The sequence below is a fragment of the Saccharothrix sp. genome (genome assembly GCF_031180885.1).
In the GTDB taxonomy this organism is placed as follows: Bacteria; Actinomycetota; Actinomycetes; order Mycobacteriales; family Pseudonocardiaceae; genus Actinosynnema.
In genome coordinates, this window is sequence record NZ_JAPSLK010000016.1 from 57,555 (window position 1) to 115,225 (window position 57,671).

General features: G+C 71.1%; 48 protein-coding genes and 1 pseudogene (2 of these 49 cut by a window edge). 25 read left to right on the forward strand and 24 right to left on the reverse strand.

The genetic code is table 11. The features are described 5' to 3' along the window. Nucleotides 1-498, forward strand: partial view of a BTAD domain-containing putative transcriptional regulator gene (locus RIN75_RS20260; protein WP_309113543.1) — the 3' portion only. 2,247 nt of this gene lie to the left of the window's left edge; 498 of the gene's 2,745 nt are visible here — the last part of the coding sequence; the start codon falls outside the window, past its left edge; the stop codon is at nucleotides 496-498. Here the strand turns inward: RIN75_RS20260 and RIN75_RS20265 are convergent. After that, nucleotides 474-947 (reverse strand): carboxymuconolactone decarboxylase family protein, encoded by a 474-nt coding sequence (locus tag RIN75_RS20265; RefSeq protein ID WP_309113544.1) that lies wholly within the window; start codon nucleotides 945-947, stop codon nucleotides 474-476. The two genes, RIN75_RS20260 and RIN75_RS20265, sit on opposite strands and share 25 nt — an antisense overlap. 113 nt (nucleotides 948-1,060) lie before the next feature. Between RIN75_RS20265 and RIN75_RS20270 the strand changes: the two genes are divergently transcribed. Then, on the forward strand, nucleotides 1,061-1,546 hold the full coding sequence (locus RIN75_RS20270) for a cupin domain-containing protein (RefSeq protein WP_309113545.1): 486 nt from the start codon (nucleotides 1,061-1,063) through the stop codon (nucleotides 1,544-1,546). A 909-nt stretch (nucleotides 1,547-2,455) separates the two neighbouring features. Here the strand turns inward: RIN75_RS20270 and RIN75_RS20275 are convergent. Continuing rightward, the gene (locus tag RIN75_RS20275; protein WP_309113546.1) at nucleotides 2,456-3,319 is read right to left on the reverse strand and encodes a hypothetical protein; all 864 of its coding nucleotides are present in this window, start codon (nucleotides 3,317-3,319) and stop codon (nucleotides 2,456-2,458) included. A gap of 256 nt (nucleotides 3,320-3,575) precedes the next feature. On the opposite strand from RIN75_RS20275, the gene RIN75_RS20280 reads away from it, so the two are divergent. Continuing rightward, complete coding sequence (locus RIN75_RS20280) at nucleotides 3,576-6,833, forward strand: S8 family serine peptidase (protein ID WP_309113547.1); 3,258 nt, start codon at nucleotides 3,576-3,578, stop codon at nucleotides 6,831-6,833. Between the two features lie 73 nt (nucleotides 6,834-6,906). Next, the gene (locus RIN75_RS20285; RefSeq protein WP_309113548.1) at nucleotides 6,907-7,665 is read left to right on the forward strand and encodes a PIG-L family deacetylase; all 759 of its coding nucleotides are present in this window, start codon (nucleotides 6,907-6,909) and stop codon (nucleotides 7,663-7,665) included. Here the strand turns inward: RIN75_RS20285 and RIN75_RS20290 are convergent. The 3 genes from RIN75_RS20290 to RIN75_RS20300 form a co-directional block, all read right to left on the reverse strand. Further along, complete coding sequence (locus RIN75_RS20290; protein ID WP_309113549.1) at nucleotides 7,640-8,071, reverse strand: hypothetical protein; 432 nt, start codon at nucleotides 8,069-8,071, stop codon at nucleotides 7,640-7,642. The genes RIN75_RS20285 and RIN75_RS20290 overlap by 26 nt on opposite strands. A gap of 122 nt (nucleotides 8,072-8,193) precedes the next feature. After that, nucleotides 8,194-9,336: a mechanosensitive ion channel domain-containing protein gene (locus RIN75_RS20295; RefSeq protein WP_309113550.1), complete on the reverse strand. Its 1,143-nt coding sequence runs from the start codon at nucleotides 9,334-9,336 to the stop codon at nucleotides 8,194-8,196. A 135-nt stretch (nucleotides 9,337-9,471) separates the two neighbouring features. Next, entirely contained in the window at nucleotides 9,472-10,089 is a 618-nt protein-coding gene (locus RIN75_RS20300) for a TetR/AcrR family transcriptional regulator (protein WP_309113551.1), read from the reverse strand. 53 nt (nucleotides 10,090-10,142) lie between these two features. On the opposite strand from RIN75_RS20300, the gene RIN75_RS20305 reads away from it, so the two are divergent. Together RIN75_RS20305 and RIN75_RS20310 are read left to right on the forward strand one after the other, a co-directional pair. After that, a complete protein-coding gene (locus RIN75_RS20305; protein ID WP_309113552.1) occupies nucleotides 10,143-10,691 on the forward strand; it encodes an iron-sulfur cluster-binding domain-containing protein in 549 nt (182 codons plus the stop codon). A gap of 33 nt (nucleotides 10,692-10,724) precedes the next feature. Then, nucleotides 10,725-11,633 (forward strand): alpha/beta fold hydrolase, encoded by a 909-nt coding sequence (locus RIN75_RS20310; protein ID WP_309113553.1) that lies wholly within the window; start codon nucleotides 10,725-10,727, stop codon nucleotides 11,631-11,633. Here the strand turns inward: RIN75_RS20310 and RIN75_RS20315 are convergent. From RIN75_RS20315 to RIN75_RS20325, 3 genes are all read right to left on the reverse strand, one after another. Next, nucleotides 11,542-12,858 (reverse strand): DUF4173 domain-containing protein, encoded by a 1,317-nt coding sequence (locus RIN75_RS20315; protein ID WP_309113554.1) that lies wholly within the window; start codon nucleotides 12,856-12,858, stop codon nucleotides 11,542-11,544. The genes RIN75_RS20310 and RIN75_RS20315 overlap by 92 nt on opposite strands. 84 nt (nucleotides 12,859-12,942) lie before the next feature. After that, nucleotides 12,943-13,977, reverse strand: coding sequence for a HAMP domain-containing sensor histidine kinase (locus RIN75_RS20320; protein ID WP_309113555.1), 1,035 nt, complete (start codon nucleotides 13,975-13,977; stop codon nucleotides 12,943-12,945). Then, complete coding sequence (locus tag RIN75_RS20325) at nucleotides 13,974-14,642, reverse strand: response regulator transcription factor (protein ID WP_309113556.1); 669 nt, start codon at nucleotides 14,640-14,642, stop codon at nucleotides 13,974-13,976. Before RIN75_RS20325 ends, RIN75_RS20320 begins: the two co-directional genes overlap by 4 nt. A gap of 117 nt (nucleotides 14,643-14,759) precedes the next feature. On the opposite strand from RIN75_RS20325, the gene RIN75_RS20330 reads away from it, so the two are divergent. From RIN75_RS20330 to RIN75_RS20340, 3 genes are all read left to right on the forward strand, one after another. Further along, nucleotides 14,760-16,934, forward strand: a complete 2,175-nt coding sequence (locus tag RIN75_RS20330) for an ATP-dependent RecD-like DNA helicase (protein ID WP_309113557.1) — start codon at nucleotides 14,760-14,762, stop codon at nucleotides 16,932-16,934. A gap of 84 nt (nucleotides 16,935-17,018) precedes the next feature. Further along, a complete protein-coding gene (locus RIN75_RS20335) occupies nucleotides 17,019-18,119 on the forward strand; it encodes an RNA polymerase subunit sigma-70 (RefSeq protein ID WP_309113558.1) in 1,101 nt (366 codons plus the stop codon). Then, nucleotides 18,116-19,534: an MFS transporter gene (locus RIN75_RS20340; RefSeq protein WP_309113559.1), complete on the forward strand. Its 1,419-nt coding sequence runs from the start codon at nucleotides 18,116-18,118 to the stop codon at nucleotides 19,532-19,534. Before RIN75_RS20335 ends, RIN75_RS20340 begins: the two co-directional genes overlap by 4 nt. 393 nt (nucleotides 19,535-19,927) lie before the next feature. Here RIN75_RS20340 and RIN75_RS20345 read toward each other — a convergent pair whose 3' ends face one another. Further along, nucleotides 19,928-20,728, reverse strand: coding sequence for a MerR family transcriptional regulator (locus tag RIN75_RS20345; RefSeq protein ID WP_309113560.1), 801 nt, complete (start codon nucleotides 20,726-20,728; stop codon nucleotides 19,928-19,930). A 226-nt stretch (nucleotides 20,729-20,954) separates the two neighbouring features. On the opposite strand from RIN75_RS20345, the gene RIN75_RS20350 reads away from it, so the two are divergent. Beyond that, a complete protein-coding gene (locus tag RIN75_RS20350) occupies nucleotides 20,955-22,694 on the forward strand; it encodes a M14 family zinc carboxypeptidase (RefSeq protein ID WP_309113561.1) in 1,740 nt (579 codons plus the stop codon). Between the two features lie 179 nt (nucleotides 22,695-22,873). Here RIN75_RS20350 and RIN75_RS20355 read toward each other — a convergent pair whose 3' ends face one another. Beyond that, nucleotides 22,874-24,505: a glycosyl hydrolase family 18 protein gene (locus RIN75_RS20355; protein WP_309113562.1), complete on the reverse strand. Its 1,632-nt coding sequence runs from the start codon at nucleotides 24,503-24,505 to the stop codon at nucleotides 22,874-22,876. Between the two features lie 265 nt (nucleotides 24,506-24,770). On the opposite strand from RIN75_RS20355, the gene RIN75_RS20360 reads away from it, so the two are divergent. Continuing rightward, nucleotides 24,771-25,871 carry a serine hydrolase domain-containing protein gene (locus tag RIN75_RS20360; protein ID WP_309113563.1) on the forward strand — a complete coding sequence of 367 codons (1,101 nt, stop codon included), beginning with the start codon at nucleotides 24,771-24,773 and terminating at the stop codon, nucleotides 25,869-25,871. Between the two features lie 56 nt (nucleotides 25,872-25,927). On the opposite strand, the gene RIN75_RS20365 is transcribed toward RIN75_RS20360, so the two are convergent. Then, entirely contained in the window at nucleotides 25,928-26,389 is a 462-nt protein-coding gene (locus RIN75_RS20365) for a heme-degrading domain-containing protein (RefSeq protein WP_309113564.1), read from the reverse strand. Further along, complete coding sequence (locus RIN75_RS20370) at nucleotides 26,386-27,399, reverse strand: Gfo/Idh/MocA family oxidoreductase (RefSeq protein WP_309113565.1); 1,014 nt, start codon at nucleotides 27,397-27,399, stop codon at nucleotides 26,386-26,388. Before RIN75_RS20370 ends, RIN75_RS20365 begins: the two co-directional genes overlap by 4 nt. A 55-nt stretch (nucleotides 27,400-27,454) precedes the next feature. On the opposite strand from RIN75_RS20370, the gene RIN75_RS20375 reads away from it, so the two are divergent. Together RIN75_RS20375 and RIN75_RS20380 are read left to right on the forward strand one after the other, a co-directional pair. Further along, entirely contained in the window at nucleotides 27,455-28,495 is a 1,041-nt protein-coding gene (locus RIN75_RS20375; RefSeq protein WP_309113566.1) for an ROK family transcriptional regulator, read from the forward strand. Between the two features lie 76 nt (nucleotides 28,496-28,571). Continuing rightward, nucleotides 28,572-29,330 carry a protein phosphatase 2C domain-containing protein gene (locus RIN75_RS20380; RefSeq protein WP_309113567.1) on the forward strand — a complete coding sequence of 253 codons (759 nt, stop codon included), beginning with the start codon at nucleotides 28,572-28,574 and terminating at the stop codon, nucleotides 29,328-29,330. On the opposite strand, the gene RIN75_RS20385 is transcribed toward RIN75_RS20380, so the two are convergent. Beyond that, entirely contained in the window at nucleotides 29,310-29,984 is a 675-nt protein-coding gene (locus RIN75_RS20385; RefSeq protein WP_309113568.1) for a helix-turn-helix domain-containing protein, read from the reverse strand. The two genes, RIN75_RS20380 and RIN75_RS20385, sit on opposite strands and share 21 nt — an antisense overlap. A 65-nt stretch (nucleotides 29,985-30,049) precedes the next feature. Here RIN75_RS20385 and RIN75_RS20390 point away from each other — a divergent pair, with 65 nt between their 5' ends. Beyond that, nucleotides 30,050-31,333, forward strand: a complete 1,284-nt coding sequence (locus tag RIN75_RS20390; RefSeq protein ID WP_309113569.1) for an isocitrate lyase/phosphoenolpyruvate mutase family protein — start codon at nucleotides 30,050-30,052, stop codon at nucleotides 31,331-31,333. A gap of 308 nt (nucleotides 31,334-31,641) precedes the next feature. Here RIN75_RS20390 and RIN75_RS20395 read toward each other — a convergent pair whose 3' ends face one another. The 4 genes from RIN75_RS20395 to RIN75_RS20410 form a co-directional block, all read right to left on the reverse strand. Continuing rightward, nucleotides 31,642-32,814 (reverse strand): alginate lyase family protein, encoded by a 1,173-nt coding sequence (locus RIN75_RS20395; protein WP_309113570.1) that lies wholly within the window; start codon nucleotides 32,812-32,814, stop codon nucleotides 31,642-31,644. A gap of 43 nt (nucleotides 32,815-32,857) precedes the next feature. Continuing rightward, complete coding sequence (locus tag RIN75_RS20400; RefSeq protein ID WP_309113571.1) at nucleotides 32,858-34,021, reverse strand: MFS transporter; 1,164 nt, start codon at nucleotides 34,019-34,021, stop codon at nucleotides 32,858-32,860. Nucleotides 34,022-34,145: 124 nt separating this feature from the next. Then, on the reverse strand, nucleotides 34,146-35,444 hold the full coding sequence (locus tag RIN75_RS20405; RefSeq protein WP_309113572.1) for a PepSY domain-containing protein: 1,299 nt from the start codon (nucleotides 35,442-35,444) through the stop codon (nucleotides 34,146-34,148). Between the two features lie 69 nt (nucleotides 35,445-35,513). After that, the gene (locus RIN75_RS20410; protein ID WP_309113573.1) at nucleotides 35,514-36,038 is read right to left on the reverse strand and encodes a hypothetical protein; all 525 of its coding nucleotides are present in this window, start codon (nucleotides 36,036-36,038) and stop codon (nucleotides 35,514-35,516) included. Nucleotides 36,039-36,892: 854 nt separating this feature from the next. Between RIN75_RS20410 and RIN75_RS20415 the strand changes: the two genes are divergently transcribed. Both RIN75_RS20415 and RIN75_RS20420 read left to right on the forward strand, forming a co-directional pair. Then, on the forward strand, nucleotides 36,893-37,156 hold the full coding sequence (locus RIN75_RS20415) for an FAD-dependent monooxygenase (RefSeq protein ID WP_309113628.1): 264 nt from the start codon (nucleotides 36,893-36,895) through the stop codon (nucleotides 37,154-37,156). A 268-nt stretch (nucleotides 37,157-37,424) separates the two neighbouring features. Then, nucleotides 37,425-40,247, forward strand: coding sequence for a BREX system ATP-binding domain-containing protein (locus RIN75_RS20420; RefSeq protein ID WP_309113574.1), 2,823 nt, complete (start codon nucleotides 37,425-37,427; stop codon nucleotides 40,245-40,247). Here RIN75_RS20420 and RIN75_RS20425 read toward each other — a convergent pair. Further along, a complete protein-coding gene (locus RIN75_RS20425; protein ID WP_309113575.1) occupies nucleotides 40,164-40,706 on the reverse strand; it encodes a DUF6328 family protein in 543 nt (180 codons plus the stop codon). The two genes, RIN75_RS20420 and RIN75_RS20425, sit on opposite strands and share 84 nt — an antisense overlap. Before the next feature lie 72 nt (nucleotides 40,707-40,778). Between RIN75_RS20425 and RIN75_RS20430 the strand changes: the two genes are divergently transcribed. Continuing rightward, nucleotides 40,779-41,435 (forward strand): helix-turn-helix domain-containing protein, encoded by a 657-nt coding sequence (locus RIN75_RS20430; protein ID WP_309113576.1) that lies wholly within the window; start codon nucleotides 40,779-40,781, stop codon nucleotides 41,433-41,435. 129 nt (nucleotides 41,436-41,564) lie between these two features. Here RIN75_RS20430 and RIN75_RS20435 read toward each other — a convergent pair whose 3' ends face one another. The 4 genes from RIN75_RS20435 to RIN75_RS20450 form a co-directional block, all read right to left on the reverse strand. Further along, a complete protein-coding gene (locus RIN75_RS20435; protein WP_375295985.1) occupies nucleotides 41,565-42,143 on the reverse strand; it encodes a DinB family protein in 579 nt (192 codons plus the stop codon). A 474-nt stretch (nucleotides 42,144-42,617) separates the two neighbouring features. After that, nucleotides 42,618-43,850 carry an RNA polymerase sigma factor gene (locus RIN75_RS20440; RefSeq protein WP_309113577.1) on the reverse strand — a complete coding sequence of 411 codons (1,233 nt, stop codon included), beginning with the start codon at nucleotides 43,848-43,850 and terminating at the stop codon, nucleotides 42,618-42,620. A gap of 50 nt (nucleotides 43,851-43,900) precedes the next feature. Further along, nucleotides 43,901-44,329 carry a YciI family protein gene (locus tag RIN75_RS20445; protein ID WP_309113578.1) on the reverse strand — a complete coding sequence of 143 codons (429 nt, stop codon included), beginning with the start codon at nucleotides 44,327-44,329 and terminating at the stop codon, nucleotides 43,901-43,903. An 87-nt stretch (nucleotides 44,330-44,416) separates the two neighbouring features. Beyond that, nucleotides 44,417-44,761, reverse strand: coding sequence for a DoxX family protein (locus RIN75_RS20450; RefSeq protein WP_375295986.1), 345 nt, complete (start codon nucleotides 44,759-44,761; stop codon nucleotides 44,417-44,419). A gap of 517 nt (nucleotides 44,762-45,278) precedes the next feature. On the opposite strand from RIN75_RS20450, the pseudogene RIN75_RS20455 reads away from it, so the two are divergent. From RIN75_RS20455 to RIN75_RS20465, 3 genes and pseudogenes are all read left to right on the forward strand, one after another. Next, nucleotides 45,279-46,111 (forward strand): annotated as a pseudogene (locus RIN75_RS20455) (LLM class flavin-dependent oxidoreductase). Nucleotides 46,112-46,119: 8 nt separating this feature from the next. Then, the gene (locus RIN75_RS20460) at nucleotides 46,120-47,136 is read left to right on the forward strand and encodes an LLM class flavin-dependent oxidoreductase (RefSeq protein ID WP_309113580.1); all 1,017 of its coding nucleotides are present in this window, start codon (nucleotides 46,120-46,122) and stop codon (nucleotides 47,134-47,136) included. Beyond that, a complete protein-coding gene (locus RIN75_RS20465) occupies nucleotides 47,106-47,450 on the forward strand; it encodes a hypothetical protein (RefSeq protein ID WP_309113581.1) in 345 nt (114 codons plus the stop codon). The genes RIN75_RS20460 and RIN75_RS20465 overlap by 31 nt, the downstream gene beginning before the upstream one ends. Here RIN75_RS20465 and RIN75_RS20470 read toward each other — a convergent pair. Next, complete coding sequence (locus RIN75_RS20470; RefSeq protein WP_309113582.1) at nucleotides 47,407-48,678, reverse strand: ROK family transcriptional regulator; 1,272 nt, start codon at nucleotides 48,676-48,678, stop codon at nucleotides 47,407-47,409. The genes RIN75_RS20465 and RIN75_RS20470 overlap by 44 nt on opposite strands. A 154-nt stretch (nucleotides 48,679-48,832) precedes the next feature. Here RIN75_RS20470 and RIN75_RS20475 point away from each other — a divergent pair, with 154 nt between their 5' ends. The 4 genes from RIN75_RS20475 to RIN75_RS20490 are packed head-to-tail and all read left to right on the forward strand — an operon-like array spanning nucleotide 48,833 to nucleotide 54,130. After that, complete coding sequence (locus RIN75_RS20475) at nucleotides 48,833-50,506, forward strand: ABC transporter substrate-binding protein (protein WP_309113583.1); 1,674 nt, start codon at nucleotides 48,833-48,835, stop codon at nucleotides 50,504-50,506. Nucleotides 50,507-50,508: 2 nt separating this feature from the next. Next, nucleotides 50,509-51,498, forward strand: coding sequence for an ABC transporter permease (locus tag RIN75_RS20480; protein WP_309113584.1), 990 nt, complete (start codon nucleotides 50,509-50,511; stop codon nucleotides 51,496-51,498). Between the two features lie 14 nt (nucleotides 51,499-51,512). Further along, nucleotides 51,513-53,285, forward strand: coding sequence for a dipeptide/oligopeptide/nickel ABC transporter permease/ATP-binding protein (locus RIN75_RS20485; RefSeq protein WP_309113585.1), 1,773 nt, complete (start codon nucleotides 51,513-51,515; stop codon nucleotides 53,283-53,285). Next, nucleotides 53,282-54,130 (forward strand): ATP-binding cassette domain-containing protein, encoded by an 849-nt coding sequence (locus RIN75_RS20490; RefSeq protein WP_309113586.1) that lies wholly within the window; start codon nucleotides 53,282-53,284, stop codon nucleotides 54,128-54,130. The genes RIN75_RS20485 and RIN75_RS20490 overlap by 4 nt, the downstream gene beginning before the upstream one ends. Here the strand turns inward: RIN75_RS20490 and RIN75_RS20495 are convergent. Then, on the reverse strand, nucleotides 54,120-56,255 hold the full coding sequence (locus tag RIN75_RS20495) for an alpha-galactosidase (protein WP_309113587.1): 2,136 nt from the start codon (nucleotides 56,253-56,255) through the stop codon (nucleotides 54,120-54,122). The two genes, RIN75_RS20490 and RIN75_RS20495, sit on opposite strands and share 11 nt — an antisense overlap. Nucleotides 56,256-56,339: 84 nt before the next feature. Between RIN75_RS20495 and RIN75_RS20500 the strand changes: the two genes are divergently transcribed. Beyond that, nucleotides 56,340-57,671, forward strand: partial view of a glycoside hydrolase family 2 protein gene (locus RIN75_RS20500; protein WP_309113588.1) — the 5' portion only. 1,110 nt of this gene lie beyond the right edge of the window; only the first 1,332 of its 2,442 coding nucleotides appear in the window; the start codon lies at nucleotides 56,340-56,342; the stop codon falls past the right edge of the window.

The window sequence follows — 57,671 nt, forward strand, 5'->3', positions numbered from 1 at the left end:
GACGACCAACTCGACCGGGCGCAGGAGACCATCCTGGAGGCCCTGGAGGTCGCACGCGAGGTCGGCGACACCCGTTCGCAGGCCAGCGTGCAGAACAACCTGGCGAACGTGTTGCTGCGCAAGCGTCTTCCGGAAGAAGCGTTGCGCCACGCCACCGAGGCCCTGAGCCTGTTCACCTCGGCCGCACCTTCCAAGGCCCACACCGCGACTTTGCACACCGTGGGAGCCGCGTCCCAACAGCTGGGCCGCCTCGACGAAGCCCTGGAGCACTACCGGGAAGGGCTCGCACTGGCCGAACGGCTGGGCGACCGTTACCAGGAAGCGTTGTGCCACAGGGCGATCGGCGATGTGCTGGAGCAGTCAGTCGGCCAGGACGCGGCGACCCCCCACTGGCTGACCGCGCTGCGGCTCTACCGCGATCTGCGCGTGGAGGACGCCGACGACCTGGCAGCGAAACTGGACCCCCGGGCCGATCAGCCGAACATGCCGGGCCGGTAGTCGCCCGCGGGCTGGCGCACCAGGACGTTGACCCGGTTGAAGGCGTTGATCACCGCGATCGACGCCACCAGCGCGGCCAACTGGTCCTCGTCGTAGTGCTTGGCCGCGTTCTCCCACACCTCGTCCGACACCCCGCCCGCGGCGTCCGCGATGCGCGTGCCCTCCTCGGTGAGTTCCAGGGCAGCGCGCTCGGCCTCGGTGAACACGGTGGCCTCGCGCCACGCGGCGACCATGTTGAGCTTCTCGGGCTCCTCACCGGCCGCGACGGCGTCCTTGTAGTGCATGTCGGTGCAGAAGCCGCAGCCGTTGATCTGGCTGGCGCGCAACAGCACCAGGAACCCGGTCGACTCCGGCACACCCGTCGCCTCGACCGACTTGCCGGCGGCCACGAGGTGCTTGAGGAACTTCGAGGTGGTCTTGTTGGTGAAGAGGTTCAGGCGGGCTTCCATCGCGTTGCGCTCCTTGTCCGTCCGTGGGTTTGCGATGAGGTGACGGATGCGGCGGGCGCGATGTGACAACCTGTCGGTGTGGCGTGGGCCACCCTTGTCGGAGAAGGGGATCGATGAGCTACTACACCGGGTCGACCGGCGAGATCAGCGCGCTGTGGCGGCCGGTCGCGGACGTGGAGACGATCGACCGGCCGAAGTCGCAGGCGAGGCTGGTCGCGCCGGGGAGCACGACGCAGGGCCAGTTCGGGCTGTTCGAGTGGAACATGAAGCCGCGGTCGGGCGGGCCGGGGGCGCACTTCCACAAGACGTTCTCGGAGTCGTTCTACGTGATCTCGGGGACCGTGCGGCTGTTCAACGGCGAGAAGTGGGTCGAGGCGGGTGCGGGCGACTTCCTGTACGTGCCGGAGGGCGGGATCCACGCGTTCCGCAACGACGGTGACGAGGCGGCGTCGATGCTGATCCTGTTCGCGCCGGGGGCACCGCGCGAGGAGTACTTCCGGGAACTGGCGGAGATCGGGGACTCCGGCCGGCAGCTGTCGGCGGAGGAGTGGACCGAGCTGTACGCCCGGCACGACCAGTACATGGTCGACCAAACCTGACGGCCTCTTGCTGAACGGCTTGGCCTCCGCCCCCGATTCCATTGTCTCATGGGGCACCGACAAGACCGGGGTGGCGGCGGGGACAGTGATCTCGCTGAGGCCGGCCTGCTTTCGCGCCGCAGGCGCCCCCCTGGGGGCCTGCCGCGCGGCGAGCGCCGCTTTTGATCTTGCAAGCGCGCCAGCGCGTCGATCTTGAGACCGTGAAGCGCGTTCGGCTTGAGAGCGAAGCGATTCGTCCAAAGCGCCCGAAGGGCATCGCGGTCATCGCCAGTAGCACCGGCCCCCGGGATCGGTGACTTCGCCGGTCCCAGGTGGCTGAAATGGCACCTGAAAGGCGACCAGGTGAGCCGTGCTCAGTTCGTGGGCGTGAACTGCGGCCTGTGCGCCACCGAATGGGACGTGCAGCGCAAGAACCTGTGAACCGGCACACCCCGCCAACCAGCCAACCGGCACACTCCGCCAACCAGCACAACCAGCACAACCGGCACAACCGGCACAACCGGCACAACCGGCACAACCGGCACAACCGGCACAACCAGCCAACCGGCACACCCCGCGAGCCGTACCCATGGCGCAGCGCACGTGGGGGGAAGCGTGCGTCGCTTTTCCGGGAACCCGTCCGGGTCGCACGTCGGGGGAGCGTGCGACCGCGGTCACGGGTGACTCGCGGGGTGTTTCCGGGGGCCGCCGGCCGTTCGGTTGGGGGGAGTTCCGTCCGGCCGACGGCGGCCGGGCTGCGCGGGCGCTCCTGTGACGCCTCGGGGAGAGGGCCTGCCCGCGCCCGAGGGGGTGTTGGCGCTGGTGGTGTCCTGACGTCCGGGCGGCATCCGCGAGCCGACCAAAACTAGAACGAGTCAGGTCCGGAAGGTGTTCCCCGGGTGTCCAGGGTCACCCGCACACCCGCCGACCTCACCCCTCCCCTCGCAGGGCGGACATCTTCGATTCGGCGGCGGTCAGCTTCTCGTGGGCCGCAGACGCCTTCCGACGTGCGCGTTCGACCTTCGCCGCAGCCTCGTGGGCGGCCTGCTGAGCCCGCCGGAGCTCGACCTTCAGCTCCTCGACCCGCTCCTCCCGCGCCGTCAGCTCAGCCTCCGCCTCAGCCAGCGCCCTGTCCGCATCCCGAGCACCCGAACGAGCCGCCGTGATGTCCTCCCGGGCCTTGGCCAGCTCCCGCTCACGCTTCTTCTCCCGCCTGGGCGCAAGGTCGTCCCGAGCAGTAGACGCGCGATCGCCGCCCTTGGCAGGCGCGGGCACGGCCGTCTCCGACAGCGGCCCGAACCCGGACTGCTCGACCGGCTTGACCAGCCGACCAGCCCGAATCCGCGCAGCCAGCACCGCGTCCGCCAACGCCGAGGTCAACGTCGTCCGCACCTGCTGCACCGCATCCGGCCCCAACGGCGACCCGGCGGCCCGCGCCAGATCCTCCGTCAGCCGCACCAACGCCCCCACCACCACCCGCCGCTTGCCGCTCAACTCCCGCAGCACCCCGCCCTTCAACCCCTCCTGGGCGGCCCTCAACTGCTCGCCCAAGGCCACGGCCTGCGCGTATTCAGCAGCGTGCTGCCGAGCCAGCTGGTTGAGCGCCCAAGCGGACAACGTGGGCTTGCGCAGCGCGGCGACCTGCTTCGCCAGGGCCTTGTCCCCGCGGTCCAGGGCGCGCCGGGCGGCGGCGTCCCGGGCCGCGACGAAGCCGGCCGGCGGCAGGGCGTACAGCTCGTCGGCTATCCGGTCGATGGGCGTCGCGTCCACGATGTCGACCAGTGTGCTCGCCATCGCGTTGATGTGCGATTTGTTACCGATTCAAGACGCTGCCCGCTGATTCACCGTTGACACTGGTTGACATTCGGTCCGGTCGGCTCTTGACTGGACGCACCACACCGGTTTCGAACTGGTGTGGCACTTCTCGCGTGTGCGCGCAATCCACCGTTCAGTCCAATGTGGACCTGTTCTTTGCGCTGTTCGCATGATTGCCCGGCGGGACCCGGAAGGATGTGCTTGCGCCAATCTTTCCCCACGAAGGGTTTGCGCCGTGATCAACTCAGGAAGTCGGTGGAGACACCGCACCAGTGCGGCCTTGCTGGCCGCCGTGCTGGGCACGACTGGGTTCGGCTTCGCCGCCGCTCCGGCCGTGGCGCAGGAAGCGCAGAACGCGCCGAACGCGCCCGCGCCCGCCGACAAGCAGCTCGACAAGCAGGACCGCGAACGCCTCGCCCAGGCCGAAGCCAACGGCCAGGAGAACGTCACCCTGCTGGTCGCCGCCGAAGAGGGCAAGTTGGACTCCGCGGCCAACGACCTCAAGGCACTCGGTGGCGTGGTCGAGTCCACCGAGCGCGACGTCGAGTACCTGAAGGTCTCCGTCCCGCGCGAGAACGCCGAGAAGGCCGCCAAGCTGGCCTCGGTCAACGCGGTGGACGTCGACGGCCTGGTGGCGCTGGACAACCCGCGCCCGGAGGGCACGACGAACCCGTTGCCGCAGAAGGCACCGGACGCGAACACGCCCAAGAAGAACCCGTACATGCCGATCCAGGACACCAAGGCGGCGCAGTTCACCGACGAGAAGCCCGAATGGGACGGTCGGGGCGCCACCATCGCCATCCTGGACACCGGCATCGACCTGGACCACCCGGCGCTGTCCACCACGTCCACCGGCGAGCGCAAGATCGTCGACTGGTACAACGCCAACGCGATCAACTCCGGTGACGGCACCTGGGTGAAGGTCGCGGGCCGTTACAACGGCTCGTTCACCCCCGTGGCCGGCGGCGCGACCTACAAGGCGCCCGCCACCGGTGGCCCGTTCAGCTTCGGCCTGTTCAACGAGACCGCGGGCGACCTCGGTCTGGCCAACAGCGAGTTCGGCGGCGACATCAACCGCGACGGCGACCGCACCGACTCCTTCGGCGTCCTCCAGGACGTCACCACCAAGGAAGTCCGCGTCGACGTGGACGGTGACGGCGACTTCACCGAGCACGGCGCGATGATCGACTACAAGTACAAGAAGGACGTCGGCCACTTCGGCGCGGACAACCCGGCCACGCCGGTGCTGGACACCGTCGCCTTCGTGGTCCAGACGGACCGGTCGATCTACGACAACGCCGGCCAGGCGTACGTCAACCTCGGCATCTCCGCCGCCCACGGCACGCACGTCGCGGGCATCACCTCCGCGCACGAGATGTTCGGCGGCCGGATGGACGGCGCGGCGCCCGGCGCCAAGCTGATGGCGGTCAAGGTCTGCCTGACCACCCCGTCCTGCACCTCGTCCGGCCTGATCGACGGTGTCCTCTACGCGGCGCGCAACGGCGCGGACGTCGTCAACATCTCGATCGGCGGCCTGCCGGCGCTCAACGACGGCAACAACGCCCGTGCGGAGCTCTACAACCGCACGATCGCCGAGTACAACATGCAGATCTTCATCTCGGCCGGCAACAGCGGCGCGGGCGCGAACACGGTCGGCGACCCGTCGGTGGCCACCGACGCGATCTCCGTCGGCTCCTACATCACCAGCGCGACCTGGCTGTCCAACTACGGTTCGGTCACCGCGCAGAAGGAGGGCCTGCACGGCTTCTCCTCCCGCGGCCCGCGCGAGGACGGTGGCTTCAAGCCGAACATCGTCGCGCCCGGCTCGGCGATCTCGACCATCCCGCAGTGGCAGAACCCGGGCCCGGTCGCGGGCACGTACGCCCTCCCGGCCGGCTACGCCATGTTCAACGGCACCTCCATGGCCGCCCCGCAGGCGACCGGCGCCGCCGCGCTGCTCGTCGGCGCGTACAAGGACGAGCACGACGGCCGGCGTCCCCCGGTGAAGGAGCTGCGCGACGCCATCCACTCCGGCGCGCGCTGGGTGACCACGCTCAAGGCCTACGAGCAGGGCGCGGGTCTGTTCGACACCAAGCGCGCCTGGGCGCAGCTCGCCGCGCACCCGAACACCCAGAGCGTCACCACCTCGGTGACCGTCAGCACCGCGCTGTCGGCGCTGCTGAACCCGGCCCACACCGGTGTCGGCATCCACGACCGCGAGGGCGTGCAGATCGGCAAGGAGTACACCCGCACCTACACCCTGACCCGCACCACGGGCCCGAACACCAACCAGGTGTTCTCCGTGCGCTGGCAGGGCAACGACGGCACGTTCTCCTCGAAGTCGTCGGTCAGCCTCCCGCTGAACACGCCGGTCAAGCTCGACGTCAAGGTCAAGCCGACCACCGCGGGCGTGCACTCGGCCGTGCTGAAGCTGGACAACCCGGCCACCCGCGGCACCGACGTGCTCACCCTGAACACCGTGTTCGCGGCCGACCAGTTCACCGCGGACAACAAGTACTCGGTGACCAAGACCGGTTCGGTCGCGCGCAACCAGACCCACAGCTACTGGGTGAACGTCCCGGCGGGCACCAGCGCGCTGAAGGTCGACATGGTCGGCGGCGGCGCCGAGGCCGGCAAGGGCCAGGTCCGGTTCCTGCGCTACGACCCGTACGGCGTGCCGAACGACACCACGTCGTCCACCAACTGCTACAACCCCGACGCGGGCGCGGGCTGCGCCGGCGGCTCCCCGACGAGCCGCACGGTCAGCAACCCGATCCCGGGCGTCTGGGAGCTGGTGGTCGAGGCGCGCCGCACCTCCGACGCCGACACCGCGCCGTACACGCTGACCGCGTCCGTGCTGGGCACCTCGGTCTCGCCGAACCCCGACACGATCGCCTCGGCCACCCCGGGCGTCGGCATCGACCGCTCCTGGTCGGTGACCAACGCCCTGGCCGCGTTCAACGGCCGGCTCGTCGGCGGCGCGTTCGGCAGCGCCAAGATCGACCGCCCGACGATCGCCCACACCGCCCGCCAGACCTACGACGTGATCGTGCCCGCGGGCACCACGTCCCTGCGGGCGACCATCGGCAAGCCCGCCGACATCGCCGCCGACCTCGACCTGTTCGTCTACAACTGCACCTCCGGCACCTGCGTCATCGCCGGCCAGCAGGCGGACGGCGACTCGGAGGAGTCGGTGACGATCAACAACCCGGCCGCGGGTCGTTGGCAGATCGCGGTGGACGGCTACGACGTGCCGGCCGGCACGACGGAGTACGACTACATCGACGTCTTCGCCGCTCCGGGCCTGGGCACCATCACCACGACGGACACCAACGCCGACCGCACCGCCGGCGCGACGTGGAACGTCTCCGGTGTCGTGACCGCACAGGCCGCGGCCGGTGAGGGTCGCGTCCTGCGCGGCGAACTGACCGTGCAGACCGCCGAGGGCGCCGTGGTGGGCCGCGGCGCGGTAATCGTGCAGAAGGTCGCCTGATCACTCGGCAAGGCATGGGCCGCTCCCGGCGCACTCAGCCGGGGGCGGCCCTCGCCGTTCTAAGGTCGACCGGGTGGATCGACGCTCATCGACTGTGGTCGCGCTGCACGCCCACCCCGACGACGAAGTCCTGCTCACCGGCGGCACCCTGGCCCGCGCCGCCGCGTCCGGTTGCCGGGTGGTGGTCGTCGTCGCGACCGACCGGATGTGGGACGAACCGCCGACCCGCCTGGACGAGTTGCGGGCCGCTGCGGCGATCCTGGGGGTGCATCGGGTGGTGCACCTCGGGTACGCCGACAGCGGGCACGGCGCGATCCTGTTCGACGACCCGCCGGGCCGGCAGCGGTTCGTCCGGGCCGATCTCGACGAAGCCGCCAGCCGCTTGGCCGCCCTGCTGGCGGAAGAGAACGCGGATGTCCTGCTGAGCTACGACTCGAACGGCGGCTACGGGCACCGCGACCACGTCAAGGTCCACGAAGTCGGGCGGCGGGCCGCTGAGCTGACCGGAGTCCGGCTCCTCGAAGCGACCATGCCCCGGGACGCCGTCCTGCACATCGCGCGAGTCCTGAAAGCGCTGCGGACCCCGTTCCGCTACGAAGGGCTGGAACGCGCGTTCAGCCCCAGCAAAGCCATCACCCACCGCTTCAACGTCCGCCGGTTCGCCCGGCAGAAGCAAGCCGCCCTCGCCGCCCACCGCTCGCAGGTCGAGGGCAAAGGGCGGCTGTCGGCGGTCATGCGGTTGCTGGTGCGGCTGCCCACCCCGGTGTTCGGGTGGTTGACCGGGCGCGAGTGGTACGTCGAGCCGGTTAAGGGGTCGGGTCGGCGTTGCTGAGGGGCTCGTCCACGTCCACCCGGCGCACGCCCTCCGTCGCCACCACCCGCTCGACGTCCGCGACCGGCACGGACACCCGGATGTAGCCGATGGACGTGTCGGTGGCCTCGACCGTGGCGCCCAGTCCGCGCAGCGCCGCCGCCGTGCGCTCGGTGGCGTTCGCCTCCGTGGAGATCACCAGCACCACGTTCGGCACCCCGGACCGCTGCGCCCGCTCCAGCACCTCCTTGCCGTGCGGGCTGAGCTTCGCGGGCATCTGGACCTCCGAAGTAGTCGTGACGGTCGTGGTGGGCACGCTGCCCGGGGAGTTGGCGCCCGTGAAGTCAACCCCCGTGCCGCTGTCCCGCACCGGGGCGCCGCACGCCACCAGCGCGAAGCACGCCGCCACCACCACGATCCGTCTCATGAACCCTCCAGAAGCCATCCTGGCACCAGGACGGACCAACCGGACCGAACGGTTGCGTCACACCCCGCAGCCCGCGGTCGACACCCCGCAGCTCACAGCCTGTCGGGCGCCGACCGCCCGTCCTACGCCGACCGCCCGTCCGGGCCGCTGAACGCCTGCACCCGCTCCTGACCATCCTCGCTCTCCCCGAACACCCGGTTGTCCGACCCGGACGCCTCCGTCCCTGACGCATCCTTCTGGGCAACCGCCTGCGCCCGCGGCAGGTCCCGCACCCGCATCTGGGGCAACGCGCCCGGCTGGCGCGATCGCAGCCACGCCACCAGGTGCTCCCGCACCTCGCACCGCAGGTCCCACAGCCGTCCGGCGTCGGTCGCGCTGACCAGCGCGCGCACCCGCACGAACGCCCCCACCGCGCCGGTCACCTGGAGCACGCACACCCGCCCGTCCCACAGGTCGTCCGACTCCAGGAACTTCCGCAGCTCCTGCCGCATGTCCTCCACCGGCACGGTCCAGTCCACGTCCAGCTCGACGGTGCCCAGCAGCGCGGACTGCGTGCGCGTCCAGTTCTCGAACGGGGTCTTCAGGAAGTACGCCGTGGGCAGGATCAACCGCCGGTCGTCCCAAAGGTGCACGACCACGTAGGTCAGCGTGATGTCCTCGATCCGCCCCCACTGGTCCTCCACGACCACCACGTCGTCCAGCCGCAGCGCGTCGCTGAACGCGATCTGCACCCCGGCGAACACGTTTCCCAGCAACGACTGCGCCGCCAGCGCCGCGATCGCGCCGATGACACCGGCCGACGCCAGCAGGCTGGTCCCGGCCGCCCGCGCCTCGGGGAAGGTCATCAGCACCGACGCGAACGCCAGCACGCCCACCACGACGACGGTCACCCGCCGCACCAACGTGATCTGGGTGTGCACCCGGCGCGCGTGCCGGTTGTCCGACACGTCCACCCGGATGCGGGCGAGCGTGGCGTCCTCGGCCACCACCAGCAGCGCGGCCAGCAGCCACGCGCCGGCGAGGATGAGCGCTATCCCCACGACGTGCAGGGCGACCGGCCGCCACTCGCCCCACCCGACCACGCCGATGGAGAACTGGACCGCGACCAGCACGGCGACGGCGAGCGCGGGCCGGTGGGCGTGCGCGGCGAGGCCGGCGAAGAGCGCGGACCGCCGACCGATCCGCCGGACCACCCGGTGCACCGCGGCCACGACCGCGAGCGCGACCAGGACCGAACCGGTGAACGTGAGCACGGCGATGAGCACAGAACAACCTCCTGGTGTTCGGGGCATCCTCCGACCCGTACCCAGCCCGCCCGTCACCCATTCACCGCAGCGACCTTCTTCACGATCGGCTCAGGCGTTGGGCAGTGCGATCGGCTCAGGCGTCGGGCAGTGCTCTCAGCCGTTGGGCAGGAAGTGCGCCATGCGCCCCACGAACGCCACCAACCGCTCCGGCGGGAAGCGCTCCGGGTCGGTGATCGCGAGCCGCCCGGCCATCTCGGCCAGCGCCAGCATCGCGTGGCCCAGCAGCTCGGCGTCCAGCTCCGGCCCGCCCATCGCCTTCAACCCCAGGTCCGCCAACGCGTTGACCTGCTCGGTGACCTGCGCCCGCACCCGTTCCACCTGCTGCCGGAACTCGACGGGCGTGCCCTCCGGCGGCAGCAGCACCAGCCGCCAGCGGTCGGGGCTCTCCACCACCGCGTGCACGAACGCGCGCACGGTGTCCGTGTACAGGTCCTCCGGCGGGCGCTCGTCCAACCCCTCCGGGATGGCCTCCAGCACCTGGGCGGTGGCCCGTTCGGCTTCCCGTTCCAGCAGAGCGGAGATGACCTCGGCCCGGTTCGCGAATATCTCATATACGACTGGCTTCGTGACACCGCACTGCCGCGCCACGGCTTCCATGGTCAGCACGTCGAACCCGCCCGCGGCGATCAGCGCCAGCGCACCGTCCAGCACCTGGTCCCGCCGCTGCGCCGCGGGGAGGCGGGGGGCGTACTTCCGGCGCGTTGTGCTCACCCGCCCATATTGCTACGGTGGCGTAGCTTTCACAAAGCTACGTTGGCGTAGCAATGGCGCGGGAGGTCGAGATGGAGCCCGACAACCTCGTGTTGCAGCCCCTCGGTTCCGCGCGCCCCGAGTCGGGTGTGAACCGGGCACTGCGGCTGACCGTCGCGCAACGACGCCAAGAAGTCGACGATGTGGTGAGCCCGTTCCTGGACGAACTGCCGGAGCACGCCCACATCCGCCCGGACGACGAGTTCGGCCCGACCGACCTGCACGAGATCGTCAGCACCTTCCCGGCCGACGGCTCGGTGTACTGCTGCGGTCCGACACCGATGCTCGACGCCGTCCGACACGCCTTCGCGTCCCGCCGCCTGCACTTCGAGCGCTTCCCACCACCGCCCATTGTGGACGGACGACTGTTCGCGATGGTGTTGCGCCGCAGCGGGGTCACGCTGCAAGTCCCGGCCGACCGCTCGGCCCTGGACGTCCTCGAAGACCTGCGCCCGACCGTGCCCCACTCGTGCCGCCAGGGCTTCTGCGGCACGTGCGAGGTGGACGGCGTCCGGATCTGCGTCGCCCGTCCCGCGAACGACCGGCTCGTGCTCGACCTCTGACCCCGCCGACCCCTGAAGCCCTTGGAGGGAACCGTGTTCGTCGAATCCGATGGCGTGCGGCTGTCCGTGTACGAGCGCGGCGACCGCTCCGCCCCCACGGTCGTCCTCGTGCACGGCTACCCCGACACCCACCGCGTGTGGGACGCCGTCGCCGCGATCCTCGCCGAGGAGTACCACGTCGTCACCTACGACGTGCGCGGCGCGGGCGCGTCCGGCAAGCCCCGCGACCTGGCCGGGTACCGGCTGCCGGTGCTGGCCCGCGACCTGTTCGCGGTCGTCGACGCGGTCAGCCCCGACCAGCCGGTGCACGTCGTGGCGCACGACTGGGGTTCCATCCAGGCGTGGGAGGCGGTGACCACGCCCGGCGCGCGGATCGCCTCCTACACCTCGATCTCCGGCCCGTGCCTGGACCACGTCGGCCACTGGATCCGCCGCCGCCCGACCGTCAAGCACCTCAAGCAGTGGCTGCACTCCTGGTACATCCTCGCCTTCCACCTGCCGTTCCTCGCCCCGTTCGTGTGGCGGCGGGTGATCGGGCCGCGCTGGGCGAAGGTGTTGCGCCGCCTCGAAGGTGTGCAGGCGCACGTCCCGGACACCATCGTCGAGGACGGCGTCAACGGGATCTCCTTGTACCGCGCCAATTTCATCCCCCGGCTGAGCGCACCCCGGGTCCGGCGCACGGACGTCCCGGTGCAGATCATCCAGCCGCTCAAGGACAACTACGTCACCGATGGCGTCCTGGACGCGGCCACCCCTTGGGTGCCGAACCTGCGCCGCCGAGTGCTCGACGCCGGCCACTGGGCACCCGTCACGCACGCCAAGGTCGTCGCGCTCCTGGTCACCAACCACATCACTGCACACACCCCGTCGGGTGGAACTCCCGCAACGCCTCCCGCGCCCGGCTCCGCGCCAGGTTCCACGACCGCCAGTCGTCCTCGCTGACGTACCGGTACTGGAGGACGCACTGCCGCATCGGCTCGGGGAGCGTGGCCAGCACCGGGACGGCGTCGACGGACAACCGCCGCAGGTACTGGAGGTCGATCTTGCCGGTCTCCTGCCACCGGGCGATGTTGCGCTCCGCGGTGAACCGGTCCGGGTTGAGCACCGCCAACCCGACCAGCCCGACGAACCCGCTGGCCAGCACGGCCCGCGGCAGCCACCCGCCGCGCATCCGCACGCCCGCGACCAGCACCATCAGGTACACCAGCGCCAGCCACAGCTCGCACGCCGACACCAGCACCCGCAGCGTGGTGAACCCGTAGGCCTGCTGGTAGATCCACATCCGGGCCAGCGCGGACGCCACGATCACCAGCGTGAGCACGGTCAACGCCCCCAGCAGGCCGCGCAGCCACGTCCGGTCGGCGTCGTCCGCGACCCGGGCGGCCACCGCGATCACGAGGAGCGTCAGCACCGCGACCGCCAGCAGCTGCCAGAACCCGCGCCGGGCGTACTCGGCGTATGTGACACCGGCGGTCCGGATGACGTAGTCGTCCCCGCCGAACAAGGTCGTGACCTGCACCCCGACGAACGCCGTGAACAACGCCACCAGCGCCCCGACCGGCATCGCCCAGTCCCGCAACGCCACCGTCCGGCGCTCCCCGGGCACCTCCTCCGGTTTCGGCGACCCCGCCAGCCGGCACGCCCCCACCACCCCCAGCCCGACCGCGAGGAACACCACGATCCACTGCCCGTCGACCTCGGGCACGGACTCGCCGAGCAGGTCCGCGAACGCCGCGTCCGCCCCGGCCAGCAGCGGCACGAACACCGCGAGCACCGCGGCGGTCAGCAGGACCGGCCGGGCCATCCGGCTGGACCCCGACGTCCTGACCCCGCGCGCCAGCCACGGCACCGCCGGCGGGATCGCCATCAGCACCGCGGCGGAGCCGAGCAGCAGCCCCTTCGCCGTCCGCCCGCCGACGACGGCCAGCGACCCGGCGGCGCACCCGGCCACCACGCACAGGGTGAACAGGTCCCCGTCGGCGACCAGCGTGCCGGTGGCGAACAGGAGCAGGCTGAGCGCGGCCCAGCCCGGTCTGACCTTCCTGATCAGGGCGAACACGACCAGGGCGGCGAGCAGCCAGCCGAGCCCGGGTTCGTCGAGCGGGATCAGGACGGCGGCGCAGGCCCCGCCGAGGAGACCGGTGAGCAGGACGCGGTTGGGTGACATGAGACCTTCCGAAAACGTTTGCGGCCCGAAAACGGGCGCGTTCGACCAAGGCGTGTGCTCGACACGCCTCTCAAAAGGGAAGCCCTAGGCCGTCGTGGCGGTCCGAATGCTGGGCAGGGTGGCCCGGATGCGACAGCCGGGGCCGTCGACCACCGCGATGCTGCCGCCGTGCAGGTCGATGATCCAGCGGGCGATGTTCAGCCCCAGGCCCGTGCCGCCCCCGCCGGCCCGCTCACCCCGGGTGAACCGCTCGAAGACCCGTTCCCGGTCCTCCGGTGCGATGCCGGGGCCGTCGTCGGAGACCTCCAGGACCAGGTCACGGGCCACCCAGGTCGCGGTCACCCGGACCTCGCCGCCGGACGGGCCGTGCCGGGCGGCGTTGTCCAGGAGGTTGACCAGGACCTGGTGGACGCGGGCCCGGTCGGCGACCACGGTCGCGGTCGGCGGGCGGACGTCCACCACGAATCTCGTCGCCGGGGACGCCACCGAGGCCTCCGCCACCACGTCGGCCAGCAGGGGCGCCACCGGGAACTCGGCCAGGGTCAGGCGGTGCGCGCCGGCGTCTATGCGGGACAGGTCCAGCAGCTCGGTCACCAGGCGGCCCAGGCGCTCGGTCTGGGCGAGGGCGGTGCGCATGGTCCGGGCGTCCGGGGCGGCCACGCCGTCGACCACGTTCTCCAGGACGTTCTGGAGGGCGGTGATGGGGGTGCGCAGCTCGTGGGAGACGTTGGCGATCAGCTCCCGGCGCTGCCGGTCGGCCGCCGCCAGGTCCGCCGCCATCTGGTTGAACGCGCTGGCCAGCTCGCCCACCTCGTCGCGCGCGGTGGCCCGGACCCGCTTGCTGTAGTCGCCGCGCCGCATCGCGCGGGCCGCCGCGGTCATCTCGCGCAGCGGGCGGGTCATGCCGTGCGCCAGGACCTGCGAGGTCACCAGGGCGATGACCAGGGCACCCGTGGTCGTGCTGTAGGGCAGCCAGCCGATGCGGTACCAGAAGAACGAAAACCCGGCCGCGCCCGACGAGACCAGCAGGATGCCCAGCTTAAGCTTGATCGAGCGGACCGGGTCCAGGGGTCTGGGCAGGAAGTCGACGAACGCGCTGAACGCTGTCCGGAGCTTCACCGCGGTGCCTCCAGGGCGTAGCCGACACCGTGGACGGTGCGGATCAGGTCCGTGCCGAGCTTGCGCCGCAGCGCCTTGATGTGGCTGTCCACGGTCCGGGTGCCGGTGCCCTCGTTCCAGCCCCAGACCTCGTTGAGCAGGCGTTCCCGGGACTGGACGGCGCGCGGCCGTTCGGCCAGGTGCACCAGCAGCTCGAACTCGGTCGGCGTGAGGTGCGCCTCGGCGCCGGCCCGCAGGACACGCCGTTCGGCGAGGTCGATCTCCAGGTCCGCGACGGTGATCCGGGTGGCGGAGGCGGCCGAGGACCGCTCCACCCGGCGCAGCAGGGCGTGCACGCGGGCGGCCAGCTCGCGGATGGAGAACGGCTTGGTCAGGTAGTCGTCCGCGCCGACCGCGAGCCCCACCAGCAGGTCCGTCTCGTCACCCCGGGCGGTGAGCATGAGCACGGGTACCGGCCGGTCGGCCTGGATCCGGCGGCAGACCTCCAACCCGTCGAACCCCGGCAGCATGACGTCCAGCACGACGAGGTCCACGTCCCCCGCCTTGCGCACCGCCGACGGCCCGTCATGCGCCAACTCGACTTCGAACCCCTCGGCACGCAACCGCGCGGCCACCGACGAGGCGATCGTCAGGTCGTCCTCGACCACCAGAACCCGGCGTGTCATGGCACCGACTGTAGGTGTCGCCGGTGGAGAGCCTCGGTGAGAGTTGTGAACGTCGTGTGGAGGCCGCGCAGGAGGGCACGTGCCGCGCGTGGAGGTCCGGGCTTATAAGTTGGCGGGATGGCGGATGCGGTCCTCGAAGCAACCCTGGAGCGGATCACGTTCGCCAGCGAGGAGACCGGCTACACCGTGGCCCGCGTGGACACCGGGCGCGGCGGCGGCGATCTGGTCACCGTCGTCGGCTCGCTCTTGGGCGTGCAGCCCGGCGAGACGATCCGGATGCGCGGCCGGTGGGGCTCCCACCCGCAGTACGGCCGCCAGTTCGTCGTCGACGACTACACGTCCGTGCTCCCCGCCACCATCCAGGGCATCCGCCGCTACCTGGGCTCCGGCCTGATCAAGGGCATCGGCCCGGTCCTGGCCGACCGGATCGTCACCCACTTCGGCCTCGACGCGCTGGACGTCATCGAGCACTCGCCGGAGCGCCTGATCGAGGTCCCCAAGCTCGGTCCGAAACGGACGAAGCTCATCGCTGCGGCGTGGGAAGAACAGAAGGCCATCAAAGAGGTGATGGTCTTCCTCCAGGGCGTCGGCGTGTCGACGTCTCTCGCCGTGCGGATCTACAAGCAGTACCAGGACCGGTCCATCGACGTCGTCCGGCAGGAGCCGTACCGGCTGGCCGGTGACGTGTGGGGCATCGGGTTCCGGACCGCGGACGTGATCGCGAAGGCGGTCGGCATCCCGCACGACAGCCCCCAGCGCGTGAAGGCCGGCCTGCAGTTCACGCTGTCCGAGGCGACCGGCGACGGCGACTGCTTCCTGCCGGAGAACCAGCTGATCGCGGACGCCGTGCGCATCCTCCAGGTCGACGCGGGGCTGGTGATCGACTGCCTGGCCGAGCTGGTCGACGAGGAGGGGGTGGTGCGCGAGGTCATGCCGGACGGGGAGGCGGCCGTGTACCTGGTCCCCTTCCACCGGGCCGAGGTGTCGCTGGCCGGGTCGCTGCTGCGGTTGCTGCGGACCGACGCCGAGCGGATGCCGGCGTTCCGCGAGGTGGACTGGGACCGGGCGTTCGGGTGGCTGGGCGCGTCGCTGGAGGAGAAGCAGCAGGAGGCCGTCCGGTTGGCCCTCACCCGGAAGGTGGCCGTGCTGACCGGCGGTCCGGGGTGCGGCAAGAGCTTCACCGTGCGGTCGATCGTGCGGCTGGCGGTGGCCAAGCGGGCGCGGGTGGTGCTGGCCGCGCCCACCGGGCGGGCGGCGAAGCGGCTGGCCGAGCTGACCGGGCACGAGGCGCGCACCGTGCACCGGCTGCTGGAGCTGAAGCCCGGCGGTGACGCCGCCTACGACCGCGACCGGCCGCTGGAGGCCGACCTGGTCGTGGTCGACGAGGCGTCGATGCTGGACCTGTTGCTGGCCAACAAGTTGGTGAAGGCGATCGCACCCGGGACGCACCTGCTGCTGGTCGGCGACGTGGATCAGTTGCCCTCGGTGGGGGCTGGGGAGGTGCTGCGGGACGTGCTGGCGCCCGACAGCCCCGTCCCGCACGTGCGGCTGACGCACATCTTCCGGCAGGCGCAGGAGTCCGGCGTGGTGACCAACGCGCACCGCATCAACTCCGGCGAGTACCCGCTGGTCCAGGGCCTGCCGGACTTCTTCCTGTTCCCCTGCGAGGACGCGGAGGAGGCGGCGGCGCTGACCGTGGACGTGGTGGCGTCCCGCATCCCGCGCAAGTTCGGCCTCGACCCGCGCACCGACGTGCAGGTGCTCACGCCCATGCACCGCGGCGCGGCGGGCGCGGGGGCGTTGAACGTGGTGCTCCAGGAGTCCCTGACGCCGGCCGGGCCGAACGTGCCGGAGCGGCGGTTCGGCGGGCGCGTGTTCCGGGTGGGGGACAAGGTCACGCAGATCCGGAACAACTACGACAAGGGCGCCAACGGGGTGTTCAACGGGACGCTCGGGGTCGTCACCGGGATCGACGTCGTGGACCAGAAGGTGACGGTTCGGACGGACGAGGACGAGGACGTGGACTACGAGTTCGCCGAACTGGACGAGCTGACGCACGCGTACGCCATGACGATTCACCGGTCGCAGGGCAGTGAGTACCCGTGCGTGGTCATCCCAATCACCACCAGCGCATGGCTGATGTTGCAGCGCAACCTGCTCTACACGGCGGTGACGCGGGCGAAGAAGCTCGTGGTGCTGGTGGGTTCGCGGAAGGCGATCGGGCAGGCGGTGCGGACGGTCGGCGCGGGCCGCCGGCACACCGCTCTCGACGTCCGGTTGAGTCAAACCTGACGCAATTTCGCGGAAACTGCGACCACTTCCCGGTGTGCCCGGTGTCCATACCTGTGCGAGGACCACGGGTTGGGAGGGACCACCATGCGACCGACACCCCAGGCGGGTGCCGACGAACCGCTCGCGCGCGGCGGTGAACTGCTCGCGCTGGCGCGTGAGGGGGACGGTGACGCGTTCCGGGCGCTCGTCGAGCCGCACCGCGGTGAGCTGCAACTGCACTGCTACCGCATCCTCGGGTCCGTCCAGGACGCGGAGGACCTGCTCCAGGAGACTTTGCCGGCGGCGTGGCGGGGCATCGGCGCCTTCGAGGGGTGGGCGTCGGTGCGGACGTGGCTGTACCGGATCGCGACCAACCGCTGCCTGAACGCGTTGCGCGCGGGCGACCGCAGGCCGTCGGCGGACTACCGGCCGGAGGTCCCGCTGCCCGAACCGTCCCACCTGCACGCGGAACCGGTCTGGCTGGAGCCCTACCCGGACGTCCTGCTGGACGGGATCGCCGACCACGCGCCCGGTCCCGAGGTCCGGTACGAGGTGCGGGAGTCGGTGTCGCCAGCGTTCCTGGCGACGCTCCAGCAGTTGCCGCCAAGGCAGCGGGTCGTGCTGGTGCTGCGGGACGTGCTGGGGTTCAGGGCCGCCGAGGTCGCGGCGATGCTCGACACGACCCCGGACTCGGTGAACGGGGCCCTGAAACGCGCCCGCGCCACCATGCCCGGCACTTTCCCGTCCGCGCACTCCGCGCCGCTCGCGCACGCTGCCCCGCTTCCGCACTCGGCCCCGTCCGCGCACTCCGCTCCGCTCCCGCACTCCGCTCGGGAACGCCGGGTGGTGGACGCTTTCGTTCGCGCGTTCGAGGCCGGGGACGTGGCCGCGGTGGTGGCCCTGCTCAGCGACGACGTCCGGCTGACCATGCCTCCGCTGCCCTTGGCGTACCAGGGATTGGCGGATGTCCGGAACTGTCTTGTGTCGGTCGCCATGCGCGACGGCAGGCGGCACCGGCTGGTGCCGACCCGGGCGAACGGGCAGCCGGCGTTCGGCGCGTACGTGCTCACCCCGATCCCGCGGGCGCACGGCGTGATCGTGCTGACGCCGGCCGGGGACCGGGTGCCGGCGGTGACCCGGTTCGTCGACAACGCGCTGCCGGCGGCGTTCGGGCTGCCCCGGTCGTTGCGGGGAGACCACCGGTGACCGTGCGGCAGAGGTGGGTGTTGGCGCTGGCGTCCCTGGCGTCGTTCATGGTCGCCCTGGACAGCATGGTGGTGACGACCGCGTTGGCCACGATCCGGGAGGACCTGGGGGCGTCGGTCGAGTCGCTGGAGTGGACCGTCAACGCGTACAACCTGACGTTCGCGGTGCTGCTGCTGACCGGGTCGGCGCTGGGGGACCGGTTCGGGCGGCGGCGGGTGTTCGTGGTCGGGCTGGCGGTGTTCACGGCGGCGTCGGCGGCTTGCGCGTTGTCGCCGGACATCGGGGTGCTGATCCTCTCCCGGGCGGCGCAGGGGGTTGGCGCGGCGATGGTGCTGCCGTTGTCGTTGACGCTGGTCAGCGCTGCGTTCCCGGCGGCGCAGCGGGGGCGGGCGATGGGGTTGTACCTGGGGTTGACCGGCTTGGCGACGGCGAGCGGGCCGTTCGTCGGCGGGGTCGTGGTCGACGGGTTGGCGTGGCAGTGGATCTTCTGGCTGAACCTGCCGATCGGGGTGGTCGCGATCGCGCTGGCGACCCGCCGGGTCGACGAGGGTTTCGGCGCTCCGGCCCGGCTGGACCTGGTCGGGGTGCTGCTGGTGACCGCGGGTGCGTTCGGTGTGGTGTGGGGGTTGGTGCGGGCGAACGCGGCGGGGTGGCTGAGCGTCGAGGTGGTCGGGGCGTTGGCGCTGGGGGTCGCGCTGGTGGTGGTTTTCGTCCTGTGGGAACGGCGGACGCCGGCGCCCATGCTGCCGATGCGGTTCTTCCGGCTGCGGGCGTTCGCGACGGCGAACCCGGCGAACTTCTGCATGTTCGCGTCGTTGTACGGGACGTTGTTCTTCCTGGCGCAGTACTTCCAGGTGGCGCAGGGGGACACGCCGTTGGAGGCCGGGCTGCGGCTGGTGCCGTGGACGGGGACGTTGATGGTGTGCGCGCCGATCGCGGGGCGGTTGGTGGATCGTTACGGCGAGCGCACTTTCGTGGTCGGCGGGTTGTTGTTGCAGACCGTCGGCGCGGGTTGGATCGCGGCGACGAGGGGCGGGGATTCCGGGTTGGCCGCGGCTCTGGGCGTGGGCTCGGGCTACGCGACTGTGTTGCCCGCGCTGGTGCTGGGCGGTGTGGGGATGACCATGGCGATGCCCGCGGCGCAGAAGGCGGTCGTCGGGGCCGTGGGGCCGGCGGAGATCGGGCAGGCATCGGGGGCGTTCATGATGCTGCGGATCTTGGGCGGGGTGTTCGGGGTGGCGGTGGCGGTCGCGGTGTTCGCGGGGTTCGGGGGCTACGAGTCACCGGCGGCGTTCTCGGCAGGCTTCACAGCGTCCATGACGGTGGTCGCCACTTTCGCCCTGGTCGGCGCCTTGATCGCCCTATCCATGCCCACCCGCCAACCCTCCACCTCCCACACCCCAGCCGCCGCCTAAAACCACCCCCGCCCCGCCGCCTACCCCTGCCCAGCCCGCCCAGCCCGTGCCCGCCCAGCCCGTGCCCGCCCAGCCCGTGCCCGCCCAGCCCGTGCCCGCCCAGCCCGTGCCCGCCCAGCCCGTGCCCGCGCGGCCCGCACCTGCCCAGCCCGCGCGGCCTGTGCCCGCCCAGCCGGCGCCCACGCGGCCCGCGCCCACGCTCCACAGCCCGCACCCGCCGGCCCAACCCGCCCTCGGCCCTGTCCAGGCTGCCCTCCGCCCTCCCCGCGCCCACATCCCTACCCGGCCTCCCGCGCACCTCATCTACCGGGACGCGCGAGTCGCCGGAAGGTCGCAGATCCTGCATGTCACACGATCGGGTGGCGTGCCGACAGCGCACGCCACCCCAACCGCCTACTTCACCGGGTACGCGACGTCGCACACCTCGTCATCCGGCCCCGCCGAGTCCCAATCACCCCAGTACACCTCGCGCGGCGACCCGGCCTCCGCCAAGCCCTGCTCCTTGATCCACTCCGCCACCGCGTCGTAAGCCGACAGGATCTGCGGGTACTCGACCTCCCGCTTCTTCAGCCGGACGTACGCCTCCCGCCGAGCCGGCTCGACGCGCGCCGGCACCGTCGACGGGGCACGCTGGGCCGTGATGGGCATGCACACCTCCACCGGGCCGTCACTGTCCTCGTTCACCTCGCCGTGGTAGATCGCGAACGGGGCGTCGGAAACCCCGCCGAACTCGCCCGCCGCCTTCTCCACGCGGGTCATCGCGCCGACCATCCAGTCCACCAGTTCCGGCTGCAGCACGTGCCGCTGCTCGGTCAGCACGACCTGCTCGGGCACGTCCCGCACCTGGACCTCGTACATCTCCAGCAACCCCTTCCCTCCGGTCAACACGAAGTGGAGGTGCGCGGCCAGGTCCCGCTGCACCGCGAACCGCTGCTCGGCCCGCTCCCAGTACGCCGCGAGCACCGCCGCGCGGTCCGCCGCCGCGACCACCCGGGCGACCTCCGCCAGCGGCATGTCGAGCCGGCGCAGCAGGGCCACCAGGCGGGCGTCCGCGAGCTGGTCCACGTGGTACCGGCGGTAGCCGTTGAACGGGTCCACCGTCGCCGGGCGCAGCAGGCCCTGCCGTTCGTACAGGCGCAACGCCTTGAGCGACAGCCGCGACCGCCGGGCGAACTCGCCTCGGGTGACCAGCATCCGCACTTCCTCCACGCGGTCGAGCCTCGGGCGTGCCCCAGGGGCACGGTCAAGCGTCGCAGAGGACGAGGGTGTTGCGCCGGATGCACGCGGCACCTGTTGACAGCCGAGCCCACAAGCAACAGGTACGGCCGGTCGGAGGGTGTGCAAGGGTCCGGATTTGGCCCATCCTCCTGCTCAACCCTGCCTAGGAGGAACAACCGTGAAGTCGACCAGACGTTCACTCGTGACACTGGCGATAGCCGGTGTCACCGCCGCCGCGGTGGTCAACGGCGGCGTCCCCGGCACCGCGGGCCCCGCACCCGAGGTGACCGCCGCCCCCGCCGGCCCCACGTACGTCTACAAGGTCCACGCGCCGCTGGGCAAAGCCGCCCAGGACCTGCTCGGCCGCGGCTTCGACGTGCTGGAGCAGCGGGAGGGCGACAACCTGTTCGTCCTCGGTGACTCGGCCACCGGCGACAAGCTGAAGAAGGAGGGCTTCACCTCGGTCATCGACGAGGTGCTGCCCGCCCCGCAGTGGGAGCCCCCGAAGCGCAAGTCGCAATCCCTGGACGCGGCGGCGCTGGAGGAGACCTATTACGGCGGCTACCGCACGGTCAACGCCCAGTACGCGCACCTCGACGCGGTCGGCACCCAGTACCCGTCGCTGACCACCGTGGTCGACTACGGCGACTCCTGGCGCAAGACCCAGGGCGCCGGCGGCTACGACCTGCGCGCCATCTGCATCACCAAGAAGAACGCCGGCGACTGCGCGCTCAGCCCGACCGCGCCCAAGCCCCGGTTCTTCGTCATGGGCCAGCTGCACGCCCGTGAGCTGACCACCGGCGACATGGCCTACCGCTGGATCGACCACCTGACCCAGTCCTACGGCACCGACGCCGAGGTGACCGCATTGCTCGACTCCACCGAGGTGTGGGTCGTGCCGATCGCCAACCCGGACGGCGTCAACATCGTGCAGCAGGGCGGGAACACGCCGCGCTACCAGCGAAAGAACGCCAACACCACCAACGGTTCCAACTGCTCCGGCACGTCCTCGTCGCACATCGGCGTCGACCTGAACCGCAACACCGACTCGCACTGGGGCGGCGCCGGCACGTCGTCCAACCCGTGCGACCAGACCTACAAGGGCCCTGCGGCCAACTCCGAGGTCGAGACCAAGGCGCTGCAGTCGTTGTGGCGCAACCTGTACAAGGACCGCCGCGGCACCGGCACCACCGACGCCGCGCCCGCCGACACCACCGGTGTCGTGATCTCCATGCACAGCTACTCGAACCTGATCCTCTTCCCGTGGGGCTGGACCACGTCCTACAAGACCGGCAACGACGCCGCGCTCCGGGGCATGGCGCGGGACATGGCGAACATCGCGGGCGGTTGGCAGTACGGCCAGCCCGGCGAGGTGCTGTACAACGCCGCGGGCGCGACCGACGACTGGGTGTACGACGACCTGGGCACGGCCTCGTTCGTGTGGGAGATCGGCCCGGGTTCGGGCACGTGCAGCGGCTTCTTCCCGTCGTTCTCCTGCCAGGCGTCCACGTTCTGGCCGAAGGTCAAGCCGATGCTGACGTACGCGGCCAAGAAGGCGGCCAACCCGTACGGCGGCGGCGGTGGCACCCCCGGCGCCTGCCCGACCGCGACCAACGCGACCGACGTGAACATCCCGGACAACGGCGCGGCGGTCAGCAGCACCATCACCATCGCGGACTGCACCGGCAACGCGTCGGCGACGTCCGCGGTCGAGGTGCACATCAAGCACACCTACCGGGGTGACCTGGTCATCGACCTGGTGGCGCCGGACGGCTCGACGTACCGGCTGAAGTCGTCCAACAACGACTCGGCGGACAACATCGACACCACGTACACGGCGAACGTGTCGACCGAGGTGCGGAACGGGACTTGGAAGTTGCAGGTCCAGGACGTGTACTCGGCGGACACCGGGTACATCGACTCGTGGAGCCTGACCCTGTAGCAGGTCCACGCGGTTGCGACCCACCGGCCAAGAGGCGGTCCGCGATGACGGGCCGCCTCTTCGCTTGCTCGCTCCGCCGTTCACGCAACGCGCTCCACGCGGGCCGGGAAAACCTTGTCGGGAATGGGGAAAGGCCCCGCTGGGAGACGTCCGCGGGGCCTTTCCGTTGGGAACCCGAGTCAGCGCAGGCCGTTGCCGATCGCCGTGATCAGTTCACCGTTGGTGGTGTCGCCGGACAGCTCCCAGAAGAAGGCGCCGCCCAGGTTCTGCTGCTTCGCCCACGACATCTTGCCGCCGATGGTGGACGGGGTGTCGTAGCTCCACCACTGGTTGCCGCAGTGCGCGTACGCCGTGCCGGCGACGGTGCCGTTGGCCGGGCACTTGGTCTTGAGGACCTTGTAGTCCTCGATGCCCTTCTCGTACGTGCCGGGGGCGCCGTCGGTCGCGGTGCCGCCCGGGGTGGACTGGGTGACGCCGGTCCAGCCGCGGCCGTAGAAGCCGATGCCCAGCAGGAGCTTGGACGCCGGGACGCCCCTCGCCTTCAGCTTCTCGATGGCGGCCTGGCTGTGGTAGCCCTGCTGCGGGATGCCCGCGTAGGACGTCAGCGGCGAGTGCGGGGCCGTCGGGCCCTGCGCCGCCCAGGCGCCGAAGAAGTCGTAGGTCATGACGTTGTACCAGTCGACGTACTGCGCGGCGCCGCCGTAGTTCGCGGCGTCGAGCTTGCCGCCGGCCGAGGCGTCGGCCGGGATGGCGGCGGTGACCAGGTTGCCGGTGCCGAAGCGGGCGCGCAGGGCCTGCATGAGGTTCTTGTAGGCCTCGGGGCCGGAGGTGTCGCAGCTCAGGCCGCAGGCGTTGGGGTACTCCCAGTCGATGTCGATGCCGTCGAACACGTCCGCCCAGCGCGGGTCCTCGACCAGCTTGTAGCAGGACTCGGCGAACGCGGCCGGGTTCTGCGCCGCCGCGCCGAAGCCGCCGGACCAGGTCCAGCCGCCGAACGACCACAGCACCTTGATGTGCGGGTACATCTTCTTCAGCTTGCGCAGCTGGTTGAAGTTGCCGCGCAGGGCGCCCGCGTCCCAGGAATCCGAGGTGCCGTCGACGGAGGTGTCCGCGCCGTAGAACTTGTCGTAGTCGGCGTAGGTGTCGTCGTTCGCGGTGCACTTGCCGCCGGTGACGTTGCCGAACGCGTAGTTGATGTGCGTCAGCTTCGCGGCCGAGCCGGAGGTGTGGATGTTCTTGACGTGGTAGTTGCGGCCGTAGACGCCCCACTGCACGAAGTAGCCCAGGTTCTTGTAACCGGTGGGCGGGACCGTCGTGGTGGTGGTCGTCGTGGTCGTCGGCGACGTGGTGGTGGTGCTGGTCGTCGTCGTGGTGGTCGTGGTGGTGGTCGTCGTGGTGCCACCGCCGGCGTCACAGGACGCGCCGTTGAGCTTGCAGTTCTGCGGGCCGGAGTACGCGCCCGAGTACGTGATGTTGAAGCCGAAGCTCGTCGAGGCGCCGACGGCCAGCGAGCCGTTCCAGGTCGGCTTGACGGTCACGTGCTGGCCGCTGGCGGTGTAGCTGCCGTCCCACAGGGAGCCGACCCGGTGGCCGGACGGCAGGTCGAACTCGACGGTCCACGTCGAGATCGGCGCGGAGCTGTTGTTCGTGATCGTGTACTTGCCCTCGTAGCCGGTGCCCCAGTCGGAGCCCTTGGTGAAGGTGGCGCCGAGGCCACCCGCGCCGCTCGCCGCCGGCACCAGGACCAGGCCGAGCACGGTCGAGGCCACCGCCACGACCAACGCTGTGAGATGCCATCGGGTCTTGGACATCGTGCTCCTCGTCAGGGAAGGAGTGCAGGGTTGTGAAGAACATGTGGTTCAGACCACTTCACGGTCAAGGTCTAGACCACTTCTGTCACTCGAACGGACTAGTGGATCGGGCTGGGAAAGCGTTTCCACCGAGGTTCGACCACTAAGGGTGGGTACGACTGAAGTAGCGCCCCGGTTCAGCCCTCGGAGGGTCGTGGCGGGAGGTCGTGGACCACCAGACTCGGGTTCCTCGGGCCGTCAGGGGGACGGCCGACTAGGAGGGGCAATGCGCAAGAGGGGAATCGCCCTGGCCGCCGTCGTGGGGATGGCGGCGCTGGGCATCGGCGGCACGGCGGTCGCCGAGCCCGTCGAGGCGTCCGGGCGGATCGACCGCGAGGTGGTCCAGGCGGCGCTGGACAAGCTGACCACCGCGGGCGGTGCGGCGGGCGCGCAGGTCCGGATCACCAACGGGCGGCAGCAGTTCACCGCGCGCAGCGGTGTCGCGGAGATCGGCAAGGACAAGCCGGTGCCGCCGGACGGCCGGTTCCGGGTCGGCAGCATCACCAAGACGTTCGTGTCGACCGTGGTGCTGCAACTGGTCGGCGAGGGCCGGGTGGCGCTGGACGAGCCGGTCGGCACGTACCTGCCGGGTCTGGTCCCGGACGGCATCACCGTGCGGCACGTCCTCCAGCACACCAGCGGCCTGCACAACTACACGGAGTCCGTGGCGCTGGACCCGGCCGGCTTCGAGAGGATCCGGTTCAAGCACTGGGAGCCGCGGGAGCTGGTGGCCCTCGCGACGGCCAAGCCGCTGGACTTCCCGCCCGGCACGTCGTGGAACTACTCCAACACCAACTACGTCGTGGCCGGCCTGCTGATCGAGGAGGTCACCGGCCGCCCGTACGGGGAGGCCGTCGAGAAGCGCATCCTGCGCCCGCTGGGCCTGCGCTCGACGTCCGTGCCGGGCGACCGGGTCGGCATCCCCGGCCCGCACGCGCACGGCTACTACCGGGTCGACGGCAAGGACGTGGACGTCACGCGCCTGAACCCGTCGGTGGCCTACGCGGCCGGCGAGATGATCTCCACGACCGCCGACCTCGACCGGTTCGTCGACGCCCTGCTCGACGGCCGGGTCCTCGCGCCCGCGCAACTGGCCGAGCTGACGAAGACCACGCCCGTCAGCAGCGAGTACGGCCTGGGCCTCGAGGTCAGTGAACTGCCGTGCGGCGTGACCGTGTACGGCCACAGTGGCGGCATCCCGGGGTACAGCAGCTTCCTGGGCAGCACCCGCGACACGAAGACCCGCCTGGTGGGCTCCTTCACGTCGTCCCCGGCCGGCGGCGACGGCGCGGGCGCGCAGGAACTGCTGACCGAGGTGTTCTGCTGATCCGAGTCGACCGACCGTCGCCCCCGGTGCCCTCCGAGGTGCCGGGGGCGACGCTTTCAGCGGGACGCCAGGAACTTCTCCAACTGGGTCACCACGAACGCGTGGTCCTCGGCCTGGGGCAGGCCGGACACCCCGACCGTGCCGACCATGCCCACGCCCTCGACCAGCACCGGGAAGACGCCGCCGTGGGCCGCGTACTCGCGCGGGTCCAGCAGGGAGTGCTCCTCGAAGGTCTTGCCGGCCGCGCGGAAGGACTCGCCGACGCGGAACGAACTCCAGCCGTACCGGTCCACCACCCGCGACTTCCGGTCGATCCAGCCGTCGTTGTCGGCCGACGTGCCGGGCAGGGCCGCGTGGAACAGGCGTTGCTGCCCCCGGCGGACGGACACGACGACCGGCAGGCCCTCCGCGCGGGCCGCGTCGAGCAGGAACACGCCCAGGGCCAGGGCGTCCTCGTTGGTGAAGGAGCGGAACAGCAGCCTGGACTCCTGCTCCGCCAACGTCTCCAGCAGGCTCACGGCGTCACCACCTGCCCGGTCCGGGCCGACGTGAACGCCGCCTCGATGACCTCCAAAGCGGCAACGGCCGACTCCGGGTCGACGGGCAGCGGCCCGCCCTCGGTCAGGGCCGCCACCAGAAGTCGGTAGAACTCCAGGTAAGCGCCGGGCACACCGGGCACGGACGCAGTGGACGTGCCCAGGGTGAGCGTGGCACTTGTCGACAAATCGTCAAACGGCCGGCCAGCGGCCAAGGCGTCCTCCTGGCCGTCCAAGCCCTCGCTGACGAACGTCCCCCGCGAGCCCAGCGCCCGCAGTCGCGGACCGGGTTGGGCGGCGACTGCCGACGCCCACAGGTGCGAGCGGACCCCGGAGGCGTGGGTCAGGGCCACGAACACGTCGTCGTCCACCTCGACCCCCGGCCGCCGCCGGTCCAGTTCGCAGTAGACCGACCTCACCGGCCCGAACAGCTGCAACGCCTGGTCGACCAGGTGGGCGCCCAGGTCGTACAGCAGGCCGCCGGCCTCGTCGGGCGCGCCGAACTCGCGCCAGTTGTCCCACACCTCCGGCACCCACCGCTCGAACCGCGACTCGAACCGGGTCACCTCGCCCAGCGACGGCAGCACCGACCGCAGGGTGAGGAAATCGCTGTCCCACCGCCGGTTCTGGAACACCGTCAGCGGCACGTCCCGGTACTCGGCGGCCTTGAGCACGCGCCGCGCGTCGGCGACCGAACCGGCCAGGGGCTTGTCCACCACCACGGGCAGGCCGGCCTCGATCGCGGCCAGGGCGAGCGGCACGTGGGTGCGGTTCGGGGTGGCGACGACGATGAGGTCCAGTTCGAGCGCGAACAGCTCCTCGACCGTCGGCACGACGGCGGTGGCCGGGTACCGGGTGAGGACGTCCGTCCGGCGGGTCTGGTCGGTGGTCACGACCGCCGCCAGGTCCAGGCCGGGGGTGGCCGCGATGAGCGGTGCGTGGAAGACCCGGCCGGCGATGCCGTAGCCGAGCAGTCCGGTGCGGAGTGGCATGTCCGAAATTAAAGCAACAGTGTTTAGTTATGGCCACCCGTGCCATGATGCGAGCGTGCCCAACTTGCGCTTCCTGCGCGGATACAACGACGCCGTCGTGCTGGGGCTGGCCAGATCCGGCGCGGTCACCCGGGTCGACCTCGCGGAGCGCAGCGGCCTGACGCCGCAGGCGGTGTCCAAGGTGGTCGGCCGGCTGATCGGCGAGGGGCTGCTGGTCGAGTCCGGCACCCGCAACGTCGGCGTCGGCAAGCCCCGCACCCTGCTCAAGCTGGTCGCGGACAGCCGGTTGGCGCTGGGCGCCCAGGTCGAGCGGGACGAGCTGCGGGTGGTGCTCACCGACCTCGCCGGCGACGTGCTCGACCGGGCGGTGGCCCCGCTGCCGCCGGACTTCGACCCGCCCACCTTCGTCGCCGAGCTGACCCGCCTGGTCAACGGGATGCGCGACGACAAGCTGCTGGGCGTCGGCCTGGGCTTCGTCGGCCCGCTGGACCACCGGACCGGCGTGATACATGACGCCACCGGCCTGGTGAAGTGGCACGACGTGCCGCTGCGCGAGCTGGCCGAGGACAGCCTGGCCCTGCCCGTGGTCCTGGACAAGGACACCAACACCGCGATCGTCGCCGAGGCCTGGCGCCGGGGCGAGCAGCTGCGCGACGCGGTGCTCGTGCTGGTCGGCACCGGCCTGGGCGTCGGGCTGCTGCTCGACGGGCAGGTCTACCGCGGCGCGCGCACCAACGCCGGCGAGTTCGGGCACACCACCATCCAGCTCGACGGGCCGCCGTGCGTGTGCGGGCGGACCGGGTGCATCGAGGCCGTGCACAACCTCGCCGCGCGGTCCGGCGACCTGGCCGGGGCCACCTCGATCGTGGGCCTGGCGGTCGCGGATCTGGTGCAGTTGCTGGACGTCGACCACGTCGTCCTCGCAGGTCGGGCGGTGCTCGCCGAGCCCGAGGCGTACCTGGCGGGGGTGCGCGCGAAGCTGCCGACCGACGACTGGCTGCCGGTCGAGGTCGAGGTGACGCCGCTGGGCGACGACGTGGTGGCGGCGGGCGCGGCGATGCTCGTGCTGAGCGAGTTCTACGGACGCCCCAGGTAGGCCGTAGGAACCTGCCACCACCCGAAATCCCGGAGCGCTCGCCGCCGCTACCCGTGCGGGTGATTCACTATTCGTCATGTATGCGCTCCGCCACGCCGTCGGGACCGACCCCGGCCTGCGCCGAGAGGCGAACGAGGACTCGGTGTACTTCAGCGAGCGCCTGTACGCCGTCGCCGACGGCATGGGCGGTCACGCGTACGGGGAGGTGGCCAGCTCGATCGCGGTGGGCGTGCTGGCCGAGCTGGACCTGGAGGCCGACGACCCGCTGTCGCTGCTGGCCGACGCGACGCGGGAGATCGCCGTCCGGCTGACCGACCTGGCCGAGGAGAACTTCGACATGCGCGGCATGGGCACCACGCTCACCGCGCTGCTGTGGGACGGCTCGCGGTTCGCCGTCGGGCACATCGGGGACTCCCGGTGCTACCTGGTGCGCGAGGGTGAGCTGACCCAGATCACCCGCGACCACACGATGGTCCAGGCGCTGGTGGACGACGGTCGGATGGCGGCGGAGCAGGCCGCCGAGCACCCCGGGCGGTCCATGCTCATGCGGGCGCTCCAGGCGGGGTCGGCGCACGACCCGGACCTGTTCTACCAGGAGGTCGAGGCGGGCGACCGGTACCTGATCTGCTCGGACGGCCTGTCGGACGTGGTGACCGCGGGCGAGATCGCCGAGATCCTGACCGCCGACGCGGACCGGGACCAGACCGTGCGGGCGTTGATCGCGGCGGCCAACGCGCGGGGCGGGCCGGACAACATCACGTGCGTGGTGGTGGACGTGGTGCCGGCGGGGAACTCGTCGTGGCTGCCCAAGTGGCTACAGCGGGGCGAGTCCTAGCAGGTCGCGCAGGGCTTTTTCGCCCTTTGGGGTGACCTTCACGGCGCGGCCGGTGCCGATGGGCTTCACCCAGCCGTTGGCGTGCAGGCGCGAGCAGATGTGCGCGCCCGCGGCGCCGGCGAGGTGGGAGCGGCGTTCGGTCCAGTCCAGGCAGGGTTTGGCGACCGGGCGGCGGGTCTTGGGCGGGGTGAAGCCGAGGGTGTCGGTGAGCCAGGCCAGGCCGTGGTCGGTGAGGGTCAGGTCGTCGTCCAGCAGGTTCCTGGCGGCCATGGCGTCGGTGATGGCCACGCCCAGGCGGCCGGCGAGGTGGTCGTAGCACGTCCGGCCGCGGGCCAGGGCGGCGGACGCGGTGGTGGCCTTGAGCGTCTTCGCGGGTTCGGCGGGGCCGAGGTAGGCGAGCAGGTGTTCCAGGAGGTCGGCTTCCTTCGGGCCGGCGAGCTGGACGTAGCGGTGGCGGCCCTGGCGGCGTTCGGCGAGGAAGCCCGCGCTGATCAGGCGGGTCAGGTGCTCGCTGGCGGTGGAGGCGGTCACGCCCGCGGCGGTGGCCAGTTCGCTCGACGTCCAGGCCCGGCCGTCGAGCAGGGTCAGGCAGAACCGGGCGCGGGTGCGGTCGGCGAGCAGGGCGGCCAGGTCGGCGAGCTTGTCGGCGGGCATGGGGACATTGTGCGCGGGTGACGCTTCGGCGCGCGCCGAAGTTTTCCGGGCTTAGCTTGTCGGGCATGGATCACGACGTGCTGCTCGACGCTGGTTACACCGTTCCCGCTGTGCCGTTCGGAGAGGCCGGGGTGGCTTGGTTGCGCTCGCATGTGGCGCGGTTCAGCGAGGGTGCCGATCACGTGCGGCGGCGGGGGTTGGCGGAGTCGCTTCTGTCCACTGTGGATGTTGCCGAGCTGGAGCGGCCGGGGAACCCGGTGGCGAAGTTGGCGCACGCGTTGGGGTTGCCGCGGGATGTGGTGGCTGATGTGTCGGTGGTGGCTCGGTGCTATCAGCCGCATGTGCCGGTGACGCCGGAGGCGGACTTGGCTGTGGAGCGGCTGGTTGCGTTGTGCGGGGCGCGGGACGAGGTGGCAGCGGCTCGGATCGGGTTGCTGGTGCAGGCTTGTGACGCCACGAACGCGTTGATCGCCGGGAAGAACCCGCCCGTGCCTTTGACTCGGCGGGTGGCGCCTTCGGGGGAGGTGGTGGAGGTGTCGTTGGCTGATCGGCTCTTCGGGGATGGGCGGCACGGGTGTCCGGGTCGGGCGCACGCGTTGGCGTTGGCGGCGGGGACTTTCCACTCGTTGCACCGCGGTCCTTCGCCGTTGGTGCTGCCGAACGCGTGGGACTTCGCGTCGGCGGCGGCGTTGGTGCAGGCCGGATTCGCGGCGATCGGGACCACGAGCCTGGGCGTGGCGGCGGCGCACGGCATCCCGGACGCGGCCGGGTTGGCTCGGGCGGAGACGTTGGGGTTGGCGCGGAAGCTGGTGCGGTTGCCGGTGCCGATCACGGTGGACATCGAGGCCGGGTTCGGGGATGTGCGCGGGGTGGCGGAGGAACTGGCGGCGATGGGCGTGTGCGGGGTCAACATCGAGGACGGGCGGGGGGAGGGTTTGGAGGACCCGGTTGTGCAGGCGGGGTTGATCGCTGAGTTCAAGGCGGTCGCGCCGCACTTGTTCGTGAATGCGCGTGTGGATGCGCATTGGCTTCATGTTGAGGAGGGGAGCACCGTTGAGCGGGCTTTGCGGTACGTCGATGCGGGTGCTGATGGGGTGTTCGTGCCGGGGTTGAGGGAGGAGGGGGAGATCGAGAAGGTGGTGGAGGCGGTTCCGGTGCCGGTCAACCTGTTGGCGCAGCACGATGTTCGGCGGTTGGGGGAGCTGGGGGTGAAGCGGGTCAGCACCGGGTCTTTGCTGTTCCGGGCAGCTTTGGGGGCGACGGTTTCGACGGCTGTCGCTGTCCGGGACGGCCGTCCTTTGAGCCCTGTTCCTTCTTACGACGAGATTCAAGCCCTCGCTGGCCTTTAACGCGCTGTCGCGCTGGGACTTGGACGCGCTGCGCGCTCTCAAGCAGACGCGCTGGCGCGCTCTCAAGATGAAAAGCGGGGCCTGGAGGCCCCCGGGGAGGGAGGGCTTCGGTCTTCCCCCCGCACGACTTGCCGGAGGCAACCACGCTTTGGTCTTCTCCGCAACCAGCTTTTCCGGTTGCGGAGAAGACCAAAGCGCGATTGGGCTTCGCCCAGGCCGTGCGGGGGGAAGACCGAAGCCCTCCCTCTGGTTTTGCAGCCGAGGCCGAGCCGCAAGCCGCGCTACGCGCGAAGCGCGTCAAAAGAAGGCTAGCCGACGTTGGAGGCGTGAGTCAGGGTCTCCCAAGCGATGAAGAGCCGGTCGGTGCCGGCCGGTCGTTGCTGCTCGGTCAAACGCTGGGTGTTGGTCATGCCGATGCCCAACCGCGTGTGCAGCGCGTTGAAGGCCACCTCCGTCGTGGGACCCAAGGCCTGCTTGAAAGTGCCGCCGCACAGCCAAGAAGGCATGGGTTCCGTGCCCAACTGGTACTTGGCGTGGAGGCCATAGGCGTGGCGCAGGCGTTCTCGGACCTCCGACCACAGGTCCTGACCCTGGTGGCGAGCGGTCTCGGCGATGTGGGCTGCCGCAGCGAGGCCGTAGCCGGTGTGGGTGAAGTCTCGGCAGGTTTCCTGGCTGACGCCGTTCACGAAGGTGCTTTGGTTGTGCCAGTACGAAATGATCTCGGCGCGGGTGTCGATGCCGCTGTTGGGCGGAGGCTTGGGCAGGTCGCCGTCGGTGGTCAGGTAGACGTAGGCGGGCATGCGGGTTCGGTAGATGGAGACCGCTTTGTCGTACGCGGCACGGTCTTCGAGGAACACCGCGATGCCCAGGGAAGCCTCCATCATGGACAGTTCCCAGTTGCCGTTGGTGGTGGCGCGGCCGTTGGCGATCTCGGGCAGGTAGACGTTGCGGAGCATGGTGGCGAACCTGGGCGCGTTGGGCCAGTTGCCGTAGACGTGCTTGATGATCTCGGCCGCCCGTGGCCAGGACGAGCCGGCCCACGCGGTTTGCAGGGGTGCGTTGCTGTTCGTGTGGTCTTGGATGACGGCGGACCAGGCGTCCATGATCTGGATCGCCTTGGTGGCGTACCGGTTGTCGCGGGTGATGTACCAGGCCAGCGACAGCGTGTACGCGGCCAGGGCGTCTTCGCGTTCGTCGGTGCACCCGTGGTTGGGGTTGGAGTAGGACCCGCACTCGACGATCGCGCGCGGCTTCGGTGTGCGCGACAGGGACGCGAACGGGTGGGCCATCATCTGGTCGTAGGCGGCTTTCCACGGCTGCGCGCCCGCGTTCACCTTGGCGCGCATGAAGTCCAGCTGTCCCTTGCTCACCAGGACACCGGGGTGGGTGAACGTGACCGGGGCCGCCGTCGCGGCGGGCGGGCCGGCCACCAGTCCGGCCGCCAGGACGACGGCCACCGAGAACACCGATTTCCCTCGCATGGCACCGAGGGTGTGTGGTCCAGACCACAGGTGTCAACGATTTTCACGGTGGTGAAGCGGGGGTGCGGTCCGGTTCCGGCACCTTCGCGCCGGACCGGGCCAGGAGGAGGGCGGTGAGGAGGACCCCGGCGGCCACGGCGGGCACCTCGCCGAGCGTCCAGGTCGCGTAGACGGCGTAGGCCGCGACCTCGCTGCCCAGGCCGGCGACCGAGGTGACGGTGGCGCGCGCCGGGCCGGTGATGTGCTGCTGGAGCCGGGTTTCCGCGACCACGAGCACGAGTCGGTACAGGCCGTAGGAGACCGCGACCAGGGCCAGGCCGGCGGGGTGGCGCAGGAAGCCGGCGAGCGCCAGGAGGAGCGCGGACAGGGCGAGCAGAGGGGCAATGCGGCGGCGGAATCCGGACGCGCCGGCCGCGCTGGGGGCACTGGCCGCGCCGGCGGGGCTGGCCGCGCCGGCCCTACCGGTCGCGCCGGCGGTACCAGCCAGGGCTGCGCCGGCGGCGCCGGCCAGTGGAATGGCGAGCACCGCGATGGGCACCAAGGCCGTGGGCACGTGCCAGTCCTGGGCCATCAGGGGGAAGTACTCCTCCAACGCGTCGATCCCGGTCAACACAGCCACCGCGATCACCGCCCGACGCACCGCGGGCACCGCGGACGACTCGGCGAGCCCCGACCGCAGCGTGCCCAACCAACTCTCCGGCTCACCTTGAGGCGTCTCCGGCAGACGGGACGCGAGCAGCGCCGCCGCCAGGCACGTCGCCGCGCTCACCCAGCCGACCAGCGGATACCCACCACTGGCGAACAGGACGGTCGCAGCCAGCGCCGCCGGGATCTGGGCCAACAGGCCGGCCGCCGTCACCCGACCCAACACCAAGCCGAAAGAGTCGGCCGCGCCCACCGCGGCCAACCCGTCGTGGAGGAGGGCTTCCAGCGCCCCGGACACCAAGGCCCCGCCCAACCCCCACAGCACGAAACCCGCCGCGAACGTCCAGAAGCCCGGCACAGCGGTCCACAGGGCATAACCGCACGCCTGGAGCACACCCGCAGTCACCAAAGCGCCACGACGCGAGAACCGGTCCGCCAAAGCACCGAACGGGACCTCGGCGACCACGGCCACCGTGGACCACACAGCGAACAGCAGCGAGATCTGCCCGTCCGACATCCCGGTGTCCGCGAACAGCAGCGCGTACAGCGGGTAGACGGGCACCACATCGGCCAGCAGCGCCCACCCGACGACGAGTCGGGCCAGCGGCCGGGCCGGGGGCGGTGTGGAGCGTCAACCGAAAGGCATGGTCGAGCTTAGACCGCACCCGGCCCGGCCGGTCAACGCATTACACCGGCTCTTCGGCGGGCTCGGGCTCCGCCGGCTTGGCGCGGCGGGTGGCCAACAACGCGTCGACCACCAGGAACGCCAGCAGGCTCAACCCGAACAACGGCACGAACCAGCCGACCGCCGCCGCGACCACCAGCACCACCACGAGCTGCACCGGCGGCACCTTCCGCCACCGGCCGCGCGGCACCGGACGGCCGAAGCCGCGGGTCGGCCGGCGCCGCCACCACATCCGGTAGCCGAGGACGACCAGCGCGACCAGTCCGGCACCCAGCGCGAGCAGCAACAACTGGTTCACCCAGCCGAACAGGACGCCCATGTGCGCGTCGATGCCCCACCGGGTCAGCTTGGCCATCAGCGGGTAGTCGGCGAACCGGACCTGGTCCACGACCACACCGTGGAGCACGGCCACGGAGTCGACCTGGGTCGGCCACCCGCGCTCGACTTCGGCGACCTTCCACGCGCCGCCCTCGACTGGCAGGCCGATCTCGACGCTCTTCGCGTCGATCCCGGCGGCGCGGGCGACCGCCAGCACGGTGTCCACTTCGGACGGTGCGGTGGTCGGTGCCGACGTGCCGGGGGTGTGACCGGCGTGGTCGCCCGAGCCGGACACGTTCAACGACGGCGTGGTCCAGCCGAAGGCCTTGCGCAGGTCGGCGACGTTCTCGCCGGCGTACTTAGACCACGTCAACCCGGTGGCGGACAGGAACAACGCCCCCACCAGCACCCACAGGCCGAGCACGGCGTGCCGCCGCACGGCCGGCTTCGGCCGCACGGCCCGCCGGCGGGCGAACCACAGGAACACCCCGCCCAGCGCGACCACCCACAGCCAGGACGCGGCCAGCTCGCTGTAGAGCCGGCCGGCCTCGCCCAGCAGCAGGTCGCGGTGGAGGTTGTCGAGCGTGGTGCGCAGCGGCAGGACGCCGCTGGAGCCGTAGGCGACCAGGTCGCCGACGACCGCGCCGGTGCCCGGGTCGACGAACACGGCCAGGCGTTCGGACTCGCCGAGTTCCGGCGAGGTGAACAGGACCCGCGTGGTGGCACCCGGTTCGGGCGCGGGTCGGACGGCGGCGAGCGTGGCGTCCGGCTGGGCCGCCACCGCCGCCTCGACCTGCCGGGACAGCGGCACGGTCTGCTCGGACACGGGCACGCGCAACTGGTCGGAGTAGAGCCACGACTCCAGTTGCGGGGTCGCGGCGTACAGCACGCCGGTCAACGCGGCGATGACGACGAACGGGCCGACGAGCACGCCCGCGTAGAAGTGGAAGCGCAGCACGAGGCCGCGCCAGGACTCGGTCATGGCGAAAGCTCCTCTTGGGCAAGCGGTACTGCCACCGGTCCACAAAGGACGGTGGTGGGGGGACAGCGCTCAGCTCGGGAGGAGCGGTGGGCCGCGCCGCGGCACGGTCCGCCGGCGCAGCACCTCGGACAGCGGCTGCTCGGGGTGCCCGGCGATGGGGATGCGCAGCGGCGCGACGGCCGGCGGTGGCGTGAGCGGGCGCGGGAGCACCGACGCCAGGACCGCCGCCACGCGGAACACAGCGCGCTCCGCGCCCGTGAGTGCGCTGACGACGACGGCCGTCGCGAGCGCGTGGGCGAGGAGCATCGAAGGGGACGTCACCGGCTCGCGCGGGTGCCGGCTCAGCAGGGCCAGGAACACGTGCAGCGTGACCTGCACGGACACGACCAGTCCGAGGATCTCGCCGAGCCCGACCTGCCGGTCGGTCAACGGCCCGCACGCCCACCCCACCGCCGCCGCGAAGGCGAGGACGTGCGGCAGGGGCGGGAGGTGACCGCCCGCGCTCGCGTGCGCCACCACGGCGAGCAGCCCGGACGACAGCCCGATGACACCGCAGCGCGTCACGCGCAGGGCTCCCCGGGTCGGACTGGTCACGCATCGCAGCGTAGTTCACCTACTAGCGTGACCGACATGACAAAGGCGCTGATCATCGGTGGTGGGATCGCCGGACCGGTCACCGCGCCGACGTTGCGCAAGGCGGGCATCGACTCGGTCGTCTTCGAGGACTACCCGACGGGCGCGGACGACATCGGCGCGTTCCTCACGATCATGCACAACGGCCTGGACGCCTTACGGGCGATCGACGCCGAGCGCGTCGTGGTGGACCACTCGTTCGCCGCCGACGGGGTGGACGTCTACACCGGTGACGGGACTGCTCAGCGAGAACCGGTGGAGCGACGGCATCACCGGCCCGCGCACGCTGCGCCGCGCCGACCTGTACCGGGCGCTGCACGACGAGTTGCGCCGGCAAGGGATCGCCGTCGAGCACGGCAAGCGGCTGGTCGGGCTGGCGGACGGCGTCCGGGCGGTGTTCGCGGACGGGACGACCGCCGAGGGGGACCTGCTGGTCGGCGCGGACGGGCTGCACTCCGCGACCCGGCGGCTCATCGACCCGGACGCGCCGGAACCCCGTTACACGGGCCTGAACATCTTCTACGGCTACGCCGAGGGGCTGGGGCCGACGACCGCGCCCGGCCGGTACCACATGATCGCCGGGTCACGAGGCTTTTCGGGCACAGCACCGCGCCGGACGGCACGACGTGGTGGTTCGCCCGGACCCCGGGTCCGGAGCGGCACGGGGGCACACCCGCCGAGCACCGCGAACACGCCGCCGCGTTCTTCGCCGACGACGTCGCGATCGCGCGCGAGATCATCGCGGCCGAGGGGGGGTCCACGCGAGCAACCCCTACGACGTCCCGACCACGCCCGTGTGGCACACCGACCGGGTGGTGCTGGTCGGGGACGCGGCACACGCCGCGTCCCCGGCAGCGGGTCAGGGTGCGTCGATGGCGCTGGAGGACAGCGTCACCCTCGCGCGGTGCCTGCGCGACCTGGCGGCGCCGCGCCGGGCGTTCGAGGTGTACGAGCGGTTGCGCTGGGAACGGGTGGAAGCGCTGGTGGAGATGAGCGCCGGGTTGGGCGCGAACCGGTCGGTTTCGGCGAATTCTTTCTACGCGCACCACATCGAGTGGAATAATCCGGTTCAGTTGTAGGGCATTCCGCCGAGCGGGCTGGTGGCCGCCTGGGCGGCGGTCGTGAAAAACGTCACCAGCAGCACGGCGATGAGCACTCGTCCGATTCGCATGCGCACTCCAGGGAAGAGTCGTCGTCGAGCGGTTTCGGCGCCGGGATCACGGTGGCAGCGGCGGGTGAAACGCGGAGGTGATCGCGGTGAACAAAAGAAGAACTGTGCGCGTGCGCGGATGATTCGAAATAGCGAAAGACCTTGTTAACCTGCTGTTTGCCTTGTATTCTCTCCGTGTGCGCGCCGTCACCCTGCGCCTCGTCGGCCGCGAGCGCGAGCTGGACCGCCTGCGGGCCGGGGTCGACGCCCTGGCCCGGGGGCGGGGTGCCGCGCTGGTCGTCGAGGGCGAGCCGGGCATCGGCAAGACGGCGCTGGTCAAGGCGGTCTGCGAGGACGCCGCCGCGCGCGGGTTCCGGGTGTGCAAGGGCGCGGGTGACGAACTGGGCCGCTCGCTTCCGTTGTTACCCCTGCTGGACGCCCTGTCCGCGGCCCGCTCCGACCCCGGCGCGACGGCCACCGCCGAACGCCTGCTGGCGCGAGTGGACGACCTGTGCGCCATCGGCCCGGTCGTGCTGGTGATCGACGACCTCCAGTGGGCCGACGCCGCGACCGTCGCCGTGTGGCGGAGGCTGGCCCGGCTGGTGCCCCAACTCCCGTTGCTGCTCATCGGCGTCCTGCGACCGTTGCCGCGCCGGGACGACCTGTCCGCGCTGCGCCAAGGCGTCGACAGGTTGACCGTGGGCCGCCTCGCCCCACCGGCTGTTGCCGAGTTGGTGGGGGCGCTCGCGGGCGGGACGCCGGACGAGCGGCTGGTCGCGCTCGCGGACGACGCCGGCGGCAACCCGCTGTTCTTGGTGGAACTGGTCGAGGCCCTGGTCCGCGGCGGCGCGATCGAAGTCGACGCCACCGGCACCGCCCGCCTCGCCGACGCCCCGCCGCGCGCCGCTGACGCCCCGCCGCGCACTGCCGACACCCCGCCGCGCGCCGGCGATGCCCCGCCCCGCGCTGCCGATGCCCGGCCGCTCCCCGCGGATGCCTGGCCCGCGGTCGCCGGCGGTGGGTGGGCAGGTGGTGGGCTTGGCCCGGGCGGGTTGCCTGCATCGCTCTCCGCCGCCATCAACGACCGGATCGCCTACCTCAGCGCGGATGTCCGCCGCGTGCTCGTCGCCGCCGCCCTGCTCGGCGTGTCCTTCCCGGTCGCGGACTTGGCCGCCGTGCTCGGCACCCGCGTGGTCGACCTGCTGCCCGCCATCCAGGACGCGACCGTCGCCGGCGTGCTGGAGGACGGTCGGCTGGGCTTGAGCTTCCGCCACCCCCTCGTCCGCGCCGCCCTCTACGAGGACGTGCCGGAGTCCGCCCGCGGCGCCTGGCACGGTGAAGCGGCCCGCGCGCTGGCCGAGAGCGGCGCGGGCGTCGACCGGGTGACCCGGCAGTTGCTGGCCGCCGACGACCGGGTCCCCGAGTGGGTGGCGCGATGGCTCGACGAGCACGGCGCCACGCTCGTCGCCCACGCCCCCGAGGCCGCGGTGGACCTGCTCGGCCGGGTCGTCGTCGCACCGCACGCGACCCTGCGCCGGGGTGTCCTGCTCGCGCACCTGGCCGAGGCCCGGTTCCGGCTCGGCGACCACCACGGCGCGGAAGCGGTCGCGCTGGCGGGCCTCGAACACGGCACCCACGTCGACCTGCACTGGACGTTGGCGCAGTGCCGCAGCATGACGGGCCGGTCCGCCGAGACGCTCGCCGAGATCGACCGCGCCCTCGCCGTGCCCGGCCTGTCCGCCGGCGACCGCGCCCGCCTGCTCGTGCCGGCCGCCCGCGCGCACTGGGACGTCGGCTCGCTCGACGACGCCGAACGCCTCGCCATCACCGCGATGGAGGCCGACGATCGCCGCGCCACCAGCTGGGCGCTGCACGTCCGCACGATCGTGGCGATGGCCCGGGGCCGCATGGCCGAAGCGCTGCCGCTGTTCGACCGGGCGCTGGCGGTCGCGATGGGCGACCCGGCGACCGCGGACCTGCGGCTGCTGCTGCAGATCAACCAGGCCGTCACGCTCGGCGAACTGGACCGGGCCGAGGAGGCGATCGCGTCCGCCCGCGTCGTCCGGCACGCCGCCGACCAGACCGGCAACACCGTGCGGCTCGCTCAAGCGCAGAGCGCGCTGGGCCAGCTCCTGCTGGACGCGGGCCAGTGGGACGAGGCCCTGGTCGACGTGGACCTGCTGCCCGACGACCTCAAGCACCCGATGGTGTCCCGCTGCGACCACGGCGTCGCGGCCCTGGTCCGCCTGCACCGCGGCGACACGGCGGGCGCCCGGCGGCACCTGGACGCGGCCGGTGAGGCGGTGCCCGGCCACGTCGTCGGCTCCCTCGCGCTCGCCACCAGCCTGGAACTGGAGCAGGCCGGACGGGTCCGCGAGGCGCTGGCCGTGCTGCTCGACGGCATGGACTCGGTCGAGGACCTGCTGCCCGACGCCGTCCGCCTGGCGGTCCAACTGGGCGACGACCCGTCGGCGGCCGTGGCGCGCGCCGAGGAGTTGGCCCGGGAACTGGACGTCCCGCACCGGCGCGCGGTCGCCGCCTACTGCCGCGCCCTGGCCGACGGCGACCCGGTGAACCTGCTGCGCGCCGCCGACGAGGGCGCGGGACGGCCGTTGCTGCGGGCGAAGGCGTTGGGCGCGGCGGCGGTGGCGTTCGCCGAGTCCGGGGACCGCACGTCCGCACGGGCCGCGTTGAGCCACGCCGTGGACGTGCTGGAGCGGCTGGGCGCCGAGTGGGACCTCAACGTGCTGCTGGCGCGGATGCGCGAACTGGGCATCCGCCGCGGCCCGCACGCCAAGCACCGGCGGGCCGCGCACGGCTGGGACAGCCTGACCCCGATGGAGCTGAAGGTCACCGAGCTGGTGGTGGCGGGCCTGTCCAACCGGCAGATCGCCGAACGCCTGTTCCTGTCCAGCCGGACCGTGGCCACCCACGTGTCACACGTGCTGGCGAAGCTCGGGGTCCGGTCGCGCACCGACATCGCCCGCGAGGCCGTGCGCCACCGCGTCGCGTCGGGGTGACCGGGCCCGGTAGCGCAGCGGCAGCACGAACCACCAGAACCCGAACCAGGCCACCAGCCCGGACGTGATCCACACCGCCGGCCACAGCCCCAGCACCACGTCCAGGATCAGCAGCAGGGCCGTGGCCAGGGCCAGTTTGAGCAGCACCAGACCGGCGAGCAGCAGCCGGCTCGACGCGCGGACCAGCTCGTGCTTGAGCCGGCGGCGGAACACCAGCCGGTGGAACGGCGCGGGCGCGATGAGCAGGGCCGTCGAGGTCGCGCCGAGGACCAGGCTCAGCACGTACACCTGGAGCTGGAACAGGTCCAGGTGCACGAAGCGCGGGGTGAAGGCAAGGGTCAGCAGGAACGCCAGCAGCAGTTGGACACCGGTCTGGGCGACCCGCATCTCCTGGAGGATCTCCGCGTAGTTGCGGTCCATGCGCTCGGCGGGGGTCTCGTTGCGTTCGGCGTTCGTCATGGGTCCCACGGTGCTCGCCGCACGGGTGCGGAAACATCGGTCGGCATACGGAGGTTGGTCTGTGGCGTGGACATGAGCACGTGGGTGTCGGACATCGCCGTCGAGCGGTTCGAGGTCGACGAAACGCAGGCCCTCGGCCCGGACCCGGCCACCGCGCTGGTGTTCTGCTCGCGGTCGGAGGAGGCGTACGTCCTGGGGCCGCGCACGCGGGGCCGGTACTTCGACGGGGTCGACGCGCACCGGCTGCGGGTGCGGCTTCGGCCCGGCATGGCGCGGGCCGTGCTGGGCGTGGGTGTTCGGGAGCTGGTCGACCAGGTCGTGCCGTTGCGCGAATTGTGGGGCGTTTCGGTCGGCCGTCCTTCGGACCTGCGTGCGGCCCTGGCGTCCCGCTTGTCGTCCCTGGACCCGCGCCACGACGCAGTGGTCGCGTCGGCTGCCGTTCTGGTGCCGTCGGTGGGGGTCGCCGGTGCCGCGTCGCGGTTGACCGTCAGCGAGCGGCACCTGCGAACCTTGTTCACCGAGGCGGTGGGCCTGCCGCCCAAGCAGTACGCGAAGGTCGAACGGGTGCGGCGCGCGGTGGCCACGGGCGGTGCCGGCGGCTGGACCCGGGTGGCCACGGAACTGGGCTACTACGACCAGTCCCACCTGCACGCCGAGTTCCGGGCGACCATGGGCGTGCCTCCGGGCGCCTTCGCCGCCGGCCGTTACCCGGAGACCTCGCCCTGTTAGAGCGGCTTGGCCAGGAAGAGCGCGAACTCACCCTCGGCCGGCGTGCCCGTGTAGACACTGTGCTGGTGGTGAAGGAGTCGTCCAGCGCGAGGTCGTCGCCAGGTCGGATCGGCCGGTAGCCGAGGTCGGTCATCCCGCTGCTTCCCGGGCGACCCGTTCGAGCTTGTCCCGGTAGGCCGCCCACCACGCCGGATCACCCTCGGGCATGCTCGACACCCCGTTCCGAAGGCCGGCTTCGCCGTCGATGGTCTCCCGGACGATGTCGGCGTGCCCCGCGTGGCGGTTCGTCTCGGCGATCACGTGGACCAGGAGGAAGTGCAGGGTGACCGTCGCACGCTCGGCGGGCCACCACGGGACCCGTCCGGTCGCGCCGAGGTCCAGGGTCTCGATCGTGGCGTCGGAGTGCGCCCAGGTGCGGCGGTAGAGCGCCAGGATGTCCTCACGGGACTCGTCGGCGGTCGCCCACATGTCGGAGTTGACCTCGGCGTCGTCCTGCAACCAGGCGAAGGACTCGGGGAACGGGCGGTCGAAGCAGTCCCCGAAGTAGCCGATCTCGACGCCCGAGAGGTGCTTCACCAGACCGAGCAGGTTGGTGCCGGTGGGGGTGAGGGGGCGGCGGGCGTCGTACTCGCAGAGGCCGTCGAGCTTCCAGACGATGGCGTCACGAGCGGTTTGCAGGTAGCGACGCAGCGTCGACTTCTGGTCCATAGGGGACAGTCTTCCAGCGCTGCACCGAACGCCCCACCCGATTAGCCCACGCGCCCCAGTCCGGCACGCACCACCTAGCTTTTCGCCGCGCAGCGGCTGCTTTTTGCGCCGCGCGGCGGGCCGGGCTCCCGGCCACAGGCGGGGCCTCGGTTCCCCCACCGTATGGCCTGCCCGAAGGGCTACCACGGATTCCCCGGGTGCGGCCAAGAGTTTTGCGAGGAACGAGCAAAAGTTTTTAGCGGCACCCGGGGAATCCGTGGTTGGCTTTGCCGGGCCATGCGGTGGGGGAACCGACGCCCTTCCTCCCCATCGGTGGTTCTCCAGGCCGCTTTTGATCTTGAGAGCGCGTCGACGCATCCGCTTGAGAGCGTGCCAGCGCGTTGCTTGAAGCGGCTTGGAGAGCTGACGAAGGAAAGCCCAAAAGCCAACCGCGCCGCGCGCGCCAAAGGTGTCGTCAGTGGCCGTGTGGGAGGCTCAAGCGCAGGCGGCGGCTCGGTTGAGGAGGAGGGTGCGCTCGCGTTCGTTGCGGGTCATTTCGGCGGCTCGTTCGAATTCCTCCCGGGCTTCCGCCAACCGGCCCAGCTTGAACAGCAGGTCGCCGCGCACGCTCGGGAGCAGGTGGTAATCCTTCAAAGCGGGCTCGTCCAGGAGGTCGTCGACCAACTCAAGGGCCACCTCCGGGCCGAATGCGAAACCGATGGCCACCGCGTGGTTCAGCGCGACGATCGGGGACGGCGCCACCAGTGCCAAAGCCTCGTACAGGCCCGCGATTCGCCGCCAGTCGGTGTCCTCCGGCGTGCGTGCCACGGCGTGGCACGCGGCGATTCGGGCCTGTAGCGAATACGGGCCGCTGCCGGCTTTCTCCAAAGACGCCAGACCGCGTCGGATCAGCAGTTGGTCCCAGCGGGCTCGGTTCTGGTCGAGGAGGAGGACGGGTTCGCCGTTCAAACCCACCCGGGCCCGGGCGCGGGATGCCTGGATCTCCAGCAGGGCGACCAGGCCGTGGACCTCCGGTTCCTTCGGCATGAGGCCGGCCAGGACGCGGGCCAGGCGGAGGGCGTCCGCGCACAGTTCGGGGCGGAGCCAGTCGTCGCCCGCCGTGGCCGAGTAGCCCTCGTTGAAGATCAGGTAGATCACGCTGAGCACGGACGCCAGCCGTTGCTCCCGCTCGTCCTCGGCGGGCACCTCGAACGGCACGTTGGCCTTGGCCAGCGTCTTCTTCGCCCGCACGATCCGCTGGGCGACGGTCGACTCCGACACCAGGAACGCCCGTGCGATCTCCTCGGTCGTGAGGCCGCCGAGCATCTTCAGGGTGAGCGCGACCTGCGCCTCCACCGACAGGACCGGGTGGCACGCGGTGAACACCAGGCGCAACAGGTCGTCGTCGATGTCGCCCACGCGGGCGCCGGCGTCGGGGGCGGTGCGCTGCTCCTCGTCGCGGCCGATCTCCTCCAGCTTGCGCTGGTAGTTCTGCTGCCGTCGGATCTGGTCGACCGCCCGGTTCTTGGCCGCCGTCATCAGCCACGCGCCGGGGTTTCGCGGAACCCCGGTCTGGGGCCACTGCTCCAGGGCGCTGACCAGGGCGTCCTGGGCCAGTTCCTCGGCCAGTCCCACGTCGCGCACCATCCGGGCGAGCCCGGCGATGAGCCGCGCCGACTCGATCCGCCACACCGCCTCGACAGCGCGACGCGCATCGGAAGCTGTCACGGTCTGGGATCAGACCAGCTTCCGATGCGCGTCGGCAAGGCGAGCGGCGACTACTTGGCCTGCTGCTGGGCCTTGATCTGCTCGGCGAGCGCGGCCTCGCGCCCCTTCAGCTCGTCGGACATCTCGAAGTCCTCGGGGGAGAAGACCTGGCGGATCTCGATCTGCGACTCCTCGCCGGTGGGGTTCGGCACCCGCTTCACCCACTCGATCGCCTCCTCCAGCGACTTCAGCTCCAGCAGCCAGAACCCGGCGATCAGCTCCTTGGTCTCCGCGAACGGCCCGTCCACAACGGACCGCTGGTCGCCGTTGAAGTACACCCGGGCGCCCTTGGAGCTGGGGTGCAGACCCTCGCCGGCGAGCATCACGCCGGCCTTCACAAGCTCCTCGTTGAAGGCGGTCATCGCGCTGATCATCTCTTCGCTCGGCATGACGCCGGCCTCGGTGTCCGCGGTCGCCTTGACGATCACCATGAAACGCATCTTCTTGTCCCTTTCGGAGTGCGATCCGCTCATCCTGGCGGAGTCGGTGGGGTGGTGCAGGGGTTTCAAGCCGGGGCTGTGATGGGGTCAGCGGCGGATCAGGCGGGTCAGCGTGTAGCGGCCCGGGCCGAGGACCGCGATCAGCAGGAAGGACCAGCTGTAGAGCGCGGCCAGCTCGCCCATGTTGTGCAGCGGCAGCAGACCGGTCGGCTGGTGGACGACGAAGTAGGCGTAGGCCATCGCGCCGGACGCCAGCACGGCGGCGGGCCGCGCCGCCACGCCGACCAGCACCAGCACCGAGCAGACGAATTCGAGCACGCTGCCCCACCAGCCGGGGAATGACCCGAACGGCACGGCGGTCCCCTGCCCGTCGATGCCGCCGAGGAAGCCGAAGCCCTGGAGGCCGTGGCAGGCGAACAGGAACGACACCACGACCCGGAAGGCACCGAGGACGAGGTCGTTGCGCTTGGTCGACGGGGCGGTCGGGCGGGCGGCGGCGGTCTCGGGGCGGTCGGGCGGGCGGCGGCGGTCTCGGGGCGGGTGGTGGTGGTCATCTCTTCAACTCCTTCTCGGTGGTCTTGCCATGGCGACGAACGGCACCCCCGCCGGATCGACACGTCCGCCGAACTTTTTTGAGATTTTCTGTTTCCACAGGTCAGCGAGCTGTGGGGTGGTGGAGGGGAGAGGAGGACGCGGAGAGGAGGAGGGGGCGAGGGGGCGGGCCGTGGCGCGGCGGGCAGGGCGGGCCGGGCGGCGGTGCGGTGGGTAAGGCGGCGGTGCGGTGGGCAGGGCGGGCCGGGCGGCGGTGCGGTGGGCCGGGGTGGCGGAGTGGTAGTGGGTGGTGGTTATTCCCGGGCCCGGTGCGATCTCACTAAGAGCCGGGGCGTCGCGGAGGGTCGTCGGCGGCACAGAATCCGGTGGGATCGAAGTGGAAGGGGCGCTGGGAACGATGGGAACCGGACTGCACCTCGCCGTCGCGCTCGACGGGAACGGTTGGCACCCCCCGTACCCGACGGCGGTGCCCGTTTCACCCCTCACCACTGGGTGGACCTGGTCCGCGAAGCCGAACACGGACTGCTCGACTTCGTGACCTTCGAGGACGACCTCGGCCCGGTCGGCCGGCTGGACGCCGTGCTCGTCGCCGCCCGAGTCGCGCCCCTGACCTCGCGGATCGGCCTGGTGCCGACCATCATCGCGGCGCACACCGAGCCGTTCCACCTCTCCAAGGCGATCGCGACCCTGGACTACGTCGCCACCGGCCGGTTCATCGACCGGGACAAGCTGCACCACATCGACTTCGTCGGCGAACGGTTCAGCGTCAAAGGACCCTCGATCACCCCGCGCCCGCCGCAGGACCAGCCGCCGGTCGCGGTCCTGTCGCACGGCCCCGCGGTGCACGCCCTCGCGCGCCGGTCCGCAGACATCGTCTTCACCACCCCGCACAGCGCCGCCGAGGTGCGGTCGATCGGGGCGGAGGTGGAGGGTGTACTTCAGTTCGCAGACGTTCTCGTAGATTTCGGGCCCGGAAATACGCCGGCGTCCGACGCCTTCACATACAGGGGTGGCCCCGCCGGGCTGGTCGAGCTGCTCCTGGACTGGCACGCGGCGGGGGCGTTCGGGTTCCGCCTGCGGCCCGCCGCACTGCCCGAAGACCTGCGGGTGATCACGCGTGAGGTGGTGCCCCTGCTGCAGGAACGCGGGGTTTTCCGGACCGGGTACACCGCCTCCACCCTGCGCGGCCACCTGGGGCTGCCCCGTCCCGCCAACCGCTGCGCCGCCTGAGGAGCGAGATGAAGCAGATCCACCTCGCCGCGCACTTCCCCGGCGTCAACAACACCACCGTCTGGAGCGATCCCCGCGCGGGCAGCCACATCGAGTTCGAGTCGTTCGTCCACTTCGCGCGGACCGCCGAGCGGGCCAGGTTCGACTTCTTGTTCCTGGCCGAGGGGTTGCGGTTGCGCGAGCAGAACGGGCTGATCTACGACCTGGACGTGGTGGGCCGGCCGGACACGTTCACCGTGCTGGCCGGGCTCGCGGCGGTGACCACGCACCTGGGCCTGACGGGCACGATCAACTCCACCTTCAACGAACCCTTCGAGGTGGCCCGGCAGTTCGTGTCGCTGGACCACCTGTCCGGCGGCCGGGCGGCGTGGAACGTGGTGACCTCGTGGGACGCGTTCACCGGGGAGAACTTCCGGCGCGGCGGGTTCCTGCCCGAGGACCAGCGCTACGAACGGGCGCGGCGGTTCCTCGACGCGGCGACGACGTTGTTCGACTCGTGGCGGGACGGCGGGGAGTTCTCCCACCGGGACGAGCACTTCGACATCGCCGGGCGGTTCGACCTGCCCCGGTCGCCGCAGGGTCGGCCGGTGATCCTCCAGGCGGGGGGACTCGGAGGAAGGGCGGGAGTTCGCCGCGGCCAAGGCGGACGCGATCTTCAGCCGGCGCGCGACCCTGGAGGCGGGGCAGGCGTTCTACGCCGACGTCAAGCGGCGGCTCGCGAAGTGCGGGCGGACGCCGGACCAGCTCAAGGTGCTGCCCGCGGCCACCTTCGTGCTGGGGACACCGACGCCCAGGCGCAGGAGCTGGCGCACGAGGTGCGGCGGCAGCAGGTCAGCGGGCAGACCGCGATCAAGTTCCTGGAGCAGGTGTGGAACCGGGACCTGTCGGCGTACGACCCGGACGGGCGTTGCCCGACGTCGACCCGGTGGTCGGCCGGCAGACCACCGCGCCCGGTCGGGCCGGCGTGCGGCAGCACCGCGATCCCGTCGCCACCGTGCGGGAGTGGCGGGAGTTGGCGGCGGTGAAGAAGCTGTCGATCCGTGAGCTGGTCGTCGAGAAGACGGCGCGGCAGACGTTCATCGGGTCGGCGGCCTCGGTGGCGTCGCAAATCGACGACTTGGTCCAGGCGGACGCCAGTGACGGGTTCATCCTGGTGCCGCACGTGACGCCCGGCGGTTTCGACGAGTTCGCCGACGCGGTGGTGCCGTTGTTGCAGGAGCGCGGGGTGTTCCGGGCGGACTACACCGGGCCGACCCTGCGCGAGCACCTGCTGACCCGACCGGCGAAGGCGCGGGTCAGGCGCCCGGGACCGGCAGGGGAGCGGGTTCGGCGGCGCTGAGGTTCTCGGGGAGTTTCAGGCCTTCGGTCAGGGGCACCAGCTCGGACTGGAGGACCAGGGCAGCGGCGCCGATGGCCGACGCGGTGGCCGCGTGCCGGGAGAGGCGGACGTCCACCGGGTGGGCGGCGCGGGAGAAGAAAGCGCGTTCCAGCTCTTCGCGGACGATCGGGAGGTACACCGAGCCGGCGATGGCGAAGCTCGGGCCGGTCAGGACCAGGACCTCCAGGTCCATGACGTTGGCCAGGCTGCGGGCCGCCGCCGCGATGTAGCGGGCCGAGCGCTCCAGGATCGCCAGGGCCGAGGGATCTCCCCGTCTGGCCGCACGGCTCACCGCGGCGAAGTCGGCGGAAACCGAGCGGGACCGGCCGGTCAGGCCGGCGGCTCGGGACAGGGCCGTGTCGGCGCGGGCCGCCGCGACCACCGCCGCGGGGCCTGCCAGCACCTCCACGCAGCCGCGCGCGCCACACCAGCAGTCGGGACCGTTGGCGTCCACGCAGGTGTGGCCGATCTCGCCGGCGTTGCCGCTGGCTCCCCGGTAGGTGATGCCGTTGATGACCAGGCCCGCGCCGATGCCGGTGCCCATGTAGAGGGCCGCGGACAGGGCCGTCCCGCCGATGCCGCCCGACCAGTGCTCGCCCAGCGCGGCGGCGGTGGCGTCGTTGTCCAGGACGACGGGGAGGCCGGTGGCGCGCTCCAGCGCCTGGGCGAGGGGGTAGTCCTCCCACTTGCGCATGGCAGGCGGGGTGAGGCCCATCCCGGTGGTCGGGCTGAGCGGGCCGGGGGACACCAGACCGACGCCGAGGACCCGCTCCCGCTCCACACCCACACCCTCGATCAGCGCGGTGACCTCGGCGGACATCCGGTCGACGACGGTGGCGGGCTCGGCCGCGCCCGCGCCGGCGCGCGAGATGCGGGCCACGACCGCGCCACCGAGGTTGGTCAGGACGTAGGTGATGCCGGCGTGGTCGAGGTGCACGCCCACCGCGTACCGGGAGGCGTGGTTGAGCTGGAGCAGCACGCGGCGCTTGCCGCCGGTCGACTCGGCGCGGCCGGTCTCCACGACCAGGCCCTCGTCGATGAGCCGGCGCACGACGGTGGAGATGGTCGCGCCGGTGAAGCCGGTCGCGTTGATCAGGCCGACGCGGCTGATGGTGCCCGCCGCCCGGATGACGTCCAGCACGGCCGCCTTGCTGGACGCGTGCTGGGTCGCCCGTGCCGGTCCGCTCATCGATCCCCCGCAAGTGCGCCGACGCGCGTCTTAGTTCGTTCGTCGGTCGAAGCGTAGCAACTTGGCCGCCAGATGACTGGGAGGTGTTGACTTCGTTTCTTCGTTGACTTAACAATCTGCCTCAACGCGGGACCGGCCACGAGAGGAATCGACGATGTTCCTGAAGGCGAAGCGTTCACGGGCGGTGGCGGCGGGGGTGGCCGCGCTGGCCATGCTGGCCACGGCGTGCGGCGGGTCGGGCACGTCGGCCGGCGGGGACGGCACGCTGGTCGTCTACACCGGGCAGTCCGGCGACTGGCAGCTCAACTTCAACCCGTTCTCCCCGACCGCCCTGGAAGGCCCGGGGACGATCTTCGAGCCGCTGTTCTTCTTCAACAACATCCGCGACGTCGAGCCGCGCCCGCGCCTGGGCAAGACCTTCAAGTGGAACGCCGACGGCACCCAGCTCGACGTCGAGCTGCGCGACGACGCCAAGTGGACCGACGGCCAGAAGTTCACCGCCGACGACGTCGTCTTCACCCTCGACATGATCACCAAGAACGCCGCGATGAACGGCACCGGCTACAAGGGCACCGCGACCGCCGTCGACCCGACGCACGTGTCGATCAAGTTCACCGAGCCGTCCTTCATGGAGGGCCCGCAGATCCTCGGCCGGATCTGGATGGTGCCCAAGCACAAGTGGTCGAGCCTGGCCACCCCCGCCACGGACGTGGTGCGCGAACCGGTCGGCACCGGGCCGTTCCAGCTCGACGAGTTCAAGCCGCAGGCGTTCACGCTCAAGGCCAACGCCTCCTACTACGCGGGCGAGCCGGCCCTGAAGAAGGTCCGCTACCTGGCGCTGTCGGGCAACCAGTCCGGTGAGGCCGCGCTCAAGGCCGGCCAGATCGACTGGCAGACCGGGCCGGTGCCGGACATCAAGAACGTCGAGAAGAACTACCCCGGCTACAAGGCCATCACCATCCCGATGAACCAGACGGCCCTGTTCACCTGCTCGAACGCCGCTCTCGGCTGCGTGGGCCCGCAGACCGACGTGGCCGTCCGCAAGGCCATCTACTACGGCATCAACCGCACCCAGATCAACCAGCTCGCCTTCGAGAACACCTCCAGCGAGATCTCGCCCGGCGCCGCCCTGCTGGAGCGCGACCGCGACCAGGTGTCCAGCAAGCTCAAGGAGCGCACCGCGCCGATGCAGCCCGACGAGGCCAAGGCCACGGCGCTGCTGGAAGGCGCGGGCTACACCAAGGGCGCGGACGGCATCTACCAGAAGGACGGCAAGCCGCTCGCGCTGACGCTCAAGGTCGTCGCCGGCTGGACCGACTACATCACCGCCGTCGACACGATGAGCCAGCAGCTGCAGAAGATCGGCATCAAGATCACGCCGCAGCAGGTGTCCTGGAACGAGTGGTCCGACGCGCGCGGCCGAGGCCAGTACGAACTGCTGATCGACGCCCTGCACCAGGGTCCCGCGCCCGACCCGTTCTACAACGCCTCCTACTTCTTCAGCACCGCCACCACGGCCAGGGTCGGCGAGATCGCCAACCCCAACTTCGCCCGCGTCAGCGACCCGGCCATCGACACCGCGCTGGCGGCGCTCAAGGGCATCGACCCGAAGGACGACGCCAAGCGGCAGCCGCACTTCGACACCATCCAGACCCGCATCGAGGAGCTGATCCCCTACGTCCCCGTCCTCACCGGCGGCACCACCAGCGAGTACAACGCCAAGAAGTTCACCGGCTGGCCCACCAAGGAGGACCTGTACTCGTTCCCGGCCGTCTGGGCGCGCCCGGAGCACTCCGAGATCTTCCTGAAGCTCAAGCCGGCGAGCTGACGATGCGGTACTACGCCCGCAAGCTCGCGTTCTACCTGGTCGCCTTCTGGGCCGCGCTGACGCTGAACTTCTTCATCCCGAGGCTCATGCCGGGCAACCCGGTGGACATCCTCATGGCCAAGCTCGCCCAGCGCGGCGGCACCGTGGACCCGGCGGCCCGCCGGGCGTACGAGCTGCTGCTCGGCTCCGGGACGGACGAGTCGCTGCTCTCGCAGTACTTCTCCTACCTGGGCAACATGTTCCGCGGCGACCTCGGCGTGTCGGTCAGCTCGTTCCCGACACCGGTGTCGGACATCATCGCGGAAGCGCTGCCGTGGACGCTGGTGCTGGTCGGGATCGCGACGTTCCTGTCGTTCGCCCTCGGCGTCGTCCTGGGCACGCTGGTCGGCTGGCGGCGCGGCACCTGGCTGGACAGCCTGGTGCCCGCCACCACCGTCCTGGCGGCGGTGCCGTACTTCTGGCTGGCGCTGATCCTGGTGGCGCTGCTGGCGTCCGGCCTGGGGTGGTTCCCGCTGCTGGGCGGCTACGACGTGGTCCTGTCGCCGGGCTGGGACCTGGAGTTCATCGGGTCGGCCGTCTACCACGGGACGCTGCCCGCGCTGACGATCGTGCTGTCGTCGGTCGGCGGCTGGCTGTTGGGGATGCGCAACATGATGGTGTCCACCACGTCCGAGGACTACGTGCTCACCGCGCAGGCCAAGGGGTTGCGCGATTCCCGCATCATGATCCGGTACGCGGCGCGCAACGCCGTGCTGCCGTCCGTGGCGGGGTTCGCGATCTCGCTGGGTTTCGTGGTGGCCGGGTCGATCATCACCGAGCAGGTGTTCTCCTACCCCGGTATCGGCTCGAAGCTGCTGCAGGCGGTGCAGAACAACGACTACGCCCTGATGCAGGGCATCTTCCTGGTGATCACGGTCGCCGTGCTCGGCGCGAACCTCGTGGTCGACCTGCTGTACGCCCTCATCGACCCGCGCACCCGCGTCAGCGGCTGAGCCAGGAGCGTGCCGTGACCAACCCCAGTGCTGTTCCCGCCGCCGCCCCGCGCGGGTGGCGCGCGATGCTGCCGCGCCGGTCGCCCAAGCTGCTCGTCGGCGTCGGCCTGATCGCCGTGATCGCCCTGTTCGGCGTGGTCGGGCCGCTGTTCGTGGGCGACCCGGCGACCATCCGCGACGTCGGCCTCACCCCGCCCGGCGGCGACTTCCCGCTGGGCACCACGTTGACCGGCCAGGACATCCTGGCCCAACTCGCCCACGCCACCCGGGGCTCGCTGTACATCGGCCTGCTGGTCGGCGTGATGGCGACGTTCCTGTCCGCGTTGTTCGGCATCGTCGGCAGCTACGCCGGCGGGTACGTGGACGAGGCGTTCTCCTTGTTCTCCAACGTGATGCTGGTGATCCCCGGCCTGCCGCTGGTGATCGTCATCTCCGCGTTCGTGCCCGCCGACCAGCGCGGGTCGTGGACCATCGCGGTGGTGCTGGCCATCACCGGCTGGGCCGCGTCGGCGCGGGTGCTGCGGGCGCAGACGTTGTCGTTGCGCAATCGCGACTACGTGGCGGCGGCGCGAGTGTCGGGGGAGCCCGCGTGGCGGGTGATCGGCGTGGAGATCCTGCCGAACCTGTTGCCGCTGCTGGCTTCCCAATTCGTGTTCTCGGTGGTGTACGCGATCCTGAGCGAGGCCGGGCTGTCGTTCCTCGGGCTGGGCGCGTCGAACTCGTCCACGCTGGGCACGATGCTGTACTACGCGCAGAACGGGTTCGCGCTGCAACGCGACGCCTGGTGGTGGTTCGTGCCGCCGGGTCTGATCATCGCGTTGTTCGGGTGCGGCCTGGCGCTGGTGAACTTCAGCATCGACGAGATCATCAACCCGAAGCTCCGCGACGTCCCCAAGCGCGGCAAGCAACAAAACCGAGCCCCACAACCAGCCGAACGCCCCGACGACGACGTGGTCCTGACCGTCGACGGCCTGTCCGTGGTGTACCAGGTCGGCACTCCCGTGCACGCGGTGAAGGACGTGTCGATCACCCTCCGACGAGGCGAGATCCTCGGCCTGGCGGGCGAATCGGGCTGCGGCAAGACAACCCTGGCCTACGCCGTGAACCGCCTCCACCGCCCACCCGCCGAGGTCACCACCGGCAAGGTCACCTTCCACGACCGCGACGGCACCGACACGGACATCCTCGCCCTGAAACCGGCGGAACTGCGTGAATTCCGCTGGTCAAAGCTGTCGATGGTGTTCCAGGGCGCGATGAACGCCCTCAACCCGGTCATCACCGTGCAGGCGCAGCTGGAAGACGTCCTCACCACCCACCGCCCGGAGATGACGAAGGCACAGCGACGGGTGAGGTGCGAGGAGGTGCTGCGCTTGGTCGGCGTGGACGTCCGACGCCTGACGTCGTTCCCGCACGAACTGTCCGGCGGTATGCGCCAGCGCGTGATGATCGCGATGGCCCTGTTGCTGGACCCGCAGGTGATGATCATGGACGAGCCGACCACCGCGCTGGACGTGGTGGTGCAGCGGGGCATCCTGCGCGAGATCCTGCGGCTGCGCGACGAGATCGGCTTCGCCGTCCTGTTCATCACCCACGACCTGCCGCTGCTGCTGGAACTCGCCGACCGCATCGCCGTGATGAAGGACGGCGAGGTCGTCGAGTACGCCACGGCCGAGCAGGTCTACGCCGCGCCCGCGCACCCGTACACGCGCAAGCTGCTCGACTCGTTCCCCAGCCTGACCGGCGAGCGCGGCGCGTTCGTCCGCGAGACCTCCGGGAGTCCGCTGTGACCGCGTTGGAAGCGAAGGACCTGGTCAAGGACTTCCACGTCCGGGTCGGCCTCAGGCGCATCAACCTGCGCGCGGTGAACGGGGTGTCGTTCACCCTGACCCCGGGCCGCACGGTGGCGCTGGTCGGCGAGTCGGGCTCGGGCAAGTCCACCATCGCCCGCATGATCGCCCGTTTGGAGAAGCCCAGCGCCGGGTCGATCAGGGTGACGGCGAACGACCGCGAGGTCCCGTCGAAGCACTACCGCAACCACGTGCAGATGGTCTTCCAGGACCCGTTCGCCTCCCTGAACCCTTTCCACACCATCGCCCACCACCTCGCACGCCCCTTGAAGCTCCACGGCCGCCCGCACGGCCACGACGAGGTGATCAAGCTGCTAGCCCGGGTGTCCCTGCCTGCCGACATGGCGCACCGACGTCCGCACGAACTGTCCGGCGGCCAACGCCAACGGGTAGCGATCGCCCGCGCGCTGGCCCCTGGCGCAAAGGTCGTGGTGGCCGACGAACCAGTGTCCATGCTGGACGTGTCAATCCGCCTGGGTGTCCTGAACCTCCTGGCCAGACTGCAACGCGAGGAACAGTTGGCGGTCCTCTACATCACCCACGACCTGGCCACCGCACGACACTTCTCCGACGACATCCTGGTCCTGTACAAGGGCCGCGTGGTCGAACGGGGCCCAGCCGACGACGTCATCCTGAACCCGCAACACCCGTACACGAAGATCCTCGCCTCGGCCGCCCCGAACCCCGACGCCCGAGGCCGCCTCCTCGACATCGACCCAGCCGACGTCGAGGAGGCAGGCTCAGCGCCTTCCTACGACCACTACACGGATGAACTCAGCCAGTAGCGGTGGCGCGGAGCAACACCAGTCGCTCCGGGTACAGGACCGGGGTCTGGACACCGGCCGAACCAAGCACCCGGCCCGGCAGCACCAGACCCTCCTCCCACCAAGGCAGGGCAACCCCCCAGTTGTGCGGGTTCCCGTCCGGCACGTCGCCGGGCGGCAAGGGGCGGACGTGGTAGGCGCGGTCCGGGTCGAGGCCGGGCAGCCGCGCGGCGCCGGTCGGGCACACGTCCGACGTCGCCGTCGAAACGATCGCGAACACCGCGTCCGCCCCGTCCCGGGCGACCACCCCGTGCACGGCGACAGCCGGGTCGGGGTGGTCGCCGTGCACCGACACGCCAGTGTGCAGCAACCCCCGGATCTCCTTGTACAGCGCAACCCACGCGGTCAGCCGCTCCAGCTCCTCGACCGACGCCGCCGTCAGGTCCCACTCGATCCCGAAGTGGCCGAACAACGCCGTCCCCGCCCGGAAGTCCACCTGGTGCTTCCGATGCGTCGTGTGCGAGGTGGCGGAGGCGATGTGGCTGCCGATCAGCTCCAACGGCACCAGCACGTTCGTCCAGCGCTGGATGGACTGCCGCTCAAGGGCGTCGATGCAGTCCGACGCCCATACCCGGTCCGTGCGCTGCAAGACCTCCAAGTCCACCCGGCCGCCACCCGACGAGCACGACTCGATCTCCACCCCGGGATGCCGCCGGCGCAGCTCGTCCAGCAGCCGGTACACGGCAAGGGTCTGACCGTGCACGCCCGCACGCCCCTGGTGGCCGGCCTCCAGGAGATCCCGGTTGTGGTCCCACTTCAAGTACGAGATCGGGTATGTGGTCAGCAGGTCGTCCAAGCGCTCCAAGATGTACTCGTACGCCTCGGGAACGGCCAGGTCCAAGACCTGCTGCCAGCGCGTGCTCCGGGGCATCCGCCCGCCGGGACCCATGATCCAGTCCGGGTGGGCGCGGGCCAGCTCCGAGTCCTCGTTCAGCATCTCCGGCTCGACCCACAGGCCGAACTGCATGCCCAACCCCGTCACGTGGTCGATCAGCGGACCCAGGCCGTCGGGCCACACCTCGTCGGACACGTACCAGTCGCCCAGCCCGCTCCGGTCGTCGCGGCGGGACCCGAACCAGCCGTCGTCCAGCACGAACCGCTCCGCGCCCACCTCGGCGGCCTTGTCCGCCAACGCCTTGAGCCGCGCGAGGTCGTGGTCGAAGTACACCGCCTCCCACGTGTTCACCACGACCGGCCGGGGCGCGGGCGGGTGCGTGGGGCGGGCGCGCAGCCACTCGTGGAACCGCGCGGACACGGCGTCCAGGCCCACGCCGTAGGACCCGAACTGCCAGGGTGACCGGTAGGTCTCGCCGGGCGCGAGCACGACCTCGCCGGACAGCAGCAGTTCTCCGGACCCGAGCAGGGACACCGAGTGCCGCGTGCGTTCGGCGAACGTCCGGTGGTTGCCCGACCAAGCCGTGTGGACGGCCCAGATCTCGCCGGACCGGTTGCCGAAGCCCTCGGTGCCCGCCGCCATCAGGAACGCCGAGTCGAACCCGGTGCGCCCGGCCCGGTTCTCGCGCACCCGCAGGCCCTGGGTGAACCGGGTCCGCTGCGGGCTGCGCTCGCGGGTCCACCGGCCGGTGAAGTCGAGGATCTCCACGGCCTCCGCCGGCACCGGCAGGGTCACCGACAGCGCGTCCACGGCGAAGTCGGTGTCCCCGGTGTTGGTCACCGACGCCCGCTGCCGGACCAGGCCGGACGCCGTCAACTCGACCTCCAGCACCAACTCCAGCCCGGCGGCCTCGTCCACCGCCCGGTACGCGGCGCCTCCCGCCTCCGCAGCGCCCTCCGCCCCGGTGGTGACCTCCACCACCCGGAACGCGGTGGAGAAGTGCCGGCCGCCCCGGTTGCCGACCAGGCCCGGCGTGCCGAGCCACCCGGCGGACTGCTCGGGCACCACCGCCACCTCAACCGAACCGTCCACGGCGTACCCGTGCGGCTGGGGCGCGGACGCCAGGGCCAGGGCGTCGAGGTCCACCTCCCCCAGGTCGGCGCCCCAGTGCAGGACGCGGGGCAGCGTGCCCCCGCGGTGGTCGAGCACCAGGCTGACTCCCGCAGCGCGCAGGTGTGTCAAGTCGGCCACGTCTGTTCCTCTCGGGTGGTACTTCGTTCCTCGGCTGGGCAAACTTCGTTGACTTACTTTAGTTGCTGGCGTAAGAATCGCCATATGATCCGGAGGACCTTGTTGCACGACGGCTGGCGGCTCCGCGCGGTGGGCGGCCCGATCCCGGAGCACATCGCGGACGTCGAGGTCCCCGCCCGGATACCCGGCAGCGCGCACCTCGACCTGCTCGCCGCCGGCCTCATCCCCGACCCGTACCTGGACCGCAACGAGGCCGACCTGGCATGGGCGCACCGCACCGACTGGCGGTTCACGCTCGACTTCACCGCAGAGGCCGCGCGACCGGGCGAACGCGTCGAGCTGGCGTTCGACGGCCTGGACACGGTGGCCACCGTCGAGCTGAACGGCGCGGTCCTCGGCCACACCGCCAACATGCACCGCTCGTACCGCTTCGACGTGCGCGACCACCTCCGCGACGGGGCCAACCACCTCACCGTGACCCTCCGTTCGGCGCTGAACCACGCCGAAAACCAGGAACAACAACTGGGCTGGCGCGACCGCGCCTACAGCCACCCGTTCAACGCGATCCGCAAGATGGCCTGCTCCTTCGGCTGGGACTGGGGCCCCGACCTGCAGACCGCCGGCATCTGGCGGCCGGTCCGCCTGGAGCGCTGGGACACCGCCCGCCTCGCCCAGGTCCGCCCCCTGGTCACCGTGGACGAAGACGGCACCGGCCGGGTAGAGGTCCACGTGACCGTCGACCGCGCCTCCAACGATCCCCTCACCATCCAGGCCACTGTGGACGGTCACTCGGAAAGCACAACCATCGACGGCGACCAAGCCGTCATCACCGTCATGGTGCCCAACGCCGACCTGTGGTGGCCCGCAGGCCACGGCGACCACCCGCTCTACGACCTCGACGTCACCCTCCGCACCACGACCGAGGCCGACCGCCACCACCGCCGCATCGGCTTCCGCACGATCACCGTCGACACCACGCCCGACGACATCGGCGCCCCGTTCACCTTCGTCGTCAACGGCAAGCCGATCTTCGCCAAGGGCGCGAACTGGATCCCGGACGACCACTTCCTCACCCGGATCACCCGCGACCGGCTGGCCCGCCGGGTCGACCAGGCCGTGGCGGCGAACATGAACATGCTGCGGATCTGGGGCGGCGGGATCTACGAGTCCGAGGACTTCTACGACGTCTGCGACGAGCGCGGTGTCCTGGTGTGGCAGGACTTCCCGTTCGCCTGCGCGGCCTACGCCGAGGAGTCCCCGCTGTGGGAGGAGGTCGAGGCCGAGGCCCGCGAGCACGTCGCCCGTCTCACTTCGCACGCCTCGCTCGCCCTGTGGAACGGCAACAACGAGAACCTGTGGGGCTTCGCCGACTGGGGCTGGCCCGAACAGCTCCAGGGCCGCACCTGGGGCCTGCGG

Excerpts from the sequence above, each read along its gene's own strand:
- RIN75_RS20475 (WP_309113583.1), top strand. The coding sequence starts at position 48,833 with ATGTTCCTGAAGGCGAAGCGTTCACGGGCGGTGGCGGCGGGGGTGGCC.
- RIN75_RS20435 (WP_375295985.1), bottom strand. The coding sequence starts at position 42,143 with ATGGACCAGAAGTCGACGCTGCGTCGCTACCTGCAAACCGCTCGTGAC.
- RIN75_RS20430 (WP_309113576.1), top strand. The coding sequence starts at position 40,779 with ATGAGCACGTGGGTGTCGGACATCGCCGTCGAGCGGTTCGAGGTCGAC.
- RIN75_RS20325 (WP_309113556.1), bottom strand. The coding sequence starts at position 14,642 with ATGACACGCCGGGTTCTGGTGGTCGAGGACGACCTGACGATCGCCTCG.
- RIN75_RS20265 (WP_309113544.1), bottom strand. The coding sequence starts at position 947 with ATGGAAGCCCGCCTGAACCTCTTCACCAACAAGACCACCTCGAAGTTC.
- RIN75_RS20330 (WP_309113557.1), top strand. The coding sequence starts at position 14,760 with ATGGCGGATGCGGTCCTCGAAGCAACCCTGGAGCGGATCACGTTCGCC.
- RIN75_RS20425 (WP_309113575.1), bottom strand. The coding sequence starts at position 40,706 with ATGACGAACGCCGAACGCAACGAGACCCCCGCCGAGCGCATGGACCGC.
- RIN75_RS20380 (WP_309113567.1), top strand. The coding sequence starts at position 28,572 with ATGTATGCGCTCCGCCACGCCGTCGGGACCGACCCCGGCCTGCGCCGA.
- RIN75_RS20290 (WP_309113549.1), bottom strand. The coding sequence starts at position 8,071 with ATGAGACGGATCGTGGTGGTGGCGGCGTGCTTCGCGCTGGTGGCGTGC.
- RIN75_RS20270 (WP_309113545.1), top strand. The coding sequence starts at position 1,061 with ATGAGCTACTACACCGGGTCGACCGGCGAGATCAGCGCGCTGTGGCGG.
- RIN75_RS20480 (WP_309113584.1), top strand. The coding sequence starts at position 50,509 with ATGCGGTACTACGCCCGCAAGCTCGCGTTCTACCTGGTCGCCTTCTGG.
- RIN75_RS20370 (WP_309113565.1), bottom strand. The coding sequence starts at position 27,399 with ATGCCACTCCGCACCGGACTGCTCGGCTACGGCATCGCCGGCCGGGTC.
- RIN75_RS20315 (WP_309113554.1), bottom strand. The coding sequence starts at position 12,858 with ATGTCACCCAACCGCGTCCTGCTCACCGGTCTCCTCGGCGGGGCCTGC.
- RIN75_RS20390 (WP_309113569.1), top strand. The coding sequence starts at position 30,050 with ATGGATCACGACGTGCTGCTCGACGCTGGTTACACCGTTCCCGCTGTG.
- RIN75_RS20470 (WP_309113582.1), bottom strand. The coding sequence starts at position 48,678 with ATGAGCGGACCGGCACGGGCGACCCAGCACGCGTCCAGCAAGGCGGCC.
- RIN75_RS20355 (WP_309113562.1), bottom strand. The coding sequence starts at position 24,505 with ATGTCCAAGACCCGATGGCATCTCACAGCGTTGGTCGTGGCGGTGGCC.
- RIN75_RS20445 (WP_309113578.1), bottom strand. The coding sequence starts at position 44,329 with ATGCGTTTCATGGTGATCGTCAAGGCGACCGCGGACACCGAGGCCGGC.
- RIN75_RS20405 (WP_309113572.1), bottom strand. The coding sequence starts at position 35,444 with ATGACCGAGTCCTGGCGCGGCCTCGTGCTGCGCTTCCACTTCTACGCG.
- RIN75_RS20395 (WP_309113570.1), bottom strand. The coding sequence starts at position 32,814 with ATGCGAGGGAAATCGGTGTTCTCGGTGGCCGTCGTCCTGGCGGCCGGA.
- RIN75_RS20385 (WP_309113568.1), bottom strand. The coding sequence starts at position 29,984 with ATGCCCGCCGACAAGCTCGCCGACCTGGCCGCCCTGCTCGCCGACCGC.
- RIN75_RS20345 (WP_309113560.1), bottom strand. The coding sequence starts at position 20,728 with ATGCTGGTCACCCGAGGCGAGTTCGCCCGGCGGTCGCGGCTGTCGCTC.
- RIN75_RS20275 (WP_309113546.1), bottom strand. The coding sequence starts at position 3,319 with ATGGCGAGCACACTGGTCGACATCGTGGACGCGACGCCCATCGACCGG.
- RIN75_RS20460 (WP_309113580.1), top strand. The coding sequence starts at position 46,120 with ATGAAGCAGATCCACCTCGCCGCGCACTTCCCCGGCGTCAACAACACC.
- RIN75_RS20305 (WP_309113552.1), top strand. The coding sequence starts at position 10,143 with ATGGCGCGGGAGGTCGAGATGGAGCCCGACAACCTCGTGTTGCAGCCC.
- RIN75_RS20360 (WP_309113563.1), top strand. The coding sequence starts at position 24,771 with ATGCGCAAGAGGGGAATCGCCCTGGCCGCCGTCGTGGGGATGGCGGCG.
- RIN75_RS20335 (WP_309113558.1), top strand. The coding sequence starts at position 17,019 with ATGCGACCGACACCCCAGGCGGGTGCCGACGAACCGCTCGCGCGCGGC.